Source organism: Stenotrophomonas sp. YJH_SMC_80 (assembly GCF_059372495.1).
Map to the genome: position 1 here is coordinate 110,449 of NZ_JCAFVP010000005.1, position 53,091 is coordinate 163,539.

General features: G+C 67.6%; 62 protein-coding genes (2 of these 62 cut by a window edge). 14 read left to right on the top strand and 48 right to left on the bottom strand.

Going from position 1 to position 53,091, the window contains the following annotated elements; translation table 11 throughout:
* From ptsP to AC5P99_RS10925, 13 genes are all read right to left on the bottom strand, one after another.
* Window positions 1-1,559 carry the 5' portion of a phosphoenolpyruvate--protein phosphotransferase gene (ptsP, locus tag AC5P99_RS10865; protein WP_059033400.1) on the bottom strand. It extends 211 nt beyond the left edge of the window, so the window shows 1,559 of its 1,770 coding nt (coding positions 1-1,559); the start codon lies at window positions 1,557-1,559; its stop codon lies off the left edge, out of view.
* A 2-nt stretch (window positions 1,560-1,561) separates the two neighbouring features.
* Window positions 1,562-1,831, bottom strand: a complete 270-nt coding sequence (locus tag AC5P99_RS10870) for an HPr family phosphocarrier protein (protein WP_005408385.1) — start codon at window positions 1,829-1,831, stop codon at window positions 1,562-1,564.
* A complete protein-coding gene (locus AC5P99_RS10875) occupies window positions 1,824-2,216 on the bottom strand; it encodes a PTS sugar transporter subunit IIA (RefSeq protein WP_005408386.1) in 393 nt (130 codons plus the stop codon). Before AC5P99_RS10875 ends, AC5P99_RS10870 begins: the two co-directional genes overlap by 8 nt.
* Window positions 2,217-2,713: 497 nt before the next feature.
* Window positions 2,714-3,598, bottom strand: a complete 885-nt coding sequence (gene rapZ / locus AC5P99_RS10880; protein ID WP_446832404.1) for an RNase adapter RapZ — start codon at window positions 3,596-3,598, stop codon at window positions 2,714-2,716.
* Window positions 3,599-3,625: 27 nt separating this feature from the next.
* On the bottom strand, window positions 3,626-4,576 hold the full coding sequence (gene hprK / locus AC5P99_RS10885) for an HPr(Ser) kinase/phosphatase (RefSeq protein WP_005408388.1): 951 nt from the start codon (window positions 4,574-4,576) through the stop codon (window positions 3,626-3,628).
* Window positions 4,573-5,025, bottom strand: a complete 453-nt coding sequence (locus AC5P99_RS10890; RefSeq protein ID WP_032130191.1) for a PTS sugar transporter subunit IIA — start codon at window positions 5,023-5,025, stop codon at window positions 4,573-4,575. Before AC5P99_RS10890 ends, hprK begins: the two co-directional genes overlap by 4 nt.
* A 21-nt stretch (window positions 5,026-5,046) precedes the next feature.
* Entirely contained in the window at window positions 5,047-5,364 is a 318-nt protein-coding gene (hpf, locus tag AC5P99_RS10895) for a ribosome hibernation-promoting factor, HPF/YfiA family (RefSeq protein ID WP_004147311.1), read from the bottom strand.
* A gap of 58 nt (window positions 5,365-5,422) precedes the next feature.
* A complete protein-coding gene (locus AC5P99_RS10900; RefSeq protein ID WP_446832405.1) occupies window positions 5,423-6,844 on the bottom strand; it encodes an RNA polymerase factor sigma-54 in 1,422 nt (473 codons plus the stop codon).
* Window positions 6,845-6,883: 39 nt separating this feature from the next.
* Window positions 6,884-7,603, bottom strand: a complete 720-nt coding sequence (gene lptB / locus AC5P99_RS10905; protein WP_005408391.1) for an LPS export ABC transporter ATP-binding protein — start codon at window positions 7,601-7,603, stop codon at window positions 6,884-6,886.
* A complete protein-coding gene (gene lptA, locus AC5P99_RS10910; protein WP_005408392.1) occupies window positions 7,603-8,154 on the bottom strand; it encodes a lipopolysaccharide transport periplasmic protein LptA in 552 nt (183 codons plus the stop codon). The genes lptB and lptA overlap by 1 nt, the downstream gene beginning before the upstream one ends.
* A gap of 103 nt (window positions 8,155-8,257) precedes the next feature.
* Window positions 8,258-8,833 (bottom strand): LPS export ABC transporter periplasmic protein LptC, encoded by a 576-nt coding sequence (gene lptC / locus AC5P99_RS10915; protein WP_012479345.1) that lies wholly within the window; start codon window positions 8,831-8,833, stop codon window positions 8,258-8,260.
* Window positions 8,830-9,378 (bottom strand): KdsC family phosphatase, encoded by a 549-nt coding sequence (locus AC5P99_RS10920; RefSeq protein ID WP_005408394.1) that lies wholly within the window; start codon window positions 9,376-9,378, stop codon window positions 8,830-8,832. Before AC5P99_RS10920 ends, lptC begins: the two co-directional genes overlap by 4 nt.
* Window positions 9,379-9,444: 66 nt before the next feature.
* Window positions 9,445-10,446 carry a KpsF/GutQ family sugar-phosphate isomerase gene (locus AC5P99_RS10925; protein ID WP_012479347.1) on the bottom strand — a complete coding sequence of 334 codons (1,002 nt, stop codon included), beginning with the start codon at window positions 10,444-10,446 and terminating at the stop codon, window positions 9,445-9,447.
* A 54-nt stretch (window positions 10,447-10,500) separates the two neighbouring features.
* Between AC5P99_RS10925 and AC5P99_RS10930 the strand changes: the two genes are divergently transcribed.
* The 3 genes from AC5P99_RS10930 to AC5P99_RS10940 are packed head-to-tail and all read left to right on the top strand — an operon-like array spanning window position 10,501 to window position 12,338.
* Window positions 10,501-10,731 carry a BolA family protein gene (locus tag AC5P99_RS10930; RefSeq protein WP_005408396.1) on the top strand — a complete coding sequence of 77 codons (231 nt, stop codon included), beginning with the start codon at window positions 10,501-10,503 and terminating at the stop codon, window positions 10,729-10,731.
* A 21-nt stretch (window positions 10,732-10,752) separates the two neighbouring features.
* Window positions 10,753-12,024 (top strand): UDP-N-acetylglucosamine 1-carboxyvinyltransferase, encoded by a 1,272-nt coding sequence (murA, locus tag AC5P99_RS10935; protein WP_005412503.1) that lies wholly within the window; start codon window positions 10,753-10,755, stop codon window positions 12,022-12,024.
* Complete coding sequence (locus tag AC5P99_RS10940) at window positions 12,021-12,338, top strand: hypothetical protein (RefSeq protein WP_005408398.1); 318 nt, start codon at window positions 12,021-12,023, stop codon at window positions 12,336-12,338. The genes murA and AC5P99_RS10940 overlap by 4 nt, the downstream gene beginning before the upstream one ends.
* 88 nt (window positions 12,339-12,426) lie before the next feature.
* Here AC5P99_RS10940 and AC5P99_RS10945 read toward each other — a convergent pair whose 3' ends face one another.
* From AC5P99_RS10945 to purM, 7 genes are all read right to left on the bottom strand, one after another.
* Window positions 12,427-13,110: a DUF3108 domain-containing protein gene (locus AC5P99_RS10945; RefSeq protein ID WP_005408399.1), complete on the bottom strand. Its 684-nt coding sequence runs from the start codon at window positions 13,108-13,110 to the stop codon at window positions 12,427-12,429.
* A gap of 2 nt (window positions 13,111-13,112) precedes the next feature.
* A complete protein-coding gene (locus AC5P99_RS10950) occupies window positions 13,113-13,934 on the bottom strand; it encodes a DUF3108 domain-containing protein (protein ID WP_423168614.1) in 822 nt (273 codons plus the stop codon).
* A gap of 67 nt (window positions 13,935-14,001) precedes the next feature.
* The gene (gene purN / locus AC5P99_RS10955; RefSeq protein WP_005412505.1) at window positions 14,002-14,661 is read right to left on the bottom strand and encodes a phosphoribosylglycinamide formyltransferase; all 660 of its coding nucleotides are present in this window, start codon (window positions 14,659-14,661) and stop codon (window positions 14,002-14,004) included.
* A complete protein-coding gene (locus tag AC5P99_RS10960) occupies window positions 14,658-15,320 on the bottom strand; it encodes a DUF2238 domain-containing protein (RefSeq protein WP_049451050.1) in 663 nt (220 codons plus the stop codon). Before AC5P99_RS10960 ends, purN begins: the two co-directional genes overlap by 4 nt.
* Window positions 15,321-15,361: 41 nt before the next feature.
* Window positions 15,362-15,784 carry a hypothetical protein gene (locus tag AC5P99_RS10965; RefSeq protein WP_049451049.1) on the bottom strand — a complete coding sequence of 141 codons (423 nt, stop codon included), beginning with the start codon at window positions 15,782-15,784 and terminating at the stop codon, window positions 15,362-15,364.
* The gene (locus AC5P99_RS10970; RefSeq protein WP_049451048.1) at window positions 15,781-16,269 is read right to left on the bottom strand and encodes a hypothetical protein; all 489 of its coding nucleotides are present in this window, start codon (window positions 16,267-16,269) and stop codon (window positions 15,781-15,783) included. The genes AC5P99_RS10965 and AC5P99_RS10970 overlap by 4 nt, the downstream gene beginning before the upstream one ends.
* Before the next feature lie 23 nt (window positions 16,270-16,292).
* On the bottom strand, window positions 16,293-17,351 hold the full coding sequence (purM, locus tag AC5P99_RS10975) for a phosphoribosylformylglycinamidine cyclo-ligase (RefSeq protein ID WP_043034199.1): 1,059 nt from the start codon (window positions 17,349-17,351) through the stop codon (window positions 16,293-16,295).
* Between the two features lie 99 nt (window positions 17,352-17,450).
* On the opposite strand from purM, the gene AC5P99_RS10980 reads away from it, so the two are divergent.
* From AC5P99_RS10980 to hda, 3 genes are read left to right on the top strand one after another with little or no spacing between them, the layout of a single operon-like run.
* Complete coding sequence (locus AC5P99_RS10980; RefSeq protein WP_495213154.1) at window positions 17,451-18,590, top strand: DUF2066 domain-containing protein; 1,140 nt, start codon at window positions 17,451-17,453, stop codon at window positions 18,588-18,590.
* Window positions 18,587-19,756, top strand: coding sequence for an AI-2E family transporter (locus tag AC5P99_RS10985; RefSeq protein ID WP_495213155.1), 1,170 nt, complete (start codon window positions 18,587-18,589; stop codon window positions 19,754-19,756). The genes AC5P99_RS10980 and AC5P99_RS10985 overlap by 4 nt, the downstream gene beginning before the upstream one ends.
* Complete coding sequence (gene hda, locus AC5P99_RS10990) at window positions 19,756-20,463, top strand: DnaA regulatory inactivator Hda (RefSeq protein WP_005408408.1); 708 nt, start codon at window positions 19,756-19,758, stop codon at window positions 20,461-20,463. The genes AC5P99_RS10985 and hda overlap by 1 nt, the downstream gene beginning before the upstream one ends.
* Before the next feature lie 487 nt (window positions 20,464-20,950).
* Here hda and murU read toward each other — a convergent pair whose 3' ends face one another.
* The 4 genes from murU to AC5P99_RS11010 all read right to left on the bottom strand — a co-directional run bounded on the left by murU (window position 20,951) and on the right by AC5P99_RS11010 (window position 24,579).
* Window positions 20,951-21,661: an N-acetylmuramate alpha-1-phosphate uridylyltransferase MurU gene (gene murU / locus AC5P99_RS10995; protein ID WP_495213156.1), complete on the bottom strand. Its 711-nt coding sequence runs from the start codon at window positions 21,659-21,661 to the stop codon at window positions 20,951-20,953.
* The gene (locus AC5P99_RS11000) at window positions 21,658-22,683 is read right to left on the bottom strand and encodes an aminoglycoside phosphotransferase family protein (RefSeq protein WP_495213157.1); all 1,026 of its coding nucleotides are present in this window, start codon (window positions 22,681-22,683) and stop codon (window positions 21,658-21,660) included. Before AC5P99_RS11000 ends, murU begins: the two co-directional genes overlap by 4 nt.
* A gap of 64 nt (window positions 22,684-22,747) precedes the next feature.
* Window positions 22,748-23,017: a GlsB/YeaQ/YmgE family stress response membrane protein gene (locus tag AC5P99_RS11005; RefSeq protein WP_005408411.1), complete on the bottom strand. Its 270-nt coding sequence runs from the start codon at window positions 23,015-23,017 to the stop codon at window positions 22,748-22,750.
* A 68-nt stretch (window positions 23,018-23,085) separates the two neighbouring features.
* Entirely contained in the window at window positions 23,086-24,579 is a 1,494-nt protein-coding gene (locus AC5P99_RS11010) for a M20 family metallopeptidase (protein WP_049459155.1), read from the bottom strand.
* A gap of 199 nt (window positions 24,580-24,778) precedes the next feature.
* Here AC5P99_RS11010 and AC5P99_RS11015 point away from each other — a divergent pair, with 199 nt between their 5' ends.
* The 4 genes from AC5P99_RS11015 to AC5P99_RS11030 all read left to right on the top strand — a co-directional run bounded on the left by AC5P99_RS11015 (window position 24,779) and on the right by AC5P99_RS11030 (window position 27,929).
* The gene (locus AC5P99_RS11015) at window positions 24,779-25,105 is read left to right on the top strand and encodes a ComEA family DNA-binding protein (RefSeq protein WP_024958219.1); all 327 of its coding nucleotides are present in this window, start codon (window positions 24,779-24,781) and stop codon (window positions 25,103-25,105) included.
* A 352-nt stretch (window positions 25,106-25,457) separates the two neighbouring features.
* Complete coding sequence (locus AC5P99_RS11020; protein WP_212560556.1) at window positions 25,458-26,543, top strand: L,D-transpeptidase; 1,086 nt, start codon at window positions 25,458-25,460, stop codon at window positions 26,541-26,543.
* A 17-nt stretch (window positions 26,544-26,560) separates the two neighbouring features.
* Window positions 26,561-27,286: a murein L,D-transpeptidase catalytic domain family protein gene (locus AC5P99_RS11025; RefSeq protein WP_005408415.1), complete on the top strand. Its 726-nt coding sequence runs from the start codon at window positions 26,561-26,563 to the stop codon at window positions 27,284-27,286.
* Between the two features lie 34 nt (window positions 27,287-27,320).
* The gene (locus AC5P99_RS11030) at window positions 27,321-27,929 is read left to right on the top strand and encodes a HutD/Ves family protein (protein ID WP_049448597.1); all 609 of its coding nucleotides are present in this window, start codon (window positions 27,321-27,323) and stop codon (window positions 27,927-27,929) included.
* A gap of 147 nt (window positions 27,930-28,076) precedes the next feature.
* Here the strand turns inward: AC5P99_RS11030 and AC5P99_RS11035 are convergent, their stop codons facing one another.
* The 13 genes from AC5P99_RS11035 to AC5P99_RS11095 form a co-directional block, all read right to left on the bottom strand.
* Complete coding sequence (locus AC5P99_RS11035) at window positions 28,077-29,681, bottom strand: sulfite reductase subunit alpha (RefSeq protein ID WP_495213158.1); 1,605 nt, start codon at window positions 29,679-29,681, stop codon at window positions 28,077-28,079.
* The gene (locus AC5P99_RS11040) at window positions 29,678-30,649 is read right to left on the bottom strand and encodes an FAD:protein FMN transferase (protein WP_005408418.1); all 972 of its coding nucleotides are present in this window, start codon (window positions 30,647-30,649) and stop codon (window positions 29,678-29,680) included. Before AC5P99_RS11040 ends, AC5P99_RS11035 begins: the two co-directional genes overlap by 4 nt.
* A gap of 54 nt (window positions 30,650-30,703) precedes the next feature.
* The gene (locus AC5P99_RS11045; protein WP_005408419.1) at window positions 30,704-31,507 is read right to left on the bottom strand and encodes a DUF4198 domain-containing protein; all 804 of its coding nucleotides are present in this window, start codon (window positions 31,505-31,507) and stop codon (window positions 30,704-30,706) included.
* Between the two features lie 122 nt (window positions 31,508-31,629).
* Window positions 31,630-32,148, bottom strand: a complete 519-nt coding sequence (locus tag AC5P99_RS11050) for a DUF2271 domain-containing protein (protein ID WP_005408420.1) — start codon at window positions 32,146-32,148, stop codon at window positions 31,630-31,632.
* A 26-nt stretch (window positions 32,149-32,174) separates the two neighbouring features.
* A complete protein-coding gene (locus AC5P99_RS11055) occupies window positions 32,175-32,813 on the bottom strand; it encodes a PepSY-associated TM helix domain-containing protein (protein WP_005408421.1) in 639 nt (212 codons plus the stop codon).
* A gap of 199 nt (window positions 32,814-33,012) precedes the next feature.
* Window positions 33,013-35,433, bottom strand: coding sequence for a TonB-dependent receptor domain-containing protein (locus tag AC5P99_RS11060; protein ID WP_495213159.1), 2,421 nt, complete (start codon window positions 35,431-35,433; stop codon window positions 33,013-33,015).
* Window positions 35,434-35,579: 146 nt separating this feature from the next.
* Window positions 35,580-35,981: a hypothetical protein gene (locus tag AC5P99_RS11065; protein WP_049430448.1), complete on the bottom strand. Its 402-nt coding sequence runs from the start codon at window positions 35,979-35,981 to the stop codon at window positions 35,580-35,582.
* A gap of 164 nt (window positions 35,982-36,145) precedes the next feature.
* Window positions 36,146-36,823, bottom strand: coding sequence for a Fe2+-dependent dioxygenase (locus tag AC5P99_RS11070; RefSeq protein WP_049448604.1), 678 nt, complete (start codon window positions 36,821-36,823; stop codon window positions 36,146-36,148).
* 10 nt (window positions 36,824-36,833) lie between these two features.
* Window positions 36,834-37,553: a tetratricopeptide repeat protein gene (locus AC5P99_RS11075; RefSeq protein WP_049448606.1), complete on the bottom strand. Its 720-nt coding sequence runs from the start codon at window positions 37,551-37,553 to the stop codon at window positions 36,834-36,836.
* Window positions 37,554-37,621: 68 nt separating this feature from the next.
* Complete coding sequence (locus AC5P99_RS11080; protein ID WP_033835561.1) at window positions 37,622-39,928, bottom strand: TonB-dependent receptor; 2,307 nt, start codon at window positions 39,926-39,928, stop codon at window positions 37,622-37,624.
* 152 nt (window positions 39,929-40,080) lie between these two features.
* A complete protein-coding gene (locus AC5P99_RS11085; protein ID WP_049448608.1) occupies window positions 40,081-40,485 on the bottom strand; it encodes a hypothetical protein in 405 nt (134 codons plus the stop codon).
* Window positions 40,486-40,685: 200 nt separating this feature from the next.
* Window positions 40,686-41,018 (bottom strand): non-heme iron oxygenase ferredoxin subunit, encoded by a 333-nt coding sequence (locus AC5P99_RS11090; protein ID WP_005408428.1) that lies wholly within the window; start codon window positions 41,016-41,018, stop codon window positions 40,686-40,688.
* Window positions 41,015-41,554, bottom strand: coding sequence for a GNAT family N-acetyltransferase (locus tag AC5P99_RS11095; protein WP_005408429.1), 540 nt, complete (start codon window positions 41,552-41,554; stop codon window positions 41,015-41,017). Before AC5P99_RS11095 ends, AC5P99_RS11090 begins: the two co-directional genes overlap by 4 nt.
* Before the next feature lie 163 nt (window positions 41,555-41,717).
* On the opposite strand from AC5P99_RS11095, the gene AC5P99_RS11100 reads away from it, so the two are divergent.
* Complete coding sequence (locus tag AC5P99_RS11100) at window positions 41,718-42,158, top strand: hypothetical protein (protein WP_123958287.1); 441 nt, start codon at window positions 41,718-41,720, stop codon at window positions 42,156-42,158.
* A 63-nt stretch (window positions 42,159-42,221) separates the two neighbouring features.
* On the opposite strand, the gene AC5P99_RS11105 is transcribed toward AC5P99_RS11100, so the two are convergent.
* From AC5P99_RS11105 to AC5P99_RS11130, 6 genes are read right to left on the bottom strand one after another with little or no spacing between them, the layout of a single operon-like run.
* The gene (locus AC5P99_RS11105) at window positions 42,222-43,478 is read right to left on the bottom strand and encodes a cysteine desulfurase (RefSeq protein WP_010483557.1); all 1,257 of its coding nucleotides are present in this window, start codon (window positions 43,476-43,478) and stop codon (window positions 42,222-42,224) included.
* On the bottom strand, window positions 43,475-44,737 hold the full coding sequence (gene sufD, locus AC5P99_RS11110; RefSeq protein ID WP_049448615.1) for a Fe-S cluster assembly protein SufD: 1,263 nt from the start codon (window positions 44,735-44,737) through the stop codon (window positions 43,475-43,477). The genes AC5P99_RS11105 and sufD overlap by 4 nt, the downstream gene beginning before the upstream one ends.
* Window positions 44,737-45,501, bottom strand: coding sequence for a Fe-S cluster assembly ATPase SufC (gene sufC / locus AC5P99_RS11115; RefSeq protein ID WP_043034184.1), 765 nt, complete (start codon window positions 45,499-45,501; stop codon window positions 44,737-44,739). The genes sufD and sufC overlap by 1 nt, the downstream gene beginning before the upstream one ends.
* A gap of 2 nt (window positions 45,502-45,503) precedes the next feature.
* The gene (locus AC5P99_RS11120; protein ID WP_049448617.1) at window positions 45,504-45,908 is read right to left on the bottom strand and encodes a hypothetical protein; all 405 of its coding nucleotides are present in this window, start codon (window positions 45,906-45,908) and stop codon (window positions 45,504-45,506) included.
* The gene (sufB, locus tag AC5P99_RS11125) at window positions 45,905-47,380 is read right to left on the bottom strand and encodes a Fe-S cluster assembly protein SufB (RefSeq protein ID WP_005408435.1); all 1,476 of its coding nucleotides are present in this window, start codon (window positions 47,378-47,380) and stop codon (window positions 45,905-45,907) included. Before sufB ends, AC5P99_RS11120 begins: the two co-directional genes overlap by 4 nt.
* A 17-nt stretch (window positions 47,381-47,397) precedes the next feature.
* A complete protein-coding gene (locus AC5P99_RS11130; RefSeq protein ID WP_005408436.1) occupies window positions 47,398-47,853 on the bottom strand; it encodes an SUF system Fe-S cluster assembly regulator in 456 nt (151 codons plus the stop codon).
* A gap of 208 nt (window positions 47,854-48,061) precedes the next feature.
* Here AC5P99_RS11130 and AC5P99_RS11135 point away from each other — a divergent pair, with 208 nt between their 5' ends.
* Both AC5P99_RS11135 and AC5P99_RS11140 read left to right on the top strand, forming a co-directional pair.
* On the top strand, window positions 48,062-48,529 hold the full coding sequence (locus tag AC5P99_RS11135; RefSeq protein ID WP_012479369.1) for an SET domain-containing protein: 468 nt from the start codon (window positions 48,062-48,064) through the stop codon (window positions 48,527-48,529).
* A 162-nt stretch (window positions 48,530-48,691) separates the two neighbouring features.
* Entirely contained in the window at window positions 48,692-49,234 is a 543-nt protein-coding gene (locus AC5P99_RS11140) for a type 1 glutamine amidotransferase domain-containing protein (protein WP_033835569.1), read from the top strand.
* Window positions 49,235-49,272: 38 nt separating this feature from the next.
* On the opposite strand, the gene AC5P99_RS11145 is transcribed toward AC5P99_RS11140, so the two are convergent.
* From AC5P99_RS11145 to AC5P99_RS11160, 4 genes are all read right to left on the bottom strand, one after another.
* Complete coding sequence (locus tag AC5P99_RS11145; RefSeq protein WP_123958290.1) at window positions 49,273-49,869, bottom strand: YceB family lipoprotein; 597 nt, start codon at window positions 49,867-49,869, stop codon at window positions 49,273-49,275.
* An 82-nt stretch (window positions 49,870-49,951) separates the two neighbouring features.
* Window positions 49,952-50,482: a hypothetical protein gene (locus AC5P99_RS11150; protein ID WP_088429147.1), complete on the bottom strand. Its 531-nt coding sequence runs from the start codon at window positions 50,480-50,482 to the stop codon at window positions 49,952-49,954.
* Window positions 50,483-50,533: 51 nt separating this feature from the next.
* Window positions 50,534-50,842 carry a DUF3861 family protein gene (locus AC5P99_RS11155; protein WP_005408441.1) on the bottom strand — a complete coding sequence of 103 codons (309 nt, stop codon included), beginning with the start codon at window positions 50,840-50,842 and terminating at the stop codon, window positions 50,534-50,536.
* A gap of 295 nt (window positions 50,843-51,137) precedes the next feature.
* A complete protein-coding gene (locus AC5P99_RS11160) occupies window positions 51,138-51,536 on the bottom strand; it encodes an HU family DNA-binding protein (RefSeq protein WP_005408442.1) in 399 nt (132 codons plus the stop codon).
* 372 nt (window positions 51,537-51,908) lie between these two features.
* Between AC5P99_RS11160 and AC5P99_RS11165 the strand changes: the two genes are divergently transcribed.
* The gene (locus tag AC5P99_RS11165; protein ID WP_164221493.1) at window positions 51,909-52,340 is read left to right on the top strand and encodes an OsmC family protein; all 432 of its coding nucleotides are present in this window, start codon (window positions 51,909-51,911) and stop codon (window positions 52,338-52,340) included.
* 158 nt (window positions 52,341-52,498) lie between these two features.
* Here AC5P99_RS11165 and AC5P99_RS11170 read toward each other — a convergent pair whose 3' ends face one another.
* Window positions 52,499-53,091, bottom strand: partial view of a PhzF family phenazine biosynthesis protein gene (locus AC5P99_RS11170; RefSeq protein WP_164221491.1) — the 3' portion only. Its footprint extends 286 nt past the window's final position; 593 of the gene's 879 nt are visible here — the last part of the coding sequence; the start codon falls outside the window, past its right edge; its stop codon occupies window positions 52,499-52,501.

The window sequence follows — 53,091 nt, forward strand, 5'->3', positions numbered from 1 at the left end:
CCACAGACCGCCACCGGGATGCGGTGGCGCGCGCCGGTCTCGATCACCATCTGCAGCAGCCGCAGCACCGCCGGGTGCAACGGCGAATACAGCTCGCCCAGTGCTTCATTGTTGCGGTCGGCCGCCAGCAGGTACTGCACCAGGTCGTTGGTGCCGATCGACAGGAAATCGACCAGGTCGATGAAGCTTTCAAGCGCCAGCGCCGCAGCAGGGACTTCGATCATCGCGCCCAGTGGCACGTGGTCGGACACCATGTGGCCTTCGCCGCGCAGCTGTTCGGTCAGCTTGAGCATGCGGCGGCGCACTGCCAGCAGTTCCTCCCGGGTGCTGACCATCGGCACCAGCACCCGCAGCTTGCCGTAGGCCGAGGCGCGCAGGATCGCGCGCAGCTGGGTGTCGGCTACCTTCGGCCGTGCCAGCGACAGGCGTACGCCGCGAAGGCCGAGCGCCGGGTTTTCTTCGTTGCTCAGGGTCAGGCCGGTGCGGTCGGCCTTGTCCGCGCCCAGATCGAGGGTGCGGATGGTCACCGGTCGCCCGCTCATGCCCAGTGCCGCATCGCGGTAGGTCTGGAACTGTTCTTCTTCATCCGGCAGCTCGTTGCGCTGCAGGAACAGGAATTCGGTGCGGTACAGGCCAAGGCCGTGGGCGCCCAGCGCATGCGCCTGGGTCACGTCCTCCAGCGACTCGGCATTGGCCAGCAGGGCAATGTCGACCTGGTCGCGGGTGCGGCTGGGCTTGCTGCGCAGGCGGCCGAGCTCGCGCTGTTCGCGCGCGTGTTCCTTCAGTCGCGCGCGGTAGTCGCGCAGATTGTCGGCCTGTGGATTGGCGGTGATGCTGCCGTCGGCGCCGTCGATGATCAGCACGTCGCCATCGGCGATGCGGCTGAGCAGCTGCGGCACGTTGACGATCAAGGGCAGGTGCAGGCTGCGCGCAAGGATCGCGCTGTGCGAGAGCGCGCTGCCGGCGGCGGTGACGATGCCGACCACGCCTTGCGCCTGCAGCTGTGCCAGTTCGGAGGGCGCGATGTTGTCGCAGACCAGGATCTCGCCGGCCAGGCCTTTCACCGCTGGCGGGCGTTCGGGCTGCAGGAAGGCATGGATGCGGCCGATCACATGGTCGAGGTCGTCCATGCGGCTCTTCAGGTAAGCATCGTCCATGCCGTCGAAGACCTTGGCCAGGCGGTCGCGCTGCAGGCGCAACGCATAGCCGGCGCTGTACGGTCCGCTGCGGATCAGTTCGTCCAGCCCATACAGCAGCTCGGGATCGTCCAGCAGCAGCGCATGCAGGTCGAGGAACTCACCCACTTCCTGGTTCAGCGCTCCATGCAGGCGCTGGCGCAGCTCGTGCATCTCCGACCGCGCGGCGTCCACCGCGCGATGCAGGCACGCCAGCTCGGCCTCGACCTGGTGGGCGGCAACGCGCTGCTCGGCCACTTCCAGTGCATGCGGCAGGCGCACGCGGGCGCGGCCCATTGCCGTGCCGCGGGCGGCACCATGCCCGGCCAGCAGCAGTACCGGCCGCTGGCCGGAAGGGGGTTGGCCGGCGCGTGCGCGTGGCACGCTCAGCTGTCCTCGTCGAAACGGCGTTCGAACAGGCCGACCACCGCCTCCATCGCGGCGGCTTCGTCCTCGCCGTTGATCCGCACGGTGACCGGGGTGCCCTGGCCGGCGGCCAGCAGCATCACGCCCATGATGCTCTTGGCGTTGATCTCACGGCCTTTGGCGGCCATGGTCACGTTGCAGCGGAACGGCGCCAGGGTCTGCACCAGCTTGGCGGTGGCCCGGGCATGCAGGCCCAGGCGGTTGCTCACGGTGAGTTCTCGTTCAAGCATCGTCGACTATCGCTCCATTACGGGTACCCGCCGCGGCTGTGGCGGGCAGTTGATCCAGTCCCTGTTCCGGATAATTCATCACCCGCAGCAACATCGGCAGGCTCAGCGCCGACACCCGGCGAACCGGGGTCCCCAGCCGGGCCAGCTGCCCGGCAAGGTTGGCAGGGCTGGCGCCGTACAGGTCGGTCAGGATCAGCACACCATCACCCCCGTCAACCCGCCGCAGGGCGGCCGAGGCGAGCGGGAGCAGGGCGTCCAGGTCTGCGTCGAACGGTACTTCGAAAGCTTCGGTTTTCAGCGGCAACTGCCGCAGGAGCCGGGTCGCCACGTCAAGCAGGGCGGTCCCGACCCCGGGATGTGTTACGAGGAGAATGCCACAGGTCATTACTGCACGTTAACAGGTCAAGGTGAATTGGCGATAGCAGCAGGAGAGGGGCACTGTGTCCCGTATTCAGCGTTGCTCCCAGGGGAGGCCTTTTCCGTTGAGAAAGAGATCCGACCCCATCCGTTTTTCGATGCCTGACAGCGATTCATCCACGCATGGCGTGGATCCATCGTGTCGACCAGGGTCGACACCCACCAACAGCAGCAGAAATCTGTCAGAGGCGGGGCGGTGGGGCAGGCAGGACCGTTGGCGCCATGGATGGCGCCATCGAGCCCCCAGGGGTGAGGGCGCTTTGCTTGCGAAGCACTGCTTCGCAAGCGCCCGAACGCCCAGCCGCCAGCGGCTGGGCCGGACCGCGGAGCGGGGTTCACGGCGTGTCCTGCAGACCCACACCGCCCCGCCATCCCACGGAATGCCGCTTCTGCTGTTGCTGTTGCTGTTGCCGGCCAGCGGCCGGCACTACCGGCGGGTGCCGGGCGCAGCCCGGCCGACCCCCCTCAATCCTGTTCGCGGTGGTACGTCGCCACGTCTTCCCAGCCCATCTCGCGGGCATGCCGGGCCAGGCGCTCGGCCAGGAACACCGACCGGTGCTTGCCGCCGGTGCAGCCGAACGCCACTGTCACATAGCTGCGGGTGCCATCACCCAGCTTCGGCAGCCAGGTATCGAGGAAGTCCATCAGCTGGGCCAGGTAGCGCTGCACGTCCGGCTGCGCTTCCAGGTAGTCGCGTACACCCGGTTCGCGACCGCTGAGCGCGCGCAGGTCCGGGTCCCAGTGCGGATTGGGCAGCACCCGCGCATCGAACACGAAGTCCGCCTCGGCCGGCACGCCGCGCTTGTAGGCGAACGATTCGAACAGCAGCGACAGGCCGGTGGCATGGTCCATCGTGAACTCGGTGATGATCCGCCGCCGCAGCTGATGCACGTTGAGGCTGCTGGTGTCGATCACCGCATCGGCCTCGCGGCGCAGCGGTGCGGTCAACTCACGTTCGCGGGCGATGGCTTCGGGCAGCGACAGGCCCAGCTGGCTCAGCGGATGGCGGCGGCGGGTGTCGGCGTAGCGCTTGAGCAGCGTCTCGTCGCTGGCTTCGAAGAACAGCACCTTCACGTCCACGCCGGCGTCGGCCGCCAGCTGCCGCCAGTCGCCCAGCTGGCTCAGGTCGGCCTGGCCGCGAACGTCGATGCCTACGGCCAGACGCCGTGGTGCGCTGCCGTCGTGGTTGGCCAGCAGGCTGCGCACGAAGTCGGGCAGCAGATTGATCGGCAGGTTGTCCGAGCAGTAGTAATCCTGGTCCTCGAAGGTCTTCAGGGCGACGGATTTACCCGAGCCGGACAGGCCGCTGACGATGATCAGGGTCGGGGCGGAGGGGGTGGCGGTGCTCATGGACAGGCTCTTCGAAGGGCAGGGAAATCAGGGTGTTCGCCGTTCCAGCAGGTTGCTGTGGCGGGCGATGAACATGGCTGCCGGGTCGATGCCCTTGGTGCGCAGGATGTGCAGGCGGGTGGCCGCCTCGGTCAGCACGGCCAGGTTGCGGCCGGGCATCACCGGCAGGGTGATCAGCGGTACGTCCAGGTCCAGCACATGGCGGGTGCCCGAATCGCCGGTCAGGCGCTCGTAGCCATGCGGGGTGGGTTCGGTCATCGGCTTGGTCAGGTGGACGATCAGCCGAAGGTACTTGTTCTTCTTTACAGCCGTGTCGCCGAACATCTCGCGCACGTTCAACACGCCCAGGCCGCGCACTTCCAGCAGGTCCTGCAGCAGCTCCGGGCAGGTGCCATCGAGTACATCGGGCGCGATCTGGGTGAATTCGGGGGCATCGTCGGCCACCAGGCGATGGCCACGGCTGAGCAGTTCCAGCGCCAGTTCGCTCTTGCCGGATCCCGCTTCGCCGGTGATCAGCACGCCGATGGAATAAATCTCCATGAACACGCCATGCAGGATCACCCGCGGCGCCAGCGTACGCGCCAGGTGGTAGGACAGGTGGTTGAGCAGTTCGTGGCCGCGCTTGGGCGACAGCCACAGCGGCGTGCCGGATTCATCCGCGGCGGCGCGCAGGTCTTCCGGGCAGGCCTGGTTGCGGGTCAGCACCAGCGCCAGCGGGTGCGACTGCATGATCTTTTCGATGGTCTCCCAACGCTGGCGCGGTTCCAGCGCATCCAGCCAGGACAGTTCCTCGGTACCCAGGATCTGCACCTTGTTGGGGTAGATCGCATTGAGGTAGCCGGCCAGCGAGGGGCGCCGCGAGACCGTGTTGCCGGCCTCCAGCTCGCGCTTCTCGCCGGACTTGCCGGCAGCCCAGCGCAGCCCCAGCCGCTCGCGCTGCTGTTCGAACAGTTCACGGGCGGTGATGCTGGTATTCATGCGGCGCTCGCAGGTGGGGTCATGTCCAGCGCCTCGCGCAGCGCCCGGGCATCGCCCGCTTCGCGCAGGGCCTGGCGGATGTCCGGCGCCGAGAACAGCTCGGCCAGCTCGGACAGCAGCATCAGGTGCTGGTGGGTGTAGTGGGCGGGGACGGCCATGGCGAACACCAGGTCCACCGGCTCGTCGCCACCAAAATCGACCGGGGTGGCCAACCGCAGCAGGGCGCCGCGGGGGCGGTCCAGGGTTGGCGCGCGGCCGTGGGGAATGGCGATGCCGTGGCCGATGGCGGTGCTGCCCAGCGCTTCGCGCTGGCACAGGTTCAGATAGATCTGTTCGGCGTTGGCCTGGCGGCAGGCCAGCAACCCGGCGGCGGCCTGCAGGACGCTGTCACGGTCGGTGGCCGTGCAGAGCTGGGTCTGCACGGCCGCCAGGAGGTCAGTCAGGGGCATGTCTGCGGGGAACGGTGGCGATCAGCCACCATTGTCGCCCACCGGCAGCGGTGCGTGCTGCTGTTTTTTCTCCTTGTGCTTGATCACCAGACGGTCAAGCTTGTCCGCAAGCAGGTCGATCGCGGCATACATGGTCTGGGCATTGGCCTCGGCGTGCAGGGTCTGGCCGGGAATGTTGAGGCTGGCGTCGACGTGGTGTTCGGTCTTCTGCAGCTTGAGGGTCACCCGCGCTTCGCAGTGCTGGTCGAAGTGCTTTCCGATCCGGGCCAGCTTCTCCTCAACATAGGACTGCAGGGCCGGGGTGACTTCGACATCTTTGCCAAACGTTTCGATGCGCATCGGGTTTCTCCTGTGTTCGGATGTGCCAATGAACCTCTCCGCCGGGCGCGGCGGCGCGTCAAGCGATTCTGACCCTTTCGTGCGAGGCGGAAATGTTCATGGCTTCACGATACTTCGCCACGGTGCGTCGCGCTACTGGAATTCCCGACGATTTGAGCAGGTCAGCCAGCTTGGCGTCAGAAAGCGGCTTGCGCGGGTTCTCGTCGTCGATCAGGCGCCGGATCATCGCCTGGATGGCGGTGCTGGACGCCTCGCCACCGCTCTCGGTATCGATGCCCGAGGCGAAGAACGCGCGCAGCGGCAGGGTGCCTCGCGGGGTACGCACGTGCTTGCGGGCGATCGCGCGCGAGACCGTGGATTCGTGCAGGCCGAGCTCGGCGGCGATCTCGCGCAGGGTCAGTGGACGCAGCGCCTGCTCGCCGAATTCGAGGAAGCCGGCCTGCTGCAGGATCAGGCTGCGCACGACGCGCAGCAGGGTGTCACCACGCTGCTGCAGCCCTTTCAGCAGCCAGCGCGCTTCCTGCAGCTGGGCACGCAGGTAGCCGGCATCGGCGTCGCCACAACGTCGGATCAGCTGTTCGTAGCCGCGGTGGATCACCACCTTCGGCCCGGCATGCGCGGCCAGCGCTGCGCGCCATACGCCGTTCTGCCGCCACACCACCACATCCGGCACCACATAGGTGTCCTGCGACAGCGGCGCGATCTGCGTGCCCGGGCGCGGGTCCAGCGAACGCAGCAGCGCCACGGCAGTCTCGACCTCGTCCAGCGGCAGCTTCAACTCATGGGCGAGCCCGGTGACGCCGCTGCGCGGCAAACGTTCCAGGGGTCCTGCGGCAATCTGTCGCGCCAGGAGCAGACCGGGCGTGTCGCCGGCCAGCACATCCAGCTGCAGCAGCAGGCATTCGCCCAGCGTGCGTGCAGCCACACCCACCGGATCGAAGCGCTGGATGCGATGCAGCACGGCGAGGATCTCGTCCTCGTCGGCGTGGATCGCCGGCAACAGGGTTTCAGCGATGGTGGCCAGCGGCTCGCGCAGGTAACCGTCGTCGTCCAGTGCATCGATCAGTGCGGCACCGATGCTGCGATCACGCGAGGACAGATGCGACAGATGCAGCTGCCACAGCAGATGGTCGGCCAGTGTTTCGGTTTCGGCTACGCGCTCGGCAGCGTTGCCGTTGTCGTCGTCATCATCGAAGCTGCCACCGCTGCCGGTCGTGGTCCAGTCCAGTTCGGTCGGCGCCCAGTCGTCGCCCTCATCGCTGCGCTCTGCAGGCGCTTCGTTGTCGTTGCCATCGCTGCCTTCATTGGCGGCGCTGCTGTCGTTGCTGTCGGCCCAGTCCAGCAGTGGGTTGCTTTCCACTGCCTGCGCGATCTCCAGCTCCAGTTCGGTGGCCGACATCTGCAGCAGCTTGATCGCCTGCTGCAACTGGGGCGTGAGCACCAGTTGCTGTCCCAACGATGTCTGCAGCCGAGTCTTCATGCCTGTGCCGAAAGGAAGGAAAGGGACCCGGCGACTGCTTCACAGCTTGAAGGAATCCCCGAGGTAGACGCGGCGTACATCGGCGTTGTCCAGGATCGCCTCCGGCGAACCCTGGGCCAGCACGCTGCCCTCGGCGAGGATATACGCGCGGTCGCAGATACCCAAGGTCTCGCGCACGTTGTGGTCGGTGATCAGCACGCCGATGCCACGCTGCTTGAGGTGGGTGACGATGCGCTGGATCTCGCCGACCGAAATCGGGTCGACGCCGGCGAACGGTTCGTCGAGCAGGATCAGGCGCGGTTGTGCGGCCAGTGCGCGGGCGATCTCGCAGCGGCGGCGTTCGCCACCGGACAGGCTGGCGCCGAGCTGGTCGGCGACATGGCCCAGCTGCAGTTCGTCGAGCAGGCCGTTCAATTCGCGCTCGCGGCCGGCCGAGTCCAGGTCCTCGCGCAGTTCCAGCACCAGGCGGATGTTGTCGGCCACGGTAAGCTTGCGGAACACCGACGGTTCCTGCGGCAGGTAGCCCACCCCCTGCTTGGCGCGGGTGTACATCGGGTCGCCGGTGATGTCCTTGCCGTCGAGCACGATGCTGCCGGCATCGGCGGCCACCAGACCGACGATCATGTAGAAACAGGTGGTCTTGCCGGCACCGTTGGGGCCGAGCAGGCCGACCACTTCACCCGCATCGAGGGTCAGCCCGAAGTCCTTGACCACTTCGCGCTGCTTGTACTTTTTGCGCAGGCCCTTGGCGACGAGCATTACTTCCTGCTCCCGGCCGGCTGTGCCGGCGTGGTGGCCTTGGGCTGTGCCGCAGGCGCGGCCGGGGTCTTGTTCTTCGGCGGGATGACGGTACGCACGCGGCTGCCGTCACCACCGGAGTTCATCTCGCCGGTGCGGGTGTTGTAGACCATGCGCTGGCCGGCATTGGTGCCGCGCGCGCTGGTGACCTTGTAGTTGCCGGTCAGGGTGATGATCTCGGTCTTGATGTCGTAGTCGATGCGATCAGCCAGCGCATCCATCCAGGTGCCGTCATCAAGCTGCTGCTTCATCTTGGCCTGCTTGCCGGTGAACACCACGCGCACGGCCTCGCCGTCCTTGAGGTAGATCTCGGCCTCGGACGAACGCAGGTCCAGCGTGCCCTGGGTGATGATCACGCCCTGCGACAGCACGGTCTTGCCGTCGCCGGTGAGCATGCCGGACTGGGCGCCGGAATCGATGTGCATGTCTTCGTTGCGGTCGGTGGACTTGGCGAAGGCGGCGCTGGGGACAAGAAGACCGAGCGCGAGTACGGCGGCAAAGGGAATCTTCATCGGGGTCCGTTCTACCGGTGGGGGCCTGCCGGGCGGGCCGGGGGCGGAGGGTGGGGCTGCCGGCCCTGCGCCTGTCCGGAGACGTCGCGGGCTGGCGGCGGAATCAGCGTCTGGGCGTGTAACGGCCCTTGGACTGGCTGAGGAAATGATACGTGTTGTTCTTCGAATCCACTTCGAAGCCGACGCCGGACTGTTCCATGCCCGGGCGGGTCATGGTCACCAGGGCGTCGGTACGGGCGCGGTTCTCCTTCGGGAACACGTCCAGGTGGTCGGTGCGGAAGGTGGTCGGCACCACACCCGGGCCCGCCGGGCTGTCGCCGGCAACCTTGCCGCGCAGCTTCATCTCGTCGCCCTTGGCGCTGAGCCAGCCGGTCTCGGCACGCAGCGTCCAGTGCTTGCCATCCTTGTCCGGCATCTCGAACAGCGGGGTGGCGATGTTGATGGTCTGGTCGCCGCGCTGGCGCTCCAGCCGCGGTGCGCGAAGGGTGGTCGATTCCTTGCCGTGCTCATCCAGGGCAACGATCTGGAAGTCATGCAGGATGTAATCCACGCCGATTTCCTGGCCCCCCGTGGCTGGACCCTTGTCGCGGTTGCGCAGCGCCGCCCAGCTGCTCAGCAGGGCGGCCAGCAGCAGGCTGATGCCGAGCACGGTGCGCCAGTTCAAGGTGGGCAGGTTCATGCGCCAAACCTCGCCAGCACCGCATCCGCGCGGCCCTGGGCGGCCAGCAGGATGTCGCACAGCTCGCGCGCGGCGCCACGGCCACCCTCGGCGCGGGTCTGCCAATGCACGCGTTCGGCGATCCACGGATGGGCATTGGCCGGGGCCACCGCAAGGCCGACCGCACCCAGCGGCGCCAGATCGGGCAGGTCATCGCCCATGAACGCCACCTGTTCCAGGCCGATCCCGTGCTGCGCACACAGCGCCTGCACGCTGGCCAGCTTGTCGCCCACGGCGATCTGGGTGTCGATGCCGAGGTCGGCGCCGCGCTTGAGCGCGGACTGGCTGTTGCGCGCGGTGATCAGCACGGGGTGGATACCGTGCTGCTGCAGCAGTTTCAGGCCCAGGCCATCCTGCACGAAGTACGCCTTGCTCTCGTTGCCGTCCTTGTCGTAGTACAGCCGACCGTCGGTGAGGGTGCCGTCCACGTCGAAGCAGGCCAGGCGGATCTGGGCCGCAGCGGCATGCAGGTGGGCGGGGAAGGCGGGCAGGGGGGACCAGGGCATCAGGGCGGCAGGCTCGTTATGGGCGGGTGCGGCGTTACAGACTGAATGGGGTCTACGGACTGTCGGTTAAACCACCCGGGCCCGCAACAGGTCATGAATGTTCAGCGCGCCAACCGCGCGGCCCTGGCCATCAACCACGATCAGGCCGGTGATCTTGTGGGTCTCCATCAGGCGGGCGGCCTCGACCGCCAGCTGGTCGGCACCGATGGTGCGCGGGTTGCGGGTCATCACGTCGGCGATCTTCGCCGTGCGCACGTCCAGCGCGCTGTCCAGCGCACGGCGCAGGTCGCCGTCGGTGAACAGCCCGATCAGCACGCCGTCGGCGTCGACCACGGCGGTCATGCCCAGCCGCTTGCGGCTCATTTCCACCAGCGCCTCGCTGAGGCTGGCGTCGGCGCCCACGCTGGGCAGGTCGTCGCCGGTGTGCATGACGTCGGTGATGTGCAGCAGCAGGCGACGGCCGAGGCTGCCGGCCGGGTGCGAGCGGGCGAAGTCATCGGCGGTGAAGCCACGTGCATCGAGCAGGGCCACGGCCAGTGCATCGCCCATCGCCAGCGAGGCGGTGGTGCTGGAAGTGGGTGCCAGCGCCAGCGGGCAGGCCTCGGCCGGCACGCTCACATCCAGATGGATGTCGGCGGCGGCGGCCAGGCTGGACTGCGGGCGGCCGGTCATGGAGATCAGCAGGTTGCCCTGGCGCTTGAGCACCGGCAGCAGCATCAGCACCTCGTCCGATTCGCCCGAGTAGGACAGGGCCAGCACGACGTCGTCCTCGGTGATCATGCCCAGGTCGCCGTGGCCGGCTTCACCGGGGTGCACGTAGAACGCCGGCGTACCGGTAGAGGCCAGGGTGGCGGCGATCTTGCGCGCGATATGCCCGGACTTGCCCATGCCGGTGGCGACCACCCGCCCGCGGCTGGCCAGAATCGCCTGGCAGGCCTGCTGGAAGGCCTCGCCGAGGCGGTCGGCCACGGCATCCAGGGCCTGCCGCTCGATCTCGAACACGCGGCGGCCACTGGCAACCAGGCCGGCAGGGTCGACGGAACGGGGGGGCAACAGGGATTCGGCCATGCGGACGCCACGCAGCGGAAGTAGAATGGACCCACATTTTATTAGGAAAGCCCGTTGGACGCCGACACCATCCGCAATCTGATCGAAACCGGCCTGCCCGGCGCCCGCGCCGACGTGCAGGGCGACGACGGCGTGCATTTCGAAGCGACCGTGGTCTGCGAGGCCTTCGCCGGCAAGATGCCGCTGGCCCGCCACCGCATGGTGTATGCCACCCTGGGCGACCTGATGGGCGGCGCGATCCACGCGCTGGCGCTGAAAACCGTGACCCCGGCCGAAGCCGGCTGAACCGCAGAAGATCCCGAATACATGGCCAAGATCGTTGTGACCGGCGGCGCTGCGCTGCACGGTGAAGTGAGCATCTCCGGCGCCAAGAACGCCGTCCTCCCCATTCTCTGCGCGACCCTGCTGGCCGATGCGCCGGTGGAGATCACCAACGTGCCGCACCTGCACGACGTGGTCACCACGGTGAAGCTGCTGGGCGAGCTGGGCGCCAAGGTCACCATCGACCAGGGCACGCTGTCGCGCGGCAGCGCGATCGTGGTCGACCCGCGTCCGGTCAACCAGCACGTCGCACCGTATGAGCTGGTCAAGACCATGCGCGCCTCGATCCTGGTGCTGGGTCCGCTGCTGGCCCGCTTCGGCGCCGCCGAAGTGTCGCTGCCGGGCGGCTGCGCGATCGGCTCGCGACCGGTCGACCAGCACATCAAGGGCCTGCAGGCGCTGGGCGCCGAGATCGTGGTCGAGAACGGCTTCATCAAGGCCAGCGCCAAGCGCCTGAAGGGGGGCCACTTCACCTTCGACATGGTCAGCGTCACCGGCACCGAGAACGTGCTGATGGGCGCGGTGCTGGCTGAAGGGACCACCGTCCTCGACAACTGCGCGATGGAACCGGAAGTGACCGACCTGGCGCACTGCCTGATCGCGCTGGGCGCGAAGATCGAAGGCCTGGGCACCGCCCGCCTGGTGATCGAGGGCGTCGAGCGCCTGTCCGGTGGCCGCCACGAAGTGCTGCCCGACCGCATCGAGACCGGCACCTTCCTGGTGGCCGCGGCGATGACCGGTGGCAAGGTCACGGTCAACCGTGCGCGCCCGAACACCATGGACGCGGTGCTGTCCAAGCTGGTCGAGGCCGGTGCGAAGATCGAGACCACCGACGACAGCATCACCCTGGACATGCAGGGCAGGCGGCCGAAGGCGGTCAACCTGACCACCGCGCCGTACCCGGCATTCCCGACCGACATGCAGGCGCAGTTCATGGCGCTCAACTGCGTGGCCGATGGCGTGGGCGTGATCAACGAAACGATCTTCGAGAACCGTTTCATGCACGTCAACGAACTGCTGCGCCTGGGCGCGGACATCCAGGTCGAAGGCCACACCGCCATCGTGCGTGGCAGCGAGCACCTGAGCGGCGCACCGGTGATGGCGACCGACCTGCGTGCGTCGGCCTCGCTGATCCTGGCCGGCCTGATGGCCAGCGGCGATACCACCATCGACCGCATCTACCACCTTGATCGCGGCTACGAGAACATCGAAGAGAAGCTGTCTTCGCTCGGCGCCACCATCCGGCGCGTGCCATGATCCTGCGCGGCAAGTTCAGCCCGCGTCGCAAGGCGCTGCTGGCCCTGGTGCTGATCGTGCTGGCGTGGCTGGGCTATGCCTGGTACGCCAACATCGCCATCACCCAGGGCATCGAGCAGAAGGACATGGACTGGAACGGCGACGGCACGGTCACGCGTGACGAGATCATCGAGTCGTTCTATGCGGTCGCGGTGAACGACAGCCAGGACGGCAACCGTCATTGCCGCACCTTTGTCTGGCGCAGCACCGGCGAGCAGATCCGCGTGGACTGCCGCACCGAGTTCAAGCCGGCGGCGGCCGAGGAAAAGAAGTAAGAAAAACGCCCGCGAAAGCGGGCGTTTTCTTTTCGCGGGGCCCGGGGTCGGAGCCCATCCCCGAGGGGATGGGATCCGACCCCGGCACTCAGTTCATCGCCTTGATGGTCAGGTCCAGCGCATCGCGGCCGCTCTCACGCTGCAGCATGCGCGCCGGCACCGGGAAGTCCGGCACGATCCAGGCGATCAGCTCCTTGTTGCCATCGGCGCGCGAGACCTTGGTGGCCTCGTAACTCTTGCCGGCCACGGTGATCGATTCCTTGCCGATCACGCGGTAGGTCATGTTCTTGATCCGGCCTTCGTCCACCATGCGATAGGTCAGCGGCTTGCCGGCGGCCAGGTCACGGGCGATCGCCAGGTTGATCAGCAGCGCGTCCATGTCGCCTGCTTTCAGCGCGATGGGGCCCGCACGGTCCGGCTTGATGTCGCCGGTCCAGGTGGCCTGGTTGCTGGTCCAGTTGTAGTTGGCCTGCACGTTGCGCTTCTTCACCAGCAGTGCCGAACGGTCCTGGCTGCTGAGCGGGCGCAGCTGGCCACGCACTTCCTCGAACACCGTGCTCTGGCTGAGGTCGGCCAGCTGGTTCTTCACCTGCAGGCTGTAGCGCCATTTGTTGCTGCCTTCGCTGGCCAGGGTCATGGTGCCGTTGGCCTGCATGCCCATGTAGCTGGCCAGGTAATCCGCCTTGAACGGTTCCAGCGCCATGGCCGGCAGACTGGCCACGGTCAGGGCAGCGGCTGCGATCCAGGTGAGGGGGCGGGTCAGGGTATTCATGCTCAGACTCCTTGGTATTCGATCAGGCGCAGGTCGACGCGGTCTTCGCCGTCTTCGCGTTGCAGGATGCGCACGGGGGTGGGGACACCGTTGGCGATCCAGAGAATGGTTTCGTTTCTGCCACCGTTGGTCCGGTAGACCCGCAGCGCGTTGTAGGACAGGTCGCCGACCTCGACGTTCTCGGTCCGCGGCGCGGCCTGGTAGTCGTGTTCGCGGACCTTGCCCATGTCCACGTAGCGGTAATGCATGGTGGCGCCCGGACGCGCATCGCGCATGATCGCCAGGTTGATCAGCAGCGCGCTCTGGTCGCCGGCCCGCAGCGGAATCGGCTGCGCGCGCTCCTTCTTGACGTCGCCGGTCCATTGCGCGGTGCCGGCCTGCCAGTTGTAAGTGCCCACGGCCTTCTTGCCCAGGAACAGGCCCTTGCGCACCGTGCTCTGGCTGAGCGGTGCGTAGACGCCACTGCGCTCCTCGAACACCGTGCTCTGCTCGATGTTCAGGCCGAGCACGCTGGCAAAGCCGCGGCGGCCGACCACCTGCATGTCCACGCGCCACTGGCTGCCGCCGGTGTGGGTGACCTGCATGCTGGCATCACCCGCTTCCTTGCCCTTGTAGAAGGCCTGGTAGGTGGCGGTGAACGGCTGCAGCGGCGGCGGCTCCCAGGCCAGTGCCGGCAACAGCGGCACACTGGGCTCGTTCGGTGGCAGCGCAGCGGGTGTGGGCGGCGGTGAAGCCGCAGGCGGCTGCGCCTGGCCCCAGCCCACAGCGGGAAGCACGGCAAGCGACAACAGCAGTGAAGTGGACAGCAGCGTCGTGGTCTTCATGGAGGACAGGAACCGCAGGAGGGGGCAGGATGCCAGCCCCGCAGTCAGCGGGGCGTGTGCAAGAGCGTTACCGGTTCAGGTTTCCGGCGGAATCTAGGGCCAAGGGGCTAAACAGGGGGTGACCGTCCAGCCAGGGCTGACCCTCCCGTTCAGCCAGGCGGCCCTCGCACAGCAGCTGCAGTGTGGCGATCAGCAGCGGATGCTCCACCGCAAGCACGCGTGCGGCCAGCGCCTGCGCGTCATCGCCGGGCCGCACCGGCACGCGGGCCTGCGCCAGGACCGCGCCGGCATCCAGTTCGGGGACCACCAGGTGCACGCTGGCGCCATGCTCGGCGTCACCGGCCTGCAGCGCCCGCGCGTGGGTGTCCAGGCCCTTGTGCAGCGGCAGCAGCGACGGGTGGATGTTGACCAGGCGGCCATCGAAACGCTGCACGAAGGCCGGACCAAGGATGCGCATGTAGCCGGCACAGACGATCCAGTCCGGCTGTACCGCGGCAAGCGCATCGCCGAGCGCCTGCTCGTAGCTGGCGCGGTCGCTGAATTCCTTCGGTGCATGCGCCCAGCGCAGGCCGGCATCGACACGCAGCAGGGCCTCTGCGGCGGGGCGGTCGGAGAACACGCCGACCACCTCGGCCGGCAGGCGGCCGCTGCCGATCGCGTCGAGGATGGCCTGCAGGTTGCTGCCGCGGCCCGAGGCGAGCACAGCGATGCGGGTTGGGGCGGTCATTGCAGGCAACTCCGGCGGATCAGAGGCCAGGTCAGCAGGCTGCCGACGGTCGCCATCAGCATGTCGGCATGCGCATCCCACATGTCACCCTGCTGGCCGTTGTAGGCTTCGGCGGCATCCGGCGACAGCGCCAGCGCGATGGCCCATTCGAACCATTCGTAGACCAGGCTGGCACACATCACCGTCATCACTGCCAGGGTGAAGGCCTGGCCCAGGCGCAGCGCCGGCCACGCGTGACGGGCCAGCTGCAGCAGTGCGGGAGTGAAGCAGACGCCGAACAGGAAGTGGATGAGGCGGTCGAAATGGTTGCGCTGCCAGCCGAAGGCCGCATTCGGCGACCAGCCGGTCAGCATCTGCGCCCAAGCGTCGTAGGGCACGTTGGAATACAGCCAGCGCGCCGCCACGCAGTGCAGGGCGATGAAGCCGCAGATGGCGATGAAGGCGCCGTTGCCCAGCCAGCCGCCGCGGCGGTCGACCCACAGCAGCGCGGCCAGACCGACCACGGTCAGCGTGCTGTGCAGGGCCTGCTCGGTGGGCCACAGCGGGTGGATCCAGCTGATCGCGAAGACCGCCAGTACGGCGGCGAAAGCCCACTTCTTCGGGCCCGGGAAGCGGCGGGTGGTGGGCGAAGCAGACGTCGGGAGGGCAGGCGCGGACATGGGAAATCGATCAGGATAGGGCGCGGCGTCTGCCGCCAGGTTCAGGCACTGAGGTGATCACCGCGGTCGAACAGCGCAGCCATTTCCGGCTTGGACAGGAACACCCAGGCATAGGCGGCCAACGCCATGCCCAGTGGTCCAGCCAGCACGCCCAGCCACGCCGCGTGCTGGCACCAGGCCAGCCCGGTGCGACGTGACAGCTGGCGCGCGGTGTGCAGCTGCACGAACCCCAGCACGGCGGCCAGCACGGCGATGGACGCATAGACCGTGGTCAGCATCCAGGCATCCTCCAACCCGCGCGACTGGGCCACCCAGCCGCTGAGGCCGAGGAACGCCACTGCGGCGACCCAGTGGAAACCGGCCAGGGCGTAGAACAGCACTCTCAGTGTCTGCAGATGGCTGGTCAGCTGCAGCTGCGCCAGGGTCTGATGCGGCAGCGGCGGTGGATTGCCGGAGGCGGTCATGCGGTCGCGGCGGGAAGGTCGAAGGCGGCCTTGACCTGCGGGCGCAGCAGGGTGATCAGGCTGAACACCCCCAGCACCGTGCCGACCGGCGTGAACAGGCAAGCCAGGCCAGCCGCGATCAGGCACAGCAGATGGCGACGGCGGCGGGACAGGCAGCGGCCGGCATAGGCCACGAACGCGCCCAGCGTGATGCCACCGAGCACGACGACGCAGCCGAGAACCGTGAACACCCAGCCCATCAGGCGCTGTTCCTCCAGCGAGGAGGGCTCGCCGCCGGACTTCATCGGCAGGCTGCCGGTCAACGCGGCGATGCCGATCACGATGTGCAGGATGAAGATCAGCGAGAACAGCACGATCAGGCCACCGACCACGTAGTGTGCGATGGCCAGCATGCGCAGGTGGTCGGCATCCTGCGCGCTGAACGGCGGTACCGTCGCCAGCGGCGGCGGCACGGGGGCGGGCGACAAAGGGGGCGTTGCGTCCATGCGGGGCTCCTGGGTTGCCGGCGTCAGCCGATGTGGACGCGTTCGGCGCCTTCGGCGGTGACCACCTGGCCGATGGTCCAGTGCTCCAGGCCCTGCGCCTTGACTGCATCGGAAACGGCAGCCACCTGGTCCGCTGCGACGATCAGCACGAAGCCGATGCCGCAGTTGAAGGTGCGCCACATCTCGCTGTCGGCCACCGCGCCTTCCTTCTGCAGCCACTGGAACACCGGCGGCAGGGCCCATGACGACGCCTGGATGTCCAGGCCGAGGCCGTCGGGCACTACGCGGATGATGTTCTCGGTCAGGCCGCCGCCGGTGATGTGGGCCATGCCATGGATGGCCTCGCCGTGCGACTTCAGCAGCGACAGGATCGGCTTCACATAGAGGCGGGTCGGTGCCATCAGCGCATCGACCAGCTTCACGCCGCCTTCCAGCTCCAGATCGGCCGGGCGACCGGCGCGGTCGTAGATGCGGCGCACCAGCGAGTAGCCGTTGGAGTGCGGGCCGGAGGAGGCGATGCCGATCAGCACGTCGCCGGCGGCCACGCTGGCGCCGTCCTTCAGCTCGCTCTTCTCCACCGCGGCGACCGTGAAGCCGGCCAGGTCGTATTCGCCGGGGGCGTACATGTCGGGCATTTCAGCGGTTTCGCCGCCGATCAGCGCACAGCCGGCCTCGGTGCAGCCGTTGGCGATGCCGCCCACGACCGCTGCGGCGGTGTCGATGTCCAGCTTGCCGGTGGCGAAGTAGTCCAGGAAGAACAGCGGTTCGGCGCCCTGCACCAGCACGTCGTTCACGCACATGGCGACCAGGTCGATGCCGATCGTATCGTGGCGGTTCAGCTGGTGGGCCAGCTTCAGCTTGGTGCCCACGCCGTCGGTACCCGACACCAGCACCGGCTCGCGGTACTTGTTGGACAGGTCGAACAGGGCACCGAAGCCACCCAGGCCGCCCATCACTTCCGGGCGGAAGCTGCGCTTGACCAGGGGCTTGATCCGCTCGACCAGCGCATTGCCGGCGTCGATGTCGACCCCCGCGTCACGGTAGGTGAGGGGGGAGGGGGCGGAAGACGGGGTGTTGGTCACGGGCGTCGGCGCTGGCAGGGGTTGAACGGGCGATTTTAACAGGCCGCATTGGCGCAAAGGCCGTATTCGGGCAACAATTCCCCCGGATACGTCGAGCCAATGGATGTCCTGATGCGCCGCAGCCTGATTCTGACCCTGCTCCTTGCGCTGAGCCTGCCGGTGGCCACGATGGCCCAGAGCGGCCTTCGCACCGAGGGTGATGTCGCCACCGCCAGTGGCGCGTACGAGGCCGAAGTGCCCGTCAACAGCCAAGCCGAGGCCGATCGCAACGGCGCCCTGGCCCGCGCCCTGAGCGTGGTACTGGGCAAGCTGTCCGGCGACCGCAGCGTGATGTCCCGCCCCGGCGTGGTGCAGGCGCTGCGCAACGCCAAGGACTACGTGGCCAGCTACGACTACAAGCAGGACCAGAGCGTGGGCGCCAGTGGCGCCCCCAGCTTCCGTACCCTGCTGGTGGCCCGCTTCCGCGAGGATGATGTCGACTCGCTGGTGTCGGCGCTGGGCCTGCCGCTGTGGCCGCAGCCGCGACCGAAGCCGGTGCTGTGGCTGGCCGTCGACGATGGCAGCGGCCCGCGCCTGGTCAGCGTGCAGCAGGCCAACGCCGCCCGGCCGTTGCTGAACCGCGCCATCGAGCGCGGCTACAAGCTGGGCCTGCCCAGTGGTGGCGCCGCCGAACAGGCGCTGGCGGGTGCGATCTGGCGCCAGGACAGTGCCGCCGTGGCCCGTGCCTCCTCGCGCTACTCGCCGCCGATGCAGCTGATCGGCAAGTTGTACCGCGCCAATGGCGGCTGGCAGGCGGACTGGGTGTTCGTCGACAACGGCCGTGAACTGAACAAGTGGACCAGCAAGGACGCCAACGCCATGCGCGCGATGGCGGCCGGTGCCGACGGCGCCGCCGATGCGCTGGTCAAACGCTATGCCAAGGCCGGCGCCGCCGTCGGTCAGGCCGGGACCTACCGTGTGGTGGTCACCGGCATCAACAGCGCCGACGACTACCTGCGTCTGGCCGCTGGCCTGCGCGAGGTGCCGGTGGTGCGCAATGTCACCCCCCTGCATGCCTCGGCTGGCCAGCTGGAGCTGAACCTGGAGATGACCACCGGCCTGGCCGGCTTCAACCGCATGCTGGGCGACAACGGCGTGCTGGCGCCGAGCGCTCCGCTGCCGGCCCTGCCCGCTCCGATCGACGACACCAACGGTACCCCGGTGGCCGCCCCGGTCAGCAACGAGTACCGCCTGCGATGACTCTGACCCCGGAAGCGGAAATCGCGCAGTTCCTGCGCCGCCTGAAATACATCCTGTTCGCCGGCCTGTTCGGCTGGGTGGTGTGGCTGCTGGCGCCGATCCTGACCCCGTTCGTGCTGGCGCTGGCGCTGGCCTGGCTGGGCGACCCGCTGGTGGACCGCATCGAGGCCACCGGCCGCTCGCGCATGACCGGCGTGGTGCTGGTGTTCGCGGCGATGGTGCTGGTGATCGTGGCGCTGCTGCTGGTGCTGGTACCGATGATCGAGCGCCAGATCACCACCCTGATCGCGGTTGCCCCGCAGGCACAGGCGTGGCTGATGGAGAAGGGGATTCCCTGGTTCGAGCAGAAGACCGGCCTGGAAGTGATGCAGTGGCTGGACCCGGACCGCCTGATCGAATGGGTGCGCAGCCACTGGCAGCAGGCCGGCGGCTTCGCCACCACGTTCATGGGCTACGTCTCGCGCTCCGGCTTCGCGATGGTGACCTGGGTGGTCAACATCCTGCTGCTGCCGATCCTGGCGTTCTACTTCCTGCGTGATTGGGACAAGCTGGTCGAGCGCGTGGCCTCGGTGATTCCGCGCAACCACATTGGCACCATCAGCGCGTTGGCGCGTGAGTCCAACGAGGTGCTGGGTGCGTTCATCCGTGGCCAGTTCCTGGTGATGCTGGCACTGGGCGTGATCTATGCCGGCGGCCTGTCGCTGGTCGGCCTCAAGCTGGGCCTGCTGATCGGCCTGATTGCCGGTCTGATCAGTTTCATCCCGTACCTGGGCGCGACCACCGGCGTGCTGATGGCGGTGATCGCCGCGCTGGTGCAGGCACAGGGCTTCGACCTGAAGCTGCTGATCCTGGTCGGCGTGGTGTTCACCGTGGGCCAGCTGCTGGAGAGCTACGTACTGACCCCGCGCATCGTCGGCGACAAGATCGGCCTGCACCCGGTGGCGGTGATCTTCGCGGTGATGGCCGGCGGCCAGCTGTTCGGCTTCCTCGGCATGCTGCTGGCGCTGCCGGTGGCGGCGGTGACCAACGTGCTGCTGCGCTACGCGCACCAGCGTTACCGCCAGAGCGAGCTGTACGTGGGCGAGAAGCCGGCAATCGTGCTTGACGGCATGGTCGATGCGCCCCATATCATCGTTCCGAACGAAAAAGGCCCCGACCTGAAGTGATGGGTGTGCCGCAACTGCCGCTGGCCCTGCATTACCCGCGGGACCAGCGCCTGGAGACCTTCATCGGCGCGCCGGATGGCGCGCTGGCGCAGCTGCGCGCGATCGCGGTGGGTGCCAGCCACGATTGGGTCTACCTGGAAGGTGCGGCGGGCACGGGCAAGACCCACCAGGCGCTGGCGATGTGTTCCAGCGCCGAGCAGGCAGGGCGCCTGCCGACCTATGTGCCGCTGGCCAGTGCCGCCGGCCGCGTGCGTGCGGCGCTGGATGGGCTGGAGGCGCGCGAGCTGGTGGCGCTGGACGGCCTGGACGAGGTTGCCGGCAACCGCGACGACGAGATCGCGCTGTTCGATTTCCACAACCGCGCGCGCGCTGCAGGCGTGACCGTGCTGTACACGGCGCAGAAGGCCCCGGAAGCGCTGGGCCTGGTGCTGCCGGACCTGCGTTCACGGCTGGGCCAGTGCGTGCGCGTGCTGCTGCAGCCGCTGGATGAGGAGGGGCGGGCAGCGGTGCTGCGCGAACGCGCGCTGCGACGCGGCCTGGCGATCGACGAGGCATCCATCGAGTGGCTGCTGTCGCACACCGGGCGCGAGCTGGGTGGGTTGATCACGCTGCTGGACTGGCTGGACCGCGAGTCGCTGGCGGCGAAGCGGCGGATCACCGTGCCGTTCCTGCGCCAGGTGCTGGAAGAAGGCCGGCCCCGCTACTGAGGGTGGGTTTGTTTGCAGGGCTGCGCCCTGCACCCGCAGAAGCAACGTCAACGTCAAAAGCTGGCTATCCGTGGGGATGGCGGGGTGGATCCGGTTGCGGGGGACGCTGCAAGTACGTCCATGTAAGCTCGGTCGCCGCATCCATGCGGCTCACGCCCCCGCAACCGGATCCACCCCGCCTTCGACAGGTTCCCGCGATCTGCCGGGACTGCGTACTGCACTGCTGACTGCTGTTGGTGGGTGTCGACCTTGGTCGTCACCAGAGCAAGCGCAGCGAAGCGACCCGCTTTTGCTTTTCTTTTTTCTTTTCCGTGGCTGGACGCGCACGGAAACTGTCAGAGGCCGGTCGGGGTGGGCTGCGCAGGGGCGTGAGCCGCATGGATGCGGCGACCGAGCTTACATGGACGTACTTGCAGCGTCCCCTGCGCAGCCCACCCCGACCGGCCAAGCACGGCTTCTGCTTTCAATGAGTCCAGCCACGAGGGGCTCAGCCGTTCGCCGCCAACTCAGCATCCAGCGCGCGCAGCCGATCCACGGTGCCGACATCGGTCCAGCGCCCGCGATGGTGCTGCCCCGTCATCAACCCCTGCGCCATGAAATGCTTCTGCAGCGGCACCACCGAGAACTTCGGCGGCAGCCGCTCGCTGCCCGGGGCATCGCCGATCACCGTGCGCCAGTCGGCCACGATCGAAGGACGGTACACGCCGATGCCGGCATAGGTCAGGCACGGTCCTTCGCGATCGTGGTGCAGCACCCCCTGCGTATCGAGGCGGTAGTCACCGTCCGCGTGCTGAACCGGATTGTCGACCAGCACCAGGTGCGCCTGGCCCCGCGGCTCGCGCGGCAGCGTGGCGAAATCGAAATCGGTCCAGATGTCGCCGTTCACCACCAGGAACGGGGCATCGCCCAGCACCGGCAGGGCGTTGAGGATGCCACCGCCGGTCTCCAGCGGGGTCGCTCCTTCGTACAGGAAATGCAGGTGCAGGCCCCATTGGCTGCCATCGCCCAGCGTCGCCGGGAACTGTTCGGCCAGCCATGCGGTGTTGACCACCACCTCGCGCACGCCGAGTGCGGCCAGGCGTTCCAGGTGCCAGACGATCAACGGCTTGCCAGCCACTTCCAGCAGCGGCTTGGGCGTGTGCAGGGTCAGCGGGCGCATGCGCTCGCCGAGGCCGGCGGCAAAGACCAGCGCCTTCATCGGGCCACGCGCATCGGTGCACCCAGCTCGGCCAGCGCCGGCTTGATGCGCTCGTCCAGCAGCTGCTGCAGCGGTGCCAGTTCCCGATAGCGCGGCAGCACTTCATCCAGATAGGTGATGAAGCGCGGTGCGTCGTCGAGGTAATGGCCCTTGTTGTCGCGGTAACGCAGCCGGCAGAACAGGCCCAGGATCTTCACGTGGCGCTGGATGCCCATCCAGTCGGCATCGCGCAGGAAGGTGGCGCGGTCGGGCACCGGCAGGCCGGCGTCGCGGGCGCGCTCGTGGTACTGCGCCAGCCATTCGTCCACGCGTTGCAGTGGCCAGCTCAGGAAGGCGTCCTTGAACAGGCTCACCGCATCGTAGGCGATCGGGCCGCGCACCAGGTCCTGGAAATCCAGCACTGCGGGGCCATCGTCGACCGGCATCAAGTTGCGCGGCATGTAGTCGCGATGGGTCATCAGCTGGGCCTGGCCCAGCGCGTTGTCCATCAAGCGGCGGTGTACCAGCTGCAGCCCTTCGATCTCGCCGCAGTCCAGCTCCAGGTTCAGGTGGCGCTGCAGGAACCATTCGTCGAACAGGCCGGCATCGCGCTGCAGCAGCGCCTCGCCAAACTGGCCGAAGTCGGCCGGCACCGGGATCGCCTGCAGGCGCAGCAGCTGTTCGATCGAACGGCCGAACCATTCATCGGCATTGCGCTCGTCGAGGATCCTGGCCAGGGTCGGGCCGCCGAGATCTTCCAGCAGCAGGAAGCCGGCATCCAGATCCTGCGCCAGCAGCATGGGCACGCGCAGGCCGTTGTCGTGCAGCAGGCCGCGCATGCGCAGCCACGGCCTCGGATCTTCCAGCCTCGGCGGGGCATCCATCACGATGTGGCTGCCGCGCGTGCTGGTGGTGCGCCAGTAACTGCGCATGCCGGCATCGACCGAGGCGCGTTCGACCACCGCGTTGGCATCATCAAGCTGGGTACGGGCCCACTGCAGGCGCTGCGCGCTGCGCTGGGGATCGGAGGCGGGTTCGGTCATGCAGGCATATCCGGGCGCGCCGGGCGCGCCAACGTCGGGAACAGGAAGGGAAGGAGGGACGGGGTCAGCGACGGCCGCTGAACAGGCGCAGCACGGCCAGCACGGCCACCGCACCCACTACCGCACCGAGGAAACCGGCCGGCTCACCGGGGGCGTACCAGCCCATGTACTGGCCGAACCAGCCGGCCACCAGGGCGCCAAGGATGCCCAGCACGATGGTCAGCAGGCAGCCCATGCGGTTGTTGCCGGGCATGAAGAAACGCCCGAGCAGGCCGACGAAGAAGCCGACCAGGATGATGTAGAGCCAGCTGCTGCTGCCGAACAGACCATTCATGCGCGCGATTTCCGCCAAGGGTGGACGCAGCCTAGCAAGGCCTGGCTGCGTCCGTCACGGGTGCCGGATCAGCAGCAGCCGTGGTCGCCGTGGCGGGTGCCGCTGTCGGCAGCCACCGGCGAACCGCTGGTCTCGCCGCGCAGGCTGGCCGCGTAGTGCTCGCTGATCACCTTGGACACGCAGGCGGTGACCTTCTTGCCCATCGGGATGTGCAGGAACTCGTTCGGGCCGTGCGCATTGGAGTGCGGGCCGAGCACGCCGGTGATCATGAACTGGGCACCGGGGAACTTCTCGCCCAGCATGCCCATGAACGGGATCGAGCCGCCTTCGCCCATGTACATCGCCGGCTTGCCGAAGAAGGCCTGGCTGGCGTCGTCGATGGCCTGGGTCAGCCACGGCGCCATGGCCGGGGCGTTCCAGCCGGTGGAGGCCTTTTCCAGGTCCAGGGTGACCTGCGCGCCGTTCGGCGGGTCGCGCAGCAGCGCTTCCTTCAGCAGCTCGCCGCAGGTCTTGCCATCGGCCGTCGGCGGCAGGCGCAGCGACAGCTTCACCGAGGTCTGCGGGCGCAGCACGTTGCCGGCCGATTCCAGCGGCGGCATGCCGCCGACGCCGGTGACCGACAGCGCCGGGCGCCAGGTGCGGTTGAGCACCAGCTCGGTCAGGTCCTCGTTCATCGGGCGCAGACCGTCGACCATCGGGAACTTCTCGAAGATCTCGGTATCCACCACTTCGGCGGCACGCTTGGCCTGTTCCAGGCGTTCGGCCGGGATCTCGACGTTCATGCCGTCGATCAGGATGCGGCCGGTCTCCTGATCCTCGATGCGCGAAAGGATCTGGCGCAGCAGGCGGAAGCTGGACGGGATCACGCCGGAGGCATCGCCGGAATGCACGCCTTCGTTGAGCACCTTCACGGTGAAATTGCCGCCGGTCAGGCCGCGCAGCGAGGTGGTGCACCACAACTGGTCGTAGTTGGCGCAGCCCGAATCCAGGCAGACCACCAGCGACGGCTTGCCGATGCGGTCGGCGAGGTGGTCGACGTAGGCTGGCAGGTCGTAGCTGCCCGACTCTTCACAGGCTTCGATCAGCACCACGCAGCGGGCGTGCGGCAGGCCCTGGGCCTGCAACGCCAGCACGGCGGCCAGCGAGCCGAAGATGGCGTAGCCGTCATCGGCGCCGCCGCGGCCATACAGCTTGTCGCCGCGCAGGACCGGGGTCCACGGGCCGAGGTCGTCGTCCCATCCGGTCATTTCCGGCTGCTTGTCCAGGTGGCCGTAGAGCAGGATGGTGTCGTCGCCGGTCTCGGCGCCGGTGGCCGGAATTTCCAGGAAGATCAGCGGGGTACGGCCTTCCAGGCGCACCACTTCAACCTTCAGGCCAGGCAGCTGCTGGGCCCTGGCCCAGTTCTCCATCAGCGTGACCGCCTGTTCCATGTAGCCGTTCTGCACCCAATCGGCGTCGAACATCGGCGACTTGTTGGGAATGCGGATGTAGTCGACCAACTGCGGGACGATCTCGCTGTCCCACTTGTCATTGACGAATTGGCCGAGCTTGGCGCTGTCCATCTGAAACTCCGGTTGCATGGGCTGATCCGGCCATTCTACGCCTGTGCCACGGGTAGGGTTTTTCCTACATCACGTCGGGTATTTGGCTGGCTTACGGAAATCCGGGAAACCGATAGGCTGTGTGCATGTGGTGACGGACACTGTTCCTACCGACGGGATTGCCGGTCGGGGCGGCCAGAATCACAAGGAGATACACGTTGTGCCTTGGTTTGTCGTGTTGAGGGCACTGGTGCTGGTCATGGGGATCGCTGGGGCGCATGCCGCCGAACCGATCGACATCAACCGCGCCGATGCCCAGGCGCTGCAGCAGGGATTGACGATGGTCGGAGCCGCCAAGGCCGAGGCGATCGTCGAGCACCGGCGCAGACACGGCCCGTTTCATCGCGTCGAGGACCTGACGCAGGTGAAGGGGATAGGGAAAGCAATCGTCGAACGGAATCGACAGCGGATCACCGTAGGCAACAGGTTGTTGCCGGCGGATCCGGTACCCGGATCGGTACCGGTGCGGACCGTACCGAGGCGCTGACAGCAGGAATCGTCGGAACCGGCAGGAAGCTGGTTCAGCGGTCACGGACAGGACGGCCGTGACCACCGACCGCCGCAGGACGCGGCACCAATCACCAGGATGGTGGCATCACAGACCTGTGGAAGGGGCTGAGATACAAACAGGACAGACGCGGCCGCGTGCAGGATGCAACGCTACCCCCACAGCGCAGGATGCGAGGGGGCGGCAGCAGGCCGACAAGGACGTAACGATTGCCCGGTACGACACATGGCTGTGTCGCCGGGCAGTTTCATTTCCGGCGCCTGGTTTTGCCGCGGCCACCACAGGCCGATGGTGTACGGTGGCCGCACCGCATGGAAAGGACCCCCGCTGGATGCTCCCGCTCCGCCCCACCACCCTGATGCTCGCCCTTGCACTGGCCCTGCCGCTGCTGGCCCATGCCGCTGCGCCGACAGCGGCTGCCAAGCCCACGGCTGCCGCAGCCAGCAGCGCTGAAGTGCGCGGGCCGACCGACCTCAAGCCGGGCGAATACCTCTGGCATCCGGAAATCTCGCCGACCGGCCCGATCGTGCTGGTGGTCAGCCTCGATGAGCAGCGCGCCTACGTCTACCGCAACGGCATTGCCATCGGCCTGACCACGATCAGCTCGGGCAAGGCCGGGCACGAGACGCCGACCGGCGTGTTCACCATCCTGCAGAAGGACAAGGACCACAGGTCCAACCTCTACAACAGCGCGCCGATGCCGTACATGCAGCGGCTGACCTGGGACGGCATCGCCCTGCATGGCGGCAGCCTGCCCGGGCATCCCGCCTCGCACGGCTGCGTGCGCCTGCCGCAGGCCTTCGCGCAGAAGCTGTTCAGCGAAACCCAGCGCGGCGATACCGTGGTCGTGGCCGATGCCAAGAGCTCACCGATGACCCTGGCCTATCCGTCGGTGCTGGCGCCGGTGAACGCGCGCGGCCAGGCCCTGCCGGAGGCCGAGGGCGGAGCCCCGGCACAGGCCTGGTGGGACGACAGCGCGGCGCCGGCCGGGCAGGTCGGCATCCTGGTCAGCCTGCACGACCAGCGCCTGTACGTGCTGCGCGATGGCGTGATGATCGGCGAGTCGCCGCTGAAGGCTGACGCCCTGCCGGCGTTCCAGGGCACCACGCTGTTCGTGATGGGGCAGGGTTACAGCGACACCCCCAGCCCGCTGGACGTGAACCAGCGCCTGCACCAGTGGACGGCCTACCCGTTGCTGGGCCAGGACCGTGCCCAGGCCACGCCGGACCTGCTGGCCACGCCCTCGCTGCCGATGGCGCTGCCGGCCGATTTCGCCCGCCAGCTGTACCAGGTGCTGGTGCCGGGCACGACCCTGCTGGTGACCTCGCTGCCGGCGGTCCGCCCAAGCCCGGCTGAATCCGGAATGCAGCCGGTCTTGGAATCCGAGCCGCCAGGGTCCACCCTCAAGGGCAACTGAGTGCCCTCGTTGTGCCCATGACTGCATCCCGCCTGTGCCGGCTGGCCGCGTTCGGCCTGCTGGCGACCTCGGCCAGCGCCCCGGCGCTGGCACAGACGCCCGCCCTTGCCACCAGCGCCGATGATCTGGCTGCCCTGCTGTCGCGCAGTGCGCCCAAGGCCGACCGCCACGTGTTGCAGCTGGCGGCGCACGCCATGCGCTGTGCGCTGCAGCGGCCGGAACTGGGCATCAATGGTGATCGCCTCAGCGTGATCGACTATTCGCGCCCGTCCACCGAGCCGCGCCTGTGGGTGTTCGACCTGGCCCACCAGCGCCTGCTGTTCGAGGAGTGGGTGGCGCATGGCCGCAACAGTGGCGAGAACCGCACCGAGCACTTCTCCAACCGCGATGGCAGTTTCATGTCCAGCCTCGGCGCGTTCACCGCGCAGGAGACCTACATGGGTGGCAATGGATATTCGCTGCGCCTGGCCGGGCTGGAACCGGGCTTCAACGACCGCGCGCGTGACCGAGCCATCGTCATCCATGGTGCGCCATACGTGAACCCGGCTGCCGCGCAGCTGCAGGGGCGGCTGGGCCGCAGCCTGGGTTGCCCGGCGGTGCGCCTGTCGGTGGCCAGGCCGCTGATCGATGCGTTGCGTGGCGGCACGATGGTGTTTGCTTACTACCCCGACCAGGATTGGCTGAAGCACTCGCAGCTGCTGGCCGGCGGGTGCGGTGGCCAGGGCACGCTCGCCACGCGGTGATGCACGACGGCGCGCGGCATGATGCAATGCGCCGATGAACATCGACTCCCTGCTGCACACTCCGAGCCAGGTGATCTCCAGCCTGGACTACCGCCGCGAACGTTGGCGCAACGGCCTGGGCTGGACCCGCGAGATCCTGCGCCTGCCCGCGCAGGGGGATGACTGGGCGCTGCGCCTGTCGGTGGCCGAAATCGAACAGGATGCCGCGTTCTCTGCCTTCCCCGGCGTGGAGCGTGAACTGGTGTTGCTGCAGGGCAATGGCGTGCGTCTGCGCTTCGACGATGGCCGCGTGGCCGAAGTGTTGCCACCGCATGGGCGGGTGCGCTTTGCGGGCGAGGAAACATTGCACGGCGAACTGGTGGCCGGCATCACCCACGACTTCAACCTGATGTGGAAGCGCGAGCTGCTGCAGGCCGAACTGCTGCACCGGCCGCTGGTGGGCGCGATGTTCTTCTTCTGCGAACCGGGCGTGGCCTGGGCGCTGCATCTGCTGGCCGGTCAGGCGGAGTTTGGTGCCGACAGCGGGCTGCCGGCGCTGCAGGCGGGCGATACCGCATGGTTGGCGGCCGGCGAACGTCAGCGGCACGCGTTGCAGGGCGGTGGCGAGTTGCTGGCGATACGGGTCAGTGCAGCAGCGGGATGATTGCTGGGCGCCGGTGGGCGCCATCCACGCATGGCGTGGATCTACAGCTGTGCGGTTGTCACCATGCCTGGGCACGCCGTCATGGTGCGGCTGTGGTTGGGGTCAGAGCCCTTTCCTGCGGAAAGGGATCCGACCCCGATGGTTCGTTCAATACACATCGCGCCGGTAACGACCGGCCAGCAACAGCGCTTCCTTGCCCGCAGTACCCAACACCTGCTCGATCACCGCATCCACCGCCGGGGCCATGCCCTGCAGGCTGCCGCAGACCAGGATCGTCGTGCCTTCATCCACCCACTGCCGCAGCGTTGCCGCTTCGGCCAGCAGCCGGTCCTGCACATAGCGATGCGCGCCGCCATCTCGGCTGAACACCGCATCCAGCCGCGCCAGCGTGCCGTCGGTCAGCATCGCCTGCAGTTCTTCACCGAAGTGGAAGTCGTGCGCGGCGGTACGCTCACCGAACAGCAGCCAGGTGCGGCGCGCGCCACTCCGGGCACGTTCGTGCAGGTGCGCGCGCAGGCCGGCGATGCCGGTGCCGTTGCCGATCAGCAGCAGCGGCACATCGGCGGGCACGCCATGGAAATTGTCGTTGCGGCGCAGACGCAGCTGCACCGGTTCGTCGATGGCCGCGTGTTCGCACAGCCAGCCACTGCCGATGCCCGGTGTTCCATCGGCGCGCAGTTGGCGGCGCAGCAGCAGTTCCACCGCACCGTCGGCCATCACCGAGGCGATCGAGTACTCGCGATGCGGCAGCGGCTGCAGGGTCGCCAGCAATGCAGGCAGATCACCCGGGGGAACCAATGAGGGCAGGTGCGAGCGCGCGACGCGTGCCAGCAACGTCTGTCCGTCATCCAGCACGATGTCCGCGTCAAAGCGTTGTGTGTCCAGCCAGGCACGCACGGTGTGCGATGCGTGCTGTGGGCCGATCTCGGCGATGTCACCGGCCTGCCATTGCGCATCTGCATCGGCTGGGGGCTGCAGGCGCAACCAATACACGGGGCCGCCGGGGCTGCCGGGGTTCAGATGCTCGCGCTGCAGCAGCGTCCACGGCTGGTACTCGGCCGGACTCCAGTCGGGCAGTTCGCTGGCGTTACCGCCGAGTTGTCCCAGCAACTGCTGCCAATGGCGCAGCGCCGCCGGATCGGCGTTGTCGACTTCGATTGCATCGAACAGTGGATGCGCGCCGTGCTGGCGCAGCCATTGGTCGAGCTGGTGACCGAATCCGCAGAAGTGGCCATAGCTGCGGTCGCCCAGTGCGAGCACGCCGTAGTGCAGATGCTGCAGCGAGGGCGGCGTGGCCATCACCCCGCGCAGGAACGGCAGGGCGTGGTCGGGCGGATCACCTTCGCCGGTGGTGCTGGCAATGAACAGCGCGCGCTGGCTGCCGGCCAGCAACACGGCGTCGACCTCATGCAGTCCGCGCACGCGCGCTGGCACGCCGGCACCGCGCAGGGCCTCGGCACTGCGTTCGGCCAGTTCGCGGGCAAAGCCGGTCTGGCTGGACCAGGCCAGCAGGATGGGCGCGGAGTCTCCGCTTGCGGCATCGTCGCGCGGGCGCCCACGCCACCACAGCGCAACGCAGGCCAGCGCATACAGCGCCGTGGCGAGTACCGCGATCTGAGACTGCCGCGCCGGTGGCGCGCCATGCCACCAGGCTTCACCGAGGTGCAGGCGCAGCAGCGCCCAGCCGATCAGCGCCAGCATAAGCAGGACCAGCGCGTTGCCGAGCCACGCGCGCGACGGCCGGGTACTCATGGGCTCTGCTCGTCGAGCAGGCGCTGGAAGGCGCTGCTGAGGAATTCCTGCGGGCCGTCCGCTGCGCGTTGCAGGTAGCGCGCAGCCAGCCCTTCGCGTTCGGCCAGCGCCATGCCCTGTTCGCGGCCCAGCACGGTCAGTGCGGTGGCCCAGGCATCGGCGTGCATGGCGTCGTCGGCCACCACGGTGACTGCCGCGGCAACCTGGCGCACCGGTCTGCCCGAACGCGGGTCCAGGCTGTGACTGTAGGCCTCGCCATCGACCTGGTACTGGTGCCAGCGATCGCCGGAGGTGGCCACCGCCTTGCCCTCCAGCGCCAGCACCCGCAGCGGGGTATTGGTGTGCGCATCTTCTTCCGGCGCGGACTCCACCAGCACGCGCCATGGCTGGCCGTCCGGTTTGCGGCCGTAGCCGGCCAGTTCGCCGCCGACTTCGACCAGCGCGGCAGTGATGCCCTGTGTGCGCAGCCACGCAGCGACATGGTCGACGCCAAAGCCCTTGGCGATCGCGGAGAGATCCAGTTCCAGCCCACCCGGTTGCAGCAGCGCATCGTCCTGCCATTGCAGGCGCTGCCAACCGCAGCGATCGCGCGTGGCCTGCAGGGTAGCGTCGTCGGGCTGGCGGCGTTCACCGGCATGTGCACCGAAGCCCCACAGGGCAACCAGCGGACCGACGGTGGGATCGAAGGCGCCGCCACTGGTGGACGCGATCGCCTGTGCGCAGGCCAGAACGTGGCGGGTCTCGGCCGGCAGCACGCACCATTGGCCCGCGTCGGCGCGGTTGTAGCGGCTCAGGTCCGAACCGGGCTCCCAGGTACTCATCTGCGCGACCACTTCGTCCAGCCGCGCCTGGATGCCGGCGTGCAGCGGGTGCAGGTCGCGCTGGCGCGGCGCGACCAGCGACACGCTCCAGGTGGTGCCCATGGTGGTGCCGCCGAGGCGGGCGATGTCGAGCAGGGAATCGGTCATGGTGATGCGTTGCGGGTGCGATGCCGGGGTTGCCCGGCATCGCGGTCCGCGTCATTACTGCGGCAGCACTTCCAGCGTGGCGACGTAGCTCAGGCGGCGCTTGGCGGCCTGCTTCACCGACGTCTTGTTGTCCTCGGTGCCGGTTTCCAGCCAGTACATGCCGGCTTCCGGCCAAGTCACCTTGATCTCGCCCTTGGCATCGCTGGTGACCTTCAGCTCGTCCTGTGCGTTGCGGTAGCGGGTGGCACCACGCACGATCTCGAATTCCAGGCCGGCCGCCGGCTTGCCGTCGACCAGCACGCGGAAGGTGGCTTCCTCGCCGGCGAACAGATCGTTCGGGTGGCCGACGGCGACCAGCTCGATGCCACGGTTGGTCGGCTTCAGCGCGGTGTCGTTCGGCGCGCCGTTGGTGACGAAGGTCTCCACGCGGCCGACCGACTGGCTCACTTCCAGCTTCTTCGCGTCCTTCGGCAGTTCGCCGAAGGTGGCAACGCTGCCGCGCCAGCGCTTGCGCTCGCCGTTCTGCTCGTAGGTGGCGAACAGGCCGTCATTGACCGACGCGATGCGGTAGGTGCCCGGCTGCTTCAGTTCGATGTCGAACACGCTGCGGTACTTGCCGGTGGATGCGTTCTGCGGCTGCACGGTGCTGCCGTCCGGCGCGGTGATCACCAGCGATTCCAGGCGCAGCGGCACGTGGTTGAAGTAGAACAGGTCGTTGGAGACCGCACCGTCGACAGTGATCCACGGCGCGTTGCCGGCGATCACGGTCTGCGAGGGCAGCAGCCAGGCCTTGTGGGCCAGGGCGGAGAAGGGAAGGGCAGCGGCCAGGGCGGCGGCGAGGACGAGCGTGCGCTTCATGCGGAAGACTCCAGTTGGAAGGGGGCGGATCCCTTTCCATTGGAAAGGGCTCTGACCCCGGGGGATACGGCGATGGCGTCAGAGCCCTCCCTGCGGAAGGGATCCGACCCCGGCTCAGGCAGTTATGGTTTGACGGCGAGGGTGACCTGGCCCAGTTCGGTGGCGCCCTGCGCCTTGCCGTTCTGCGCGGCGGTGGCTGGCCAGGTGAAGGGGATCTTCAGCAGTTCGCGACCGCCGACTTCGCGCACCGCTTCCACTACCAGGGTGTAGTTGCCCGGGGCCAGCTGCTTCAGTGCCGGCTGCCTGTCGTTGAACGACAGCGCGTGCTTGCCGGCCGGCCGGGTCGGGCCGGTCACGCCATCCACCGGCACCTGCAGGGTGCGGCCGCTCTTGCGCCACCACTGGCGCAGGTCGGGCAGCCACTTGGTGCCATGGCCTTCGCTGTTGCTGGTCTGCTGATACCAGACCGACAGGTTGGCCGCGACCTTCTGGTCGGCGCCTTCCAGCCACACGGCCACATACGGGCGGTGGTATTCGGCTACGTTGAGCTTGGGCACTTCGACGTTGATGTCGAGGGTGGTGGCATAGGCCGGCGAGGTGGCCAGCAGGCCGCTGAGGGCGATGGTCAGGGTGACGCGCATGGGGCGGCTCCGGAAAGGGGGAAAAGTCAGTGGATCAGCAGCAGGGCGATCAGCAGCGGGATCATCAGGCCGAGGCCGACCAGCGGCCAGGTCATGCGCCGCTGCCGCGCATGCAGGTGCAGCAGGAACAGGCCGGTGATGCAGAACACCAGGCAGGCCACGGCGAACAGGTCCAGGAACCAGCCCCACGCCGGGCCCGCGTTGCGGCCCTTGTGCAGGTCGTTGAGGTAGGACACCGCGCCGCGCGAGGTCGATTCGTATTCCACCGCGCCGGTCTCGCGATCGATGCTCAGCCAGGCGTCGCCGCCGGGGCGGGGCAGCGACAGGTAGATCTCTTCGGGCGACCACTCGGCCGGTCGCCCGCCGATGGCGATGCCAAGCTGCGTGTCCAGCCACTGCCGGGCAGGGCGCGGAATCGGTGCGTTGCCGTCTTCGCGCGTGCCGAGCTGTCCAAGCAGCGCGGCCGGCAGTTCAAGATGCTGGTTCTGCACCTCGGGCTTGGCCTCGATCTTCGCGGCATGGTTGAGGGTCAGGCCGGTCACCGCGAACAGCAGCATGCCGATCAGGCACACCGCCGAGCTGATCCAGTGCCACTGGTGCAGCGTCCGCAGCCAGAAGCCACGGTTCTGTTGCTGCTGCACGGTGGAAGAGGCAGGACGGCTCACGGCACGGTTCGAGGCGGACGAGGACTGCCCATTACATCATTGATGAGAATAGCTCGCAATTGCGTATCGTTCTGTATCCCGGGAGCAGGCATTGCGGGTTGCCGGCCAGCGGCCGGCATTACCGATCGGTAGATCCAGGCCATGCGTGGATGAAGCGGTGCCGACCAAGGTCGGCACCCACCGGGGAAGGGCACGGCGATCAGAACTTCGCGTTCAACGAAATCCAGTAGCTGCGGCGCTGGTCCTTGGTCGCGTAGTCATCCACGCAGCTGAACTCGCTGGGATTGAGCAGCAGGCACGACTGCGAAACGAAGTCCTTGTCGAACAGGTTGTTGACCCGTGCATTGACCGTCAGCCACGGCGTAGCCTTCCAGCTGCCCCCCAGGTGGAAGATCGTGTAGTCCTCGTAATAGCGCACGTGGCGGGTGCCGGCACTGTCGATGAGGGTGTCGCGATAGCGGTCGTAGCGGCCCTCGCCGATCAGCGACAGGCTGATGGCCTCGTTGAGCTGCCAGTTCAGGCTGGCATTGGCCATGTGCTTGGCCGGGGTGGTGCCGGTGATCGGCAGCCCCTTCTGCGGGCCGCTGGTCTGCTCGCTCCTGGTCCACGTGTAGTTGCCGCGCAGCTGCAGGGTGTCGAGCAGGTCGACGTGGCCGGCCAGTTCGGCACCACGGGTTTCGGCCTTGTCGATGTTCACGCTCTGGGTGAAGGTGCTGTAGCCCAGCGCCGCCCAGCCCGGGCCGATGTCCACGCAGTAGCCGCTGCCGGCCGGTGCCACTTCGCAGTTCGGGAAGGTGCCGCCGCTGGCGATCTTGTCCTCGAACTTATTGAAGAAGCCGGTGACGTTGAAGCCCCAGCGCTGGCCTTCGTAGTAGGCGGCCAGCTCGTAGTTGGTGCTGGTTTCAGGCTTGAGGTTCGGGGAACCGACCAGAGGCAGCACGCCCTGGCCACCAAAGCCGGTGATGCCCGGGAACAACTGGTCCGGTCGCGGGGTCTTGTAGCCGGTGCTGACGCCACCCTTGAAGGTCCACGCATCGCTGGCGTTCCACACCAGGTAGCCACGCGGACTGACGTGGCTGCCGAACACGTTGTGGTCGTCGTAGCGCAGGCCGAAGGTAGCGGTGAGGGTATCGGTCAGCGCCCAGTTGTCCTCGGCGAACAGCGCCCACATGCGGTGCTTCTGCCTGGTGTTGCTGCGATAACCGGCGCCATCCATGCCGAACACGCCGTCGATCATGTCGGTGTCGTTGTACTGGCCGCCGACGGTCAGCTTGTGCGCGCCGAAGTCGAGGTCGAGCATCGTGTCGAGCACGTAGCCTTCCAGTTCCATGGTGCGCAGCGGACGCGGCAGGAACGCCTGCAGGCGCGCCATCTCGCTCGGGTTGAGCGCGGCCAGGGCATTGCCACGGCCGGCCGCACAGTTGTTGGCGGCACCGGTGCGGCGGCAGACGTCATTCCACAGCGTCTGCAGGTTGGCGCGCTCGTCCAGGGTCAGTGGCAGCGACCGACCCAGGTTGCTGCTCTTGCTGTGGGTCAGCGAGGTCTGCCAGGTGCCGAAGCTGTAGCGGCCCTGGTGGGTCAGCGATACCTGGTCACGCTCATAGCGCTGGTAGGCGGTGTAGCCCACGCGCGGCTGCACCACGCGGCGGGTGACGGTGCCGCTGCCGTTCGGGTTGGGGATGACCGCATTGCCGATGCGCCACAGGCTGGCCAAGCTGTCCAGCGTGCCGGTCTGGCCTTCGCTGTTGTCGTACTTCTGCCGCGACACGTCGTAGTCCAGCCACAGTTCGTGGTCATCGTTGACCCGGAAGTCCAGGCGCACGCCGGTATTCCAGTTGGTGTTGGCCACCGACTTGCCACCGCCGCCGAAGCCGATGCTGCGCTCCCACAGGCTGCCGTCGGGCAGGGTCAGTGCGTCCCACTCCGGATTGGAGGCCTTGGCGTCGTAGTAGCTGCCGCGGACCGCCAGGCTGAGGCGGTCCTTCAGCAGCGGGCCGCTGAGGTACAGGTCGGTGGTGCGCGCATCACCGAACTGGTCATCCTGCTGCACGGTGAAGCCCTGGGTCACGGCGCCGTGCCAGCGGTCCTGGTTGCGTCGGGTGATGATGTTGATGACGCCACCCATCGCGTCCGAGCCATACAGCGTGGACATCGGGCCGCGCACGACTTCGATGCGCTCGATCGCGTCCAGCGGCGGCAGGTAGGCGAACTGGCCGCCACCGAAGTTGTTCGGATAGATCTGGCCGACATTGCTCTGGCGGCGGCCGTCGATCAGCACCAGGGTGTACTCGGACGGCAGGCCGCGCATGGAGATGGTGGCGCGGCCGTTCTTGTCGGTGGCCTCCAGGCCGACATCGATGCCTTCGACGTCGCGCAGCGCATCGACCAGGTTGGTGTAGGGGCGCTTGCTGAGTTCTTCGCGGCTGACCACGCTGATGCTGGCCGGTGCATCGATCACCTTCTGCTCGAAGCCGGAGGCGGTGACCACCACCTTGTCCAGCGTCTGTGGCGCGCCGGTAGCGTCACCGTGGGCGAAGGCAGGGGCGGTCATGGCTGCCAGCACGGCGCTGGTCAGCAGGGTACGGGACAGGGACGAACGGACACGATGGCGCTGGGCCATGGCAGTAACCTCGAAGGATGCAGGGTGGTGCGATGCCAGGCGCGAACGGCGCGGCATGCACGGGGAGGCCCGGTCAGGGGCGGCAGGGATGAAGCAGGCAGCGGCGCGCGGGCACGACCGCGCAGGCGGTCACGCGGGGCCGTGAATCAGGCGAGCGGCGGCGCCTGGCCGCGTTGCTGGCGGCGCCCGGGCGCATCGGCCCAGGGCGTGTCCGGAGCGGCCAGCGGCCAGTCCGGGCGCACGCCGGGCATGGCCGGCGTGGCGGGTACGAGTTCAAGCTCGGTGCGCAGCCATTGGCTGGCCAGCAGCAACGGCGGGCGTGCCTTCTCGGCTGATTTCACCGGAGCGGCAGCACAGCGGCGCAGCTTGGCCGGTGCCTCTTCCTGCAAGGTGCCTTCGCCACCGCGCTCTTCCAGCGGCATCTGCACGGCCATTCCGGCCTGGCCGTGTGGCAGCAGCGGCAGGGTGCCCAGCAGCAGGGCCAGCATCGCCACCCACGCCAGCAGGCTGGCCAGCGCAGGACGCTGGCCGCGCATGGCGGTGCCCATCTTGCGATGGATGAGTGGACGAGGGCGAAGCGGGCGCAGCAAGCAGGGGTCCCCAGGGCTCTGCCGGCAGCGGCCGGCATCAACGGGGCGTGATTGTAATGAGAGCTGTTAGCTGTTGCAAATGAGAATGATTGCCAAGATGTCGCTGGCCAGCCGGACGGGGCTCAGACCTCGCTCCAGCGCCGCAGCAGGTTGTGGTACACGCCGGTCAGCTGCAGCACCGCCTCGGCGTCGCCGCCGGTCTGCCGCAGGCGCTCGATCGAGCCGTCCATTTCCCATAGCAGGCGGCGCTGCACATCGTCGCGGACCATGCTCTGCACCCAGAAGAACGAGGCCACGCGCACGCCGGCGGTGACGGGGCGCACCTGGTGCAGGCTGCTGGACGGGTACACGATCAGGTCGCCGGCCGGCAGCTTCACTTCGTGCTCGCCGTAGGTGTCGCTGATGATCAGTTCGCCGCCCTCGTACTCGTCCGGCGCCGACAGGAACAGGGTGCAGGAAATGTCCGAACGCAGCTGTTCGCCGTTGGCCAGGTTCATCACCGCGCCATCAACATGGAAGCCATAGGTGCCGCCACCGCTGTAGCGGTTGAAGCGCGGCGGCAGGTATTTCAGCGGCAGCGCGGCGCTGAAGAACAGCGGGTGCCGGGCCAGCGCGACGAGGATGATCTCGCCCAGTTCGCGGCGCAGCGGTGAGGCCTCGGGCAGCTGCTGGTTGTGCTTGGCCTGCGCGCCCAGATGGCCGACGGTTTCGCGGCCATCGGTCCAGTCGGCGGCATCCAGTCGGCGGCGAAAGTCGGCCACCTGGTCGGCGCTGAGAATGTCGGGGATGTGCAGCAGCATGCGGGACTCCTCAGAGGGACGGCGGCGCGACCAGGGCGCGGACCTGTGGATGCGGCGACGCGGCCAGTTCCGGCACGATGTGCGCCATGAACGCCGGGCTGCCGTGGGCCAGTGCGCGCCGCAGCCAGTACACGGCCTGCTCGACCTGGCCGGCCTGCAGCAGGATCGAGGCGTAGTTGGCCTGGCCGCGGAAATCACCGGCTTCGGCCGCGCGCTGGTACCAGCCCAGCGCTGCCTGCGGATCGGGTGCGGTATCCAGCCCGTCTTCGAGGTGGCGGGCCAGCAGGTTCATCGATTTGGCATGGCCCAGGTGTGCGGCACGGGTGTACAGGGCCAGTGCCTGTGCGCGGTCCTGGGTCACGCCGCGGCCGGTGGCCAGCAGGTTGGCCAGGTTGTACAGGCCCCAGTCCAGCCCGGTGTCGGCCGCGCGCCGGTACCACACCGCGGCGAGTGTCGGGTCGGGGGCGGTGCCCTGGCCCAGTTCGTGGCAGCGGCCCAGCATGTTCATCGCCATCGGCGCGCCGTTGTTGGCGGCGGTTTCGTACCAGAGCCGTGCCGCCGAGGCGTCCTGTGTGGTGCCTTTGCCTTCCATGTGCATCTGCGCGAGCAGCAGTTGTGCCTCGACCTGCCCGGCCTGCGCGGCGTCGCGCACGCGTGCGAAGGCAGCCTGCGGATCGTGCTGCAGCAGCGCGGCCAGAGCATCGCTGTCGATGGGGGTACGGGTTGCCATGGGGTGAGTATCGCCGGAAACAAAAACGGCGGCAGGAGAGCCTGCCGCCGTGGTGGAGCGCAGTTACATCAGAACTTCACGTTCAGTGCCAGGGTGGCCGAGCGACCCGGGGCGATGCTCGCGTAGTGCGAGGCATAGGCCTTGGTGAAGTAGGTCTTGTCGGTCAGGTTCTGCACGTTGAGCTGCAGGCTGATGTTGTCCTGGATCGCGTAGCTGGCCATCGCGTCGAAGCGGGTGTAGCTGGCAATCCACTTGGTGTTGGCGACGTCACCGTACTGCTTGTCCGAGTAGAACGCACCGGCGCCGATGGTCAGGCCGATCGGGAAGCGGTAGGTGGTCCACAGGTTCGCGCTGTGCTTGGCGGTGTTCGGGAACACGTTGCCGTTGTTCGGCGACGGCACGTAGACGTTGGACGGGCAGGTGCGGCCCACCGGTGCGCCACAGACGAAACCGTTGTCCTTCAGTTCCGAGTCCAGGTAGGTGTAGCCGCCGTACAGGCTCCAGGCATCGGTCAGCTGGCCGGTGAAGCCCAGCTCGAAGCCGTTGATTTCCTTCTTGCCGGCGTTCTGGCTGGTGCCATTGTCGATGGTCACGCGTGCGTTGTTCATCACGGTGTGGAAGATCGCGGCAGTCAGGTTCAGGCGCTTGTCGAACAGGTCCCACTTGGTGCCCAGCTCGAGGTTCCTGGTGTCCTGCGGCTTGAGGTCGGCCACGGCGGCGCTCAGGCCGTCCGAACCGTCGCCACCGTCCATGCCCGGCGGGGTCGAGGAGGTGCCCCAGGACAGGTAGATGCTGCCGTTGGCGGCCGGCTTGAACACCACGCCGGCCTGGTAGTTCAGGAAGTCGTTGCTGTTGCGCACGCGGGTCGGTGCCTTGCCGGCCACCGGAGTGGTCAGGGTGGTACGGAAGTCGTCGTAGCGCAGGCCGAGGTTGATCATCCACTGCTCATTGAGCTCGATGGTGTCGAACACGTAGGCCGAGGTGGTCTTGGTGCGCTGCTCGACGTCCAGTGCCTTGTCGCTGCGATAGACGATCTGACCGGCCGCCCACGGATCGTTCGGGTTCGGATTGTTGAAGTCGGTGCAGTTGTAGCCGGTGGCCGCGCCGGACACCTGGCAGCGAGTGCTGTTGGCGCTGTTTTCAAGGGGATTGGCGGTGCCCGGCGACATCAGGTAGCTGCCACGGGTCATCTTCTCGTCGCTGTACTCCACGCCCGCGCTGTAGCTGTGCTTGAGCGCGCCGGTCTGGAACGCACCGGTCAGGCCCAGCTGGTCGGCGAAGCTCTTGACGTCGACCGCACGGGTGTTGGTGCGACGCCACAAGGTGCCGTACAGGTTGGGGTTGCCCTTGCTGTCGTCCGGCTGGGTCCACAGGTAGTCGTTGCTGGTGTTGCCCAGGCGCGCGATGTTGCGCAGCTTGTGGCCGCCGAAGTCGTAGCTGGCATCCAGGGTGCTGATGTCGGCGCGGGTGCGCTGGAAATCACGGTCGACCAGGCCGTAGTAGTTGTTGCGGTCCGGCACCATCGGCCGGCCATCACCGTTCTTGGCCACGTTCGGGCCGCTGGAGAACGGATTGCTGTAGGGGAAGCCACCCGCGTCCGGCAGGTCATCGCTCTGCATGTGGTAGTGGCTGGCGATCAGCTGCGCCGGTCCGTTCAGGCCGAACGCGATCGACGGCGCGATGCCCCAGCGGCTGACGTTGGCGGCGTCGCGGCCGGCGATGTCCGATTCGTGCTTCATCAGGTTCAGGCGGGCGGCGATGCCATCCCCCAGCACGTAGTTGGCGTCCACGGTGCCGCGCGCGTAGCTGTCGGTGCCGATGCCCATGCTGGCGCTGGTCTCGTTCTTCAGCTTCGGCGTCTTGCTCACCAGGTTCAGGCTGCCACCACCGGAGTCACGGCCGCCGTAGGCCGAGCTCGGGCCCTTGACCACTTCCACCTGCTCCAGGTCGAAGATCTCGCGGGTCTGCGAGCCGACGTCGCGCAGTCCGTCGACGAACACGTTGCTCTGCGAATCGAAGCCACGGATGAAGGGGCGGTCACCGGTCGGATTGCCGCCTTCGCCGGCACCGAAGGTGATGCCCGGCACCATGCGCAGCGCATCCTGCAGGTTGGTCGCACCGGTTTCGGCGATCAGCTTCTCCGACACGATCGACACCGACTTCGGGGTGTCCAGCAGCTCGGCGGTGAACTTCGGCGAGGACGGGTTGAACCAGCTGCCGCGCACCTGCACCTTGTCCAGCTCGGTGGCGTTGCGGGAACCGGCGTCGGCGCCGTCGGCAGCCTGCGCAGCCAGCGGAGCAAAGCCCGCGGCCAGGGTGGCGGTGGCGAGCAGGGAAACGCGCGGGGCGTGCTTGCGGGACGTGATGTGGGTCATGACTGTGGGTAGTGGCTTGGATCGGGAAAGGGCGAGCGCGAGCCGGCGCAGATGGGCATGCGGCGACAGGCGGGAAGTGGGTGCTGTAGAGCCGAGCCAGGCTCGGCTGGCGGGAAACGCAATCAGGCGCACGGCAACGGCCGCAGGGCGCCTCAGCTGGCGTGCGGTGCGGGCGGTGCGTGGCCGGGGTTCAACCGCAGCGCGGGATCATGCAACTGCCAGCGCAGGGCATCGGAGCGCCACAGCGGGATACGCGCGACCAGAGCGGCGCGTGCAGGGACCAGACCGGTGCAGGGCGAGGTGCCCTCGCCATCGAACGGAGTCTCCGGTGCTGGTGCGGCGTGCTGCGGGCATTCGTCGGCTGGCGGTTGCGGCAGCGGCATCGCCTGCAGCAGATCTTCAGCGTGTGCCTGCCAGCCATGCGCAGCCGGATCGCCGCCACGCCCTTCGTGCAAGGCCGACCAGCCCAGCAGCAACGTCAGCAGCACGGCCACGAGCAGTGGCCACCCTTGGCGGGCGAGCTGGCACAGCGTGGCGGTGGGCGCGGGCGAAGCCATGGCGCAGGGGCGATGTCGTTACGAAGATGTTACGTAGAATAACATCAACGATAATGATTCGCATATGCGCACTCGGGTTGCCGATCTGGATGGCCTGGGAGGGCCCTGGAGGGCCCCTCAGTGCACTCCAGTGGGTCACCCCATGGGTGGATGCTCTCCCGCGAGGCGCCCTCTGGGGGCTCTCCGGGCCCAGCGCCGCCTCAATCCCGGTCGTCGCGGGTCCAGATCGCGTCGTGCTCGCGCTTCACCGGGAACTTGGGCACAGGGCTGTAGGCCGGGGCGCACAGGGCGCGGCCATCGCGCACGTCGAAGCGCGCGCCGTGCAGCACGCACTCCACGCTGCCTTCGGTAGTGTTGAACTCGCCCGAGGACAGTTCGAACTCTTCATGCGTGCACTGGTCTTCCAGTGCGTACAGCTCGCCGTCGAGGTTGAATACCACGATCGGCGTGCCGGTCACTTCGTCGAACACGCTCTTCATTTCACCCGGCAGCAGCTCGTTGCCGGCACAGACAAAGGTCCAGGCCTCACTCACGCGGCGGCTCCGTTCAGCGGCTTTTCCAGGATCTCGAAGCGCAGGTCGTCGCGCTTCGGGATGCCGAAGCGTTCGTCGCCATACGGGAACGGCTTCTTGATGCCGGTACGGCTGTAGCCGCGGCGCTCGTAGAAGGCGATCAGCTCGTCGCGCACGTCGATGACGGTCATCTGCATCACCGGTACGTTCCATTCGCGCGCGGCGTGTGCTTCGGCGGCATCCATCAGCTGCTTGCCGACGCCGCCGCCCTGCTGGGCCGGATCGACCGAGAACATGCCGAAGTAGCCCTTGCCGTCGACATCGGCGACGTGGGCGCAGGCCACCAGCTGGTCCCCGCGCTCGGCCAGCAGGATGGTCGAGCGCGGGCGGTCGAGGTCGGCCTGGATGCCTTCGGCGTCGATGCGGGCGCCATCCAGCAGGTCGGCTTCGGTGGTCCAACCGACGCGGCTGGCGTCGCCACGGTAGGCCGAGGTGACGAGGGCGATCAGGGCGGGGATGTCGGCCGGCGTGGCGGCGCGGAAGGTCAGGGTGCTCATGGCCCCATTCTAGGTGGGGCGTGGGCGGGCGCAAATGGGGGGAGGGGGCAGATCCCTTTCGCAACGCGGAAGGGATCTGACCCCGGAGCACCGGCTATGCTCGCCGTTCGTCGCTTTCCCGCAGGAGGCAGAAATGGATTGGCAAGGCGGAGACGGAGGCGCCATGAAGGTCGCTACGCTCGGCATGATCGTGGCGATGTCGGTCCTGCTCGCGTGCACGGATGCCTCCGTCGTGGGCAGGGACGCTTCCTTCAACAGTTTTGCCTGCCCTGGGTTCAACCCGGCACGTGCACTTCCTGTCGCCCTGGAGGAACTGCGTGCGCACCCTGTCCGCTATCAGGGCCGCTTGGTAAAGGTGCGGGGTGCCTACGTCGGAGGCTGGGAAATGTCGGCGCTGCATCCAGGACCGCCGGTACGTGACCCGTGGGCGGCAGACGGCATCTGGGTGGAGGGAATCGCGCCGGTGACGTTGCCGACGGAGCAGGCTTTTGAAATGACCGGGATCGTGTCGGCGGCGCGGCCGGATGCGGTGAGCGGCAAGGGGCATCTTGGCCAGTGGCCTGCCGAACTATGTGTGTCGTCGGTGCGGCGGCTGCAGGAGTGATCGGGTAGTTGGGGTCAGAGCCCATTCGCGATGCGAAAGGGATCTGACCCCGGTCTTCCGGGGTTACCCCAACAACTTCCGTACCTTGGTCAGCGCGGTCATGAACCGCTCGATCTCGGCGTGCGTGTTGTAGAACGCCAGCGAGGCACGGCAGGTGGCCGCCACACCAAAGTACTGCAGCAGCGGGTGTGCGCAGTGCTGGCCGGAGCGCACCGCCACGCCTTCCAGGTCAAGCAGGGTCGCCAGGTCGTGCGCATGCGCGCCGTCGATCAGGAACGAGACCACGGCGGCCTTCTCCGGTGCTTCGCCGATGATGCGCAGACCGTCGACGCGGCGCAGCTCTTCGGTGAAATGCGCCAGCAGTTCAGCCTCGCGTGCTTCCACGTTCTCCTGGCCAAGCTGCTGCAGGTAGTCGGCGGCCACGCCCAGGCCGATGAAGCCGGCGATGTTCGGGGTGCCGGCTTCGAACTTGTGCGGGGCATCGTTGAACACGGTGCCGTCGAAGCTGACTTCCTTGATCATCTCGCCGCCGCCAAGGAACGGCGGCATCGCATCCAGGTGCTCGCGGCGCGCCCACAGCGCACCGGTGCCGGTCGGACCACACATTTTGTGGCCGGTGATGGCGTAGAAGTCACAGCCGATCGCGGCCACGTCGACCTTGCGGTGCGGCACGGCCTGCGAGCCATCAACCACGGTGATGATGCCGCGCTTGCGCGCTTCACGGCAGATCTCGCGCACCGGGTTGACCGTGCCCAGCACGTTGGACACGTGGGTGACCGCCAGCAGCTTGACCTCCGGGGTCATTGCCGCGCGCAGCGCATCCAGATCGAGTGCGCCGTCAGGCGTGATCTCGGCCACGCGGATGGTGGCGCCGGTACGCTGTGCGACCAGCTGCCACGGCACGATGTTGGCGTGGTGTTCCATGCGCGTGATCAGGATCACGTCGCCGGCCTTCAATCGCGGCAGGGCCCACGAATACGCCACCAGGTTGATGGCGAAGGTAGTGCCGCTGCACAGCACCAGGTCGCTGGGGCGCACGTTGAGGAAGCGTGCCAGCGTGTTGCGCGCGCCTTCGTAGGCGTCGGTGGCTTCGCTGCCCAGTGCATGCACCGCGCGGCTGACGTTGGCGTTGTAACGGCGGTAGAACTCGTCCACCGCGCCGATCACCTGCACCGGTTTCTGGCCGGTGTTGGCATTGTCGAAATAGACCAGCGGCTTGCCGTGCACTTCACGCATCAGCAGCGGGAAGTCGAGGCGGACGCGATCCCAATCGGGCGCGCCGGTGCGTTCTTCGATCGGGCGCGGGGTGGACAGGTTCATGCCACACCCGCCTCGGCCAGGGCCTTGTCCAAACGGCGTGCCAGCTGCTCGCGCAGGGCTTCCGGCAGGATCTTCAGCGGCTCGTGGCAGAACGCGGCGCTCAGCAGTGCCTGCGCCTGTGCCTGCGGCAGGCCGCGCGAGCGCAGGTAGAACAGCGCGTTGGCATCGAGCTGGCCGACGGTGGCGCCATGCGCGGCCTTCACTTCATCGGCGTCGATGACCAGCGTCGGCTGGGTATCGATCTCGGCGTCGGCCGACAGCAGCAGATTCTTGTTGGACAGGTTCGCATCGGTACCGTCGGCGCCTTCGCGGATCTGGATGCCACCATGGAACACCACGCGGCTGCGGTTGGCGGCAACGCCACGCCACAGCAGCTCGCAACTCGTATCGCGCGCGATGTGGTCGATGCCCAGGCGGGTCTCGACGTGGCGTCGGCCATTGCCGAGCAGCACGCCGTTGGCGGTCAGCTGGGCGTTGTCGCCTTCCAGGCGCACGTTCAGTTCGTGGCGGCTGAGTGCTGCGCCCAGTTCCAGGTCGACGCGGTGGTACTGCGCGTCGCGGGCCAGCACCGCGTCGGTACGCAGGAAGCTGGTCTGGCGCGCGCTGCCGGCCTGCACGCGGGCGTGCTTGAGCACGGCATCGCGGGCGACATGGGCGTGCAGCACGGTGTTGTCCAGGTGCGCCGAATCGCCGACGCTGAGGCGGTGCTCGACCACGCCCAGGCTGGCGCCGGCACGCAGTTCGATCAGGTGGCGGTGGTGCCAGGCCAGATCGGTGTCGCCAGCGACGCTGGCGAACACCAGCTGTAGCGGCGCTTCCACCTGCACGCCTTCTTCCACGCGCAGCACCACGCCTTCATCGGCCAGCGCGGCATTCAGGCGGGCGAAGATCTCTTCGCTGCGCTCGTAGCGGCGGCCAAGGAAACGCACGGCGTCTTCGCCGGAGGCCAGTGCGGCCGACAGCGGCTGCAGCTGCACGCCGTCCGGCAGGACCTGCACGTCGCTCAGCGCGGCATCCAGGCGGCCGTTGACGAACACCAGGCGCGGTGCCGGGATGTCCTCCAGCAGCGCGGCGTCCAGCGCCGGGCCCTGCAGCGGTGCAGCCGCGAACGCACGGCGTTCCAGCTGGCGCAGCGAGGTGTACTTCCAGGCTTCGTTGCGCGCGGCCGGCAGGCCGTCACGCAGGGCCGCGTCCAGCACTTCGCGGCGCGCGTCGCTGCCGCAGAAGGCCTGGGCCATGGAGTCGAGCAGGGCGCTCATCAGACCGCCGCCTCGCGCACCACGCGATCCTTGAGGAAATCGTAGCCGTGCGCTTCCAGTTCCAGCGCCAGTTCCGGGCCACCGGTCTTGACGATGCGGCCATCGGCCAGCACGTGCACCACGTCCGGCTTGATGTAGTCCAGCAGGCGCTGGTAGTGGGTGATGACCAGGAACGAACGGTCAGCGGCACGCAGCGCGTTGACGCCGTCGGCCACGCTCTTCAGCGCGTCGATGTCCAGGCCCGAATCGGTTTCGTCCAGGATCGCCAGCTTCGGCTCGAGCACGGCCAGCTGGAAGATCTCGTTGCGCTTCTTCTCGCCACCGGAGAAGCCTTCGTTGACGCCACGGTGCAGCAGTTCGTCCTTCAGGTGCAGCACGGCCAGCTTCTGGCGCACCAGCTTGAGGAACTGCATGGAGTCCAGTTCGTCCTCGCCACGCGCCTTGCGCTGTGCATTCAGCGCGGCGCGCAGGAAGTAGGTGTTGTTCACACCCGGGATTTCCACCGGGTACTGGAACGCCAGGAACAGGCCGGCGGCGGCGCGGGCTTCCGGGTCCTGGTCGAGCAGGTCGCTGCCGTCGAACTGCACGCTGCCTTCGGTGACTTCATAGCCGTCACGGCCGGCCAGGACATTGCCCAGGGTGGACTTGCCGGCGCCGTTGGGGCCCATGATGGCGTGCACCTGGCCGGGCTTAACATCCAGCGACAGGCCCTTGAGGATTTCCTTGTCGCCGATGCGGGCGTGGAGGTTTTCGATCTTCAGCATGGTCATGGCTTGGTAGGTTTCGGGGCTGCGGGGGCGATGCGGACGATCTGCACCGTGCCGTTGCCGGGCTGCCCAGGTTGAGCGGGGAGGGCGGAGAAAACCACGATGATCTCTTCACCGGGTTCTTGCAGGCAGGAGACTGCGAGGGAGGCATGTCGGATGGATTCGGCAGCGGCGCGATCCAGCTCACGGTTGCCCGAGCTCAGGCGAGCCCGGATCGCGCCGAAGCTGCCGTCCTGCCCCGTTGTCAGCACTATCGAAAATTCTTTCGGCGCGGAGATGACCGTGCTGGCGGGCAATCTGACCGGGGTGGCACCCACCAGGTCTTCGGGGGTGCAGGACGCGTTGGCCAGGGCCCAGGGCGAAAGGCCCAGCAGCAACAGTGCGGGCAAAGACGTACGCATCATCCGACGCTGCCTTCCAGCGAGACTTCCAGCAGCTTCTTGGCCTCCACCGCGAACTCCATCGGCAGTTCGCGGAACACCTGCTTGCAGAAGCCGTCGACGATCATCGACACCGCGTCTTCCTGGCTGATGCCACGGGCGCGGCAGTAGAACAGCTGGTCGTCGGAAATCTTCGAGGTGGTGGCCTCGTGTTCGACGGTGGCACCCGGGTTCTTCACCTCGATGTAGGGGAAGGTGTGCGCGCCGCACTGCTTGCCGATCAGCAGCGAATCGCACTGGGTGTAGTTGCGCGCGCCATCGGCGTTGCGGTCCACCCGCACCAGGCCGCGGTAGGTGTTCTGGCCACGGCCGGCACTGATGCCCTTGCTGACGATCTTGCTCTTGGTGCGCTTGCCGACGTGGATCATCTTGGTGCCGGTGTCGGCCTGCTGGCGGTGATGGGTCAGCGCCACGGAGTGGAACTCACCGACCGAGTCGTCGCCGAGCAGCACGCAGGACGGGTACTTCCAGGTGATCGCCGAACCGGTTTCGACCTGGGTCCAGGTGACCTTGCTGCGCGCGCCACGGCATTCGGCACGCTTGGTGACGAAGTTGTAGATGCCGCCGACGCCGTTCTCGTCGCCCGGGTACCAGTTCTGCACGGTGGAGTACTTGATCTCCGCGTCTTCCAGCGCGACCAGCTCGACCACCGCCGCGTGCAGCTGGTTCTCGTCGCGCATCGGCGCGGTGCAGCCTTCCAGGTAGGACACGTAGGCCTTGTCCTCGCACACGATCAGGGTGCGCTCGAACTGGCCGGTGTGGCCGGCATTGATGCGGAAGTAGGTGCTCAGTTCCATCGGGCAACGCACGCCCTTGGGAATGAACACGAAGCTGCCATCGGAGAACACCGCCGAATTGAGCGCGGCGAAGTAGTTGTCGCCTACCGGCACCACGGTGCCCAGGTACTGGCGGACCAGTTCCGGATGTTCCTTGATGGCCTCGGACATCGAGCAGAAGATGATGCCCTTCTCGGCCAGTTCCTTGCGGAACGTGGTACCGACGGACACCGAGTCGAACACCGCGTCCACCGCCACGCCTGCCAGCTTGGCACGCTCGTGCAGCGGCACGCCGAGCTTGTCGTAGGTGTCGAGCAGTTCCTTTGGCACGTCATCCAGCGAGGCGTACTTCGGGCCCTTGGGCGCGGAGTAGTAGCTGAGCGCCTGCAGGTCGATCGGCGCGATCTCCAGCTTGGCCCAGTCCGGCATCGGCATGGTCAGGAAGTGGCGGTAGGCGTCCAGGCGCCACTGCGTCATCCACTCCGGCTCGTCCTTCTTGGCCGACAGGGCACGGATGGTGTCCTCGTCCAGGCCCGGCGGCAGGGAGTCCGATTCGATCTCGGTGATGAAGCCGGCCGAATACTTGCGGCCGAGCTGCTCGTGGATCTCGCGGTTGGGGGTGTCGTCGTGGGCGACGTTTTCGATGGTTTCGGTGGCCATGGGGGGCTGCCTGTGGATCAGGAGACGACGTCGACAGCGATGGTGCGGCGCTGTTCGTCATCGGCAAGGGGAAGAGGGGGCAGGATCTGGGCGAGGGTGACATCGCGCAGGGCCTCGGAGACCACGTCGTTGATCAGCCGCCAGCTGCTGCGCGCGCCGCACTTGGGCGCCATGCCGCACTGGTGGTGGTCGTGGCTGCATTCGGTCAGGGCCAATGGCCCTTCCATCGCTTCGACCACTTCGAACAGCGAGATCTCGATGGCCGGGCGGGTCAGGCGGTAGCCGCCACGGACACCGCGCAGGCCTTCGACCAGGCCGGCCTGCGCCAGCGGCTTGAGCACCTTGCTGACGGTGGGCGGCTCCAGGCCGGTGAATTCGGCCAGCTCAGTGGCACTGAGCACCTCGCCCGGACGGGCGGCAAGCACGGTCAGCACCACGGTGGCGTAATCGGTGAGCTTGGTGACACGCAACATGGGAATGCGAGCGGTTCTTAAAGCAGACTGAAATTGTACGCTTTTATTCGCCGGCATCCAACCCGGGCATTCAGCCGGCGCTGGGACGGACCGGGACGACGCACCGGGGCCACCGCCGGGGCGTCATGCTGCGCCAACGGGGTGATTTTCGCAATCACCCGGAATGGGCGAGAATCCCGGTTCCATCCGCTGCAAACAGCCCGTGCCGATGCCGAAGAAGATCCAAGCCCGCAAGTCCGCCATCCATGGCAACGGCGTGTTCGCCGTGGCCCCGATCAAGCAGGGCGAGCGCGTGATCCAGTACAAGGGCCTGCTGCGCAGCCACGGCGACGTTGATGCCGATGACAGCGGCGACGTTGAAAGCGGCCATACTTTCCTGTTCACCCTCAACGATGACTGGGTGATCGATGCCAACTACAAGGGCAACGATGCGCGCTGGATCAACCACAGCTGCGATCCGAACTGCGAGGCGGTGATCGAGGAAGACGAGGACGGTGACAGCCGTGGCGACAAGGTGTTCATCGAGGCGCTGCGTGACATCAAGGCCGGCGAAGAGCTGACCTACAACTACGGCATCACCCTGGCCGAGCGTCACACCGCCAAGCTGAAGAAGATCTGGGAGTGCCGCTGCGGCTCGCCCAAGTGCACCGGAACCATGCTGCAGCCCAAGCGCTGACCGGTACCGCGTAGTGCCGGCCGCTGGCCGGCAAGGCGCAATCCAGGTGCCGGCCAGCGGCCGGCACCACCCGGAGGCTCTCCACCTGCCGTGCACGGCAGGGTCACCGCCGTGCAAGGGCCGTTCTTCCATTCTGTCGGCACCCCCAACTGGAGTGCACCCATGGCAGAACGATTGAAGGGCAAGCAGATTGCCATCCTTGCCACCCACGGCTTTGAACAGTCCGAACTGACCGAACCCAAGCGTCTGCTGGAAGCCGAAGGCGCGCGCGTCAGCGTCGTGTCGCCTGCAAAGGAGGCAACGATCAAGGGCTGGAAAGAGAAGGACTGGGGCGACGCCGTTGCAGTGGATATTCCGCTGGATGAGGCCGATCCGGCCAGCTTCGATGCCCTGGTGCTGCCGGGAGGGGTCATCAATCCGGACACGCTGCGTACCGACGAGGCTGTACTCGGCTTCGTCCGCGCAGTAGACGAAGCCGGCAAGCCTGTGGCGGCGATCTGCCATGGCCCGTGGCTGCTGATCAACAGTGGCCTCGCCGATGGCCGCGAGCTGACGTCCTGGCCGTCCCTGCAGCAGGATCTGACCAATGCGGGGGCGAACTGGCGCGATGCCGAGGTCGTGGTCGACGGCAACGTGATCACCAGCCGCAAGCCGGACGACATCCCAGCTTTCAGCGAGGCGGTGGTCAAGGCACTTGCCGCCTGATGCGCTGCCGGTAGTGCCGGCCGCTGGCCGGCACCACCTTACTTGCCCAGCACGCCTGCCGGCACCAGGTTGCCCAGGTTCTGGTTGAAGGTGACCACCAGCTTGCCGTTCTTCACCTGTGCCGACTGCACCTGCAGCGCGCCAAGCATGCCGGCCACGGCCGGGTCCAGCTTGTAGATCGGCTCCCGCTGGGCGTAGTCGCTCAGCCAGGCGTTTAGCAGGCCGCGGGTACGGGAGTCGAGACGACCGCCCTGGTTGGCCGGGATGAAGTCATCCACGCTCGGCTGCTGCAGGTGGAACCCCTGGGTCTGCGCGTCGTAGCGCAGGCCGCTGCTGAGCTTCACCGTACCCAGTTTGGCCGGATTGCCACCGGCAGTGGCCAGTGCCACGTCCATGCCAAGATTCAAGCGCTCGCCGGCCGGGAGGCTCAGCTGGGGGTGGCTCATGGTGAGGGCGATCAGTCCGCCCAGCGCGTCCTGGGTGCGCGGGAAGCTGCCATCGAGATACTGCTGCACATCGCTGGCGCCGACCGACAGTTCGCGGCCGGAAATGGATGGGGCGGCCTGCGCGCCGATCGCGGCGGCGATCAGCACGGTGGAGGCGGCGACGCGGGTCATCAGGGAACGCAGGCGCATGGCGGTGACCGCTGGACTGGGAAAGGATGGAGGAAAGAGTAGCCGGGACGGCTGAATCGCGCGTGCATGCCGCTGCAACGGTTCAGTCCAGCGTTGGCCGCAGTTGCGCCGACTGGATCTGCCAGCCGCGGCCATCAGCACTGGGCTGCACGCGGTACCAGCCGCCGAAGCGGAAGGTCCCTTGGGTGGTGACCGCGCGGATCCGCACCGGCACCTCCAGCAGCTGGGGAGGATGCTGGCCGTCGCGTGCCACCGGGGGCTCGCTGTCCAGCCGCAGCGTACGCACGCCCTGCAGCTGGCGTATGGCAGCGTCATCTGCGCGGTGCGGGTCGGCCGGTGGAATCGCCCATGCCGCGTCGCTGGCGCTGCGGTTGCGGTTGAGCAGCGCGATCACGTAGCGGTTGAGCATCACCGACGGTGGTTGGGCGTCGGCAGCGACCGCAGCGAACAGCGGATCGATCGCCGGTGTCTGCAGGGACGCCGCTTCGGTGCCGGCGATGCCCTGCGTTCCGGCGCTGGCGACAGCCGGCGCTGGCGCAACATCGGGCGCTGCCGCAGGCCTGGAGCAGCCGAGCAGCGCCAGGGGCGCGATCAGGAAAAGCGTCCTGCGCATGCCTCCTCCCCGAGGCGATGTGGGGGAGACAGTGTATCGGCTGCGCGGAAATCAGCGGGAGGAGGGCAACTGTTCCAGCGCATCCAGTGCCGGCAGCACCTGCCCGGCGATGGCGGCCAACGCATGTCCATCGGTCTCCGCGTGGCGCTGCACGATGTCGCGCAGCAGCTGGGTGGCGATCACCAGGGTCGCGCGTTCATCACCGCTGATGCCAGCGGTGCGTGGCGCCGCTTCCAGCAGGCGCATCAGGTCGCGGCTGGCGCGATGTTCCAGTTCGATGGTGCAGCGCCCGGTGCACTGCAACCCGTCCTTTTCGATGGGGGTCACCGAGATCCGGTAGCGGGTGGAGGGGCTGGCCATGAGGGGATGCTCGCCGTAGCTGTGGAGGATGTGCCCACCTTAGGCAAGGCCGTGCCCGGCGGCGATGGCCGGGGCTGCACGCAGTGTTCCACCCGGTACGTTCCGGGGCCTGCCCAGGCCGCGCATGGCTAATGGCGACGGGCTTGAACGGGGATTTTCCAGTATGCGGCAACGCTGTGTTGCGGATGCCCCGGGGCGGCGCATCCACCCGTGGCGTGGACCTGCTGCCGGGAACGTGCAAAAGAAAACGGGACGGCCAGAGCCGTCCCGTCGGAATCCGCGTTGGGGCGCGCGCTTACAGCGCGGCGTCCTTCAGCTTCTTCAGCGGACGCACCTTCAGCTTGGTGGTGGCCGGCTTGGCAGCGAACCACTGCTCTTCCTTGGTGAACGGGTTGATGCCCTTGCGCTTCGGCTTGGCCGGCACATTGACGGTGGTGATCTTCAGCAGGCCCGGCAGGGTGAAGGAGCCAGCGCCCTTCTTGTGCACCGAGGAGGCAACGGCGCTTTCCAGCGAGGCCAGCACAGCGCGGACGTCCTTGGCGACGACGCCGGAGGCTTCAGCGATGTGTGCAACCAGGCCGGACTTGGTCAGCACTTCCTTGATCGGCTTCGGAGCGGCCGGCTTGGCGGCTGCCTTCGTCGCGACTTTCTTCACTGCCTTCTTCGGGGCAGCCTTCTTAGCGGTCTTTGCCATGGTTTCCTGTTCCGTGAACGGTTGGTTGTTTGGTCGGCGCCGAACCCCGTCGGCAAGCGCAATGTAGGGCAACTCTTGGGCGCCGCCAATAGCCCGAAGCGCGGAAAGTGCATGTTTTTTCATATCCAGGCCGATTCAGTACATGGCGCGCAGTGGGGGACGGGGGTGTGGCAGCGCGCGCTACGGCCCACGCCCGCCCATCAGCGGAATGCGCGAAACCACTGAAAACAAGAGAAAAATGCGTTTCCGGCTGGTGAGAAAGTGTCCACGCGCCGGGTTCGGAAGGCGACCTGCGGCGTGCGGCGGAGCGACGCAGGGCTAACGCCTCCCGTGCGAGGGTGACCGTTCATCACCGTCACGCAGGAGCAGCACATGGGAATCTCGCGACACGCCACCGCGCACTGGGAAGGCGATCTGAAGTCGGGCAAGGGGCAGCTGAGCACGCCGCAGAGCGGGCTGCTGGACAAGACACGCTACGGCTTCAACAGCCGTTTCGGCGACGAAAAGGGCACCAATCCGGAAGAGCTCATCGCTGCTGCGCACGCCGGTTGCTTCACCATGGCGCTGTCGGCCAAGCTCGGCGAAGCCGGCTTTACCCCGACCTCGCTGGATACCGAAGCCAAGGTCGATCTGTCATTGGAGGGCGGCCCGCAGCTGTCGCAGATCCGGCTGAAGGTGAAGGCAGTGGTGCCGGGTATCGACGCGACGCAGTTCCGTGCGATTGCCGATGACGCCAAGCAGAACTGCCCGGTGTCCAAGGCGCTGAGCGCGGTGCCGATCACCCTGGAAGCCGAGCTGGGCTGAGGGTAGTGCCGGCCGCTGGCCGGCAACCGCATGATGTCGAGGTCCAGGTAACAGCCGGCCAGCGTTATGGCGGCCTTCCTGGCCGCCACCCTCCGGGCCGTCGCGTCCGACGTTGGCAGCGGCTCCTGCCGCTGCCTTCGGCTCCACCTCGATGGTGTTTACCAATCGATGGTGCCGCTGATCACCGTCTGCACCTGGCCGCCCGACCAGACCTCGCCGTCCTGGTCGATCAGCAGGGTCAGGCGCGCGTCATGGCCGACTTCGCGGCCCTGGCTGACTTCAAACGGCGTCCGTCCACGCGGCAGCGCGTCACGCAGGTCCAGCCACGCGGCCAGCACCGCATTGGCCGCACCCGAGGCGGCGTCCTCGAAGCGGCGTCCATTGCCGACGAAGGCACGTACGGCCAGGTCGAAACCCTCGCTGCCATCGCTGAAGGCATAGGCGAACACGCCCATGCTGTCGGTGGATTCAGCCAGTGCGGCCACTGCATCCCAGTCTGGCTGCAGCGCGCGCAATGCGGCCTCGTCGGCCACCTGCACCACCCACCAGCTGCGGCCGCCCTGCATGCGTGCCGGCGGCAGTGTGCCCAGCGGCCAGTCCTTCAGCGCGGCCTGCAGGCGCGGATCGGTGGCCTCAGCGGTTTCGGCCAGCTGCGCGCGCGGGGTGCGGATGGCGATGCGCTGCTGCGTACCCTCACCGCTGACGCGCAGCGGCAGCGCGCCGGCAATGCCGTCCTGCACCAGCACGCCGT

Excerpts from the sequence above, each read along its gene's own strand:
- lptC (WP_012479345.1), bottom strand. The coding sequence starts at position 8,833 with ATGAACCTGCCCACCTTGAACTGGCGCACCGTGCTCGGCATCAGCCTG.
- lptB (WP_005408391.1), bottom strand. The coding sequence starts at position 7,603 with ATGCTCGTCGCCAAGGGCCTGCGCAAAAAGTACAAGCAGCGCGAAGTG.
- AC5P99_RS11070 (WP_049448604.1), bottom strand. The coding sequence starts at position 36,823 with ATGCTGCTGCACATCCCCGACATTCTCAGCGCCGACCAGGTGGCCGAC.
- AC5P99_RS10965 (WP_049451049.1), bottom strand. The coding sequence starts at position 15,784 with ATGACCGCCTCCGGCAATCCACCGCCGCTGCCGCATCAGACCCTGGCG.
- AC5P99_RS11155 (WP_005408441.1), bottom strand. The coding sequence starts at position 50,842 with ATGGCCAGCCCCTCCACCCGCTACCGGATCTCGGTGACCCCCATCGAA.
- murU (WP_495213156.1), bottom strand. The coding sequence starts at position 21,661 with ATGAAGGCGCTGGTCTTTGCCGCCGGCCTCGGCGAGCGCATGCGCCCG.
- AC5P99_RS11025 (WP_005408415.1), top strand. The coding sequence starts at position 26,561 with ATGACTGCATCCCGCCTGTGCCGGCTGGCCGCGTTCGGCCTGCTGGCG.
- rapZ (WP_446832404.1), bottom strand. The coding sequence starts at position 3,598 with ATGAGCACCGCCACCCCCTCCGCCCCGACCCTGATCATCGTCAGCGGC.
- murA (WP_005412503.1), top strand. The coding sequence starts at position 10,753 with ATGGCCAAGATCGTTGTGACCGGCGGCGCTGCGCTGCACGGTGAAGTG.
- AC5P99_RS11130 (WP_005408436.1), bottom strand. The coding sequence starts at position 47,853 with ATGTTGCGTGTCACCAAGCTCACCGATTACGCCACCGTGGTGCTGACC.
- hda (WP_005408408.1), top strand. The coding sequence starts at position 19,756 with ATGGGTGTGCCGCAACTGCCGCTGGCCCTGCATTACCCGCGGGACCAG.
- AC5P99_RS11040 (WP_005408418.1), bottom strand. The coding sequence starts at position 30,649 with ATGACCGATTCCCTGCTCGACATCGCCCGCCTCGGCGGCACCACCATG.
- AC5P99_RS11045 (WP_005408419.1), bottom strand. The coding sequence starts at position 31,507 with ATGAAGCGCACGCTCGTCCTCGCCGCCGCCCTGGCCGCTGCCCTTCCC.
- AC5P99_RS10980 (WP_495213154.1), top strand. The coding sequence starts at position 17,451 with ATGGATGTCCTGATGCGCCGCAGCCTGATTCTGACCCTGCTCCTTGCG.
- AC5P99_RS11165 (WP_164221493.1), top strand. The coding sequence starts at position 51,909 with ATGGGAATCTCGCGACACGCCACCGCGCACTGGGAAGGCGATCTGAAG.
- AC5P99_RS11095 (WP_005408429.1), bottom strand. The coding sequence starts at position 41,554 with ATGAGCACCCTGACCTTCCGCGCCGCCACGCCGGCCGACATCCCCGCC.
- AC5P99_RS11035 (WP_495213158.1), bottom strand. The coding sequence starts at position 29,681 with ATGAGTACCCGGCCGTCGCGCGCGTGGCTCGGCAACGCGCTGGTCCTG.
- AC5P99_RS11060 (WP_495213159.1), bottom strand. The coding sequence starts at position 35,433 with ATGGCCCAGCGCCATCGTGTCCGTTCGTCCCTGTCCCGTACCCTGCTG.
- AC5P99_RS11085 (WP_049448608.1), bottom strand. The coding sequence starts at position 40,485 with ATGGCTTCGCCCGCGCCCACCGCCACGCTGTGCCAGCTCGCCCGCCAA.
- AC5P99_RS11145 (WP_123958290.1), bottom strand. The coding sequence starts at position 49,869 with ATGCGCCTGCGTTCCCTGATGACCCGCGTCGCCGCCTCCACCGTGCTG.
- AC5P99_RS10920 (WP_005408394.1), bottom strand. The coding sequence starts at position 9,378 with ATGCCCTGGTCCCCCCTGCCCGCCTTCCCCGCCCACCTGCATGCCGCT.
- AC5P99_RS11080 (WP_033835561.1), bottom strand. The coding sequence starts at position 39,928 with ATGACCCACATCACGTCCCGCAAGCACGCCCCGCGCGTTTCCCTGCTC.
- AC5P99_RS11010 (WP_049459155.1), bottom strand. The coding sequence starts at position 24,579 with ATGGACAGCGCCAAGCTCGGCCAATTCGTCAATGACAAGTGGGACAGC.
- sufD (WP_049448615.1), bottom strand. The coding sequence starts at position 44,737 with ATGAGCGCCCTGCTCGACTCCATGGCCCAGGCCTTCTGCGGCAGCGAC.
- hprK (WP_005408388.1), bottom strand. The coding sequence starts at position 4,576 with ATGAATACCAGCATCACCGCCCGTGAACTGTTCGAACAGCAGCGCGAG.
- AC5P99_RS11030 (WP_049448597.1), top strand. The coding sequence starts at position 27,321 with ATGAACATCGACTCCCTGCTGCACACTCCGAGCCAGGTGATCTCCAGC.
- purN (WP_005412505.1), bottom strand. The coding sequence starts at position 14,661 with ATGACCGCCCCAACCCGCATCGCTGTGCTCGCCTCGGGCCGCGGCAGC.
- AC5P99_RS10870 (WP_005408385.1), bottom strand. The coding sequence starts at position 1,831 with ATGCTTGAACGAGAACTCACCGTGAGCAACCGCCTGGGCCTGCATGCC.
- AC5P99_RS11120 (WP_049448617.1), bottom strand. The coding sequence starts at position 45,908 with ATGATGCGTACGTCTTTGCCCGCACTGTTGCTGCTGGGCCTTTCGCCC.
- AC5P99_RS10950 (WP_423168614.1), bottom strand. The coding sequence starts at position 13,934 with ATGAAGACCACGACGCTGCTGTCCACTTCACTGCTGTTGTCGCTTGCC.
- AC5P99_RS10985 (WP_495213155.1), top strand. The coding sequence starts at position 18,587 with ATGACTCTGACCCCGGAAGCGGAAATCGCGCAGTTCCTGCGCCGCCTG.
- AC5P99_RS10925 (WP_012479347.1), bottom strand. The coding sequence starts at position 10,446 with ATGGCCGAATCCCTGTTGCCCCCCCGTTCCGTCGACCCTGCCGGCCTG.
- AC5P99_RS11135 (WP_012479369.1), top strand. The coding sequence starts at position 48,062 with ATGCCGAAGAAGATCCAAGCCCGCAAGTCCGCCATCCATGGCAACGGC.
- AC5P99_RS10945 (WP_005408399.1), bottom strand. The coding sequence starts at position 13,110 with ATGAATACCCTGACCCGCCCCCTCACCTGGATCGCAGCCGCTGCCCTG.
- AC5P99_RS11020 (WP_212560556.1), top strand. The coding sequence starts at position 25,458 with ATGCTCCCGCTCCGCCCCACCACCCTGATGCTCGCCCTTGCACTGGCC.
- sufC (WP_043034184.1), bottom strand. The coding sequence starts at position 45,501 with ATGCTGAAGATCGAAAACCTCCACGCCCGCATCGGCGACAAGGAAATC.
- AC5P99_RS11100 (WP_123958287.1), top strand. The coding sequence starts at position 41,718 with ATGAAGGTCGCTACGCTCGGCATGATCGTGGCGATGTCGGTCCTGCTC.
- AC5P99_RS11140 (WP_033835569.1), top strand. The coding sequence starts at position 48,692 with ATGGCAGAACGATTGAAGGGCAAGCAGATTGCCATCCTTGCCACCCAC.
- AC5P99_RS10940 (WP_005408398.1), top strand. The coding sequence starts at position 12,021 with ATGATCCTGCGCGGCAAGTTCAGCCCGCGTCGCAAGGCGCTGCTGGCC.
- AC5P99_RS11065 (WP_049430448.1), bottom strand. The coding sequence starts at position 35,981 with ATGGGCACCGCCATGCGCGGCCAGCGTCCTGCGCTGGCCAGCCTGCTG.
- lptA (WP_005408392.1), bottom strand. The coding sequence starts at position 8,154 with ATGAAGATTCCCTTTGCCGCCGTACTCGCGCTCGGTCTTCTTGTCCCC.
- AC5P99_RS10970 (WP_049451048.1), bottom strand. The coding sequence starts at position 16,269 with ATGGACGCAACGCCCCCTTTGTCGCCCGCCCCCGTGCCGCCGCCGCTG.
- AC5P99_RS10960 (WP_049451050.1), bottom strand. The coding sequence starts at position 15,320 with ATGTCCGCGCCTGCCCTCCCGACGTCTGCTTCGCCCACCACCCGCCGC.
- AC5P99_RS11075 (WP_049448606.1), bottom strand. The coding sequence starts at position 37,553 with ATGGCAACCCGTACCCCCATCGACAGCGATGCTCTGGCCGCGCTGCTG.
- AC5P99_RS11000 (WP_495213157.1), bottom strand. The coding sequence starts at position 22,683 with ATGACCGAACCCGCCTCCGATCCCCAGCGCAGCGCGCAGCGCCTGCAG.
- AC5P99_RS10875 (WP_005408386.1), bottom strand. The coding sequence starts at position 2,216 with ATGACCTGTGGCATTCTCCTCGTAACACATCCCGGGGTCGGGACCGCC.
- AC5P99_RS11105 (WP_010483557.1), bottom strand. The coding sequence starts at position 43,478 with ATGAACCTGTCCACCCCGCGCCCGATCGAAGAACGCACCGGCGCGCCC.
- AC5P99_RS10890 (WP_032130191.1), bottom strand. The coding sequence starts at position 5,025 with ATGCCCCTGACTGACCTCCTGGCGGCCGTGCAGACCCAGCTCTGCACG.
- AC5P99_RS10900 (WP_446832405.1), bottom strand. The coding sequence starts at position 6,844 with ATGAAGACTCGGCTGCAGACATCGTTGGGACAGCAACTGGTGCTCACG.
- AC5P99_RS11050 (WP_005408420.1), bottom strand. The coding sequence starts at position 32,148 with ATGCGCGTCACCCTGACCATCGCCCTCAGCGGCCTGCTGGCCACCTCG.
- hpf (WP_004147311.1), bottom strand. The coding sequence starts at position 5,364 with ATGCGCATCGAAACGTTTGGCAAAGATGTCGAAGTCACCCCGGCCCTG.
- sufB (WP_005408435.1), bottom strand. The coding sequence starts at position 47,380 with ATGGCCACCGAAACCATCGAAAACGTCGCCCACGACGACACCCCCAAC.
- AC5P99_RS11005 (WP_005408411.1), bottom strand. The coding sequence starts at position 23,017 with ATGAATGGTCTGTTCGGCAGCAGCAGCTGGCTCTACATCATCCTGGTC.
- AC5P99_RS11160 (WP_005408442.1), bottom strand. The coding sequence starts at position 51,536 with ATGGCAAAGACCGCTAAGAAGGCTGCCCCGAAGAAGGCAGTGAAGAAA.
- AC5P99_RS11150 (WP_088429147.1), bottom strand. The coding sequence starts at position 50,482 with ATGCGCAGGACGCTTTTCCTGATCGCGCCCCTGGCGCTGCTCGGCTGC.